At 41.2% G+C, this 57671-nt stretch carries 46 protein-coding genes, 2 tRNA genes and 4 rRNA genes (1 of these 52 running past the window's edge); 17 read left to right on the top strand and 35 right to left on the bottom strand.

Annotated features, from left to right (window positions below; all coding sequences use genetic code 11):
* The 6 genes from FFJ24_RS00245 to FFJ24_RS00220 form a co-directional block, all read right to left on the bottom strand.
* Nucleotides 1-49, bottom strand: the beginning of a protein-coding gene (locus tag FFJ24_RS00245; RefSeq protein WP_138820149.1) for a long-chain fatty acid--CoA ligase. 1490 nt of this gene lie to the left of the window's left edge; the window shows 49 of its 1539 coding nt (coding positions 1-49); its start codon is at nucleotides 47-49; its stop codon lies beyond the left edge, outside the window.
* A gap of 106 nt (nucleotides 50-155) precedes the next feature.
* Entirely contained in the window at nucleotides 156-1028 is an 873-nt protein-coding gene (locus tag FFJ24_RS00240) for an AraC family transcriptional regulator (protein ID WP_138820147.1), read from the bottom strand.
* 243 nt (nucleotides 1029-1271) lie between these two features.
* Complete coding sequence (locus FFJ24_RS00235; protein ID WP_138820145.1) at nucleotides 1272-2135, bottom strand: DUF808 domain-containing protein; 864 nt, start codon at nucleotides 2133-2135, stop codon at nucleotides 1272-1274.
* A 91-nt stretch (nucleotides 2136-2226) separates the two neighbouring features.
* Nucleotides 2227-3708, bottom strand: a complete 1482-nt coding sequence (locus FFJ24_RS00230; protein ID WP_246862705.1) for a TolC family protein — start codon at nucleotides 3706-3708, stop codon at nucleotides 2227-2229.
* Nucleotides 3708-5066, bottom strand: coding sequence for an HlyD family secretion protein (locus FFJ24_RS00225; protein ID WP_138820143.1), 1359 nt, complete (start codon nucleotides 5064-5066; stop codon nucleotides 3708-3710). The genes FFJ24_RS00230 and FFJ24_RS00225 overlap by 1 nt, the downstream gene beginning before the upstream one ends.
* A complete protein-coding gene (locus FFJ24_RS00220; RefSeq protein ID WP_138820141.1) occupies nucleotides 5059-6063 on the bottom strand; it encodes an ABC transporter transmembrane domain-containing protein in 1005 nt (334 codons plus the stop codon). The genes FFJ24_RS00225 and FFJ24_RS00220 overlap by 8 nt, the downstream gene beginning before the upstream one ends.
* Nucleotides 6064-6407: 344 nt before the next feature.
* On the opposite strand from FFJ24_RS00220, the gene FFJ24_RS00215 reads away from it, so the two are divergent.
* On the top strand, nucleotides 6408-7121 hold the full coding sequence (locus tag FFJ24_RS00215) for a DUF3667 domain-containing protein (RefSeq protein WP_246862704.1): 714 nt from the start codon (nucleotides 6408-6410) through the stop codon (nucleotides 7119-7121).
* A 280-nt stretch (nucleotides 7122-7401) separates the two neighbouring features.
* Here FFJ24_RS00215 and FFJ24_RS00210 read toward each other — a convergent pair whose 3' ends face one another.
* A complete protein-coding gene (locus FFJ24_RS00210) occupies nucleotides 7402-7854 on the bottom strand; it encodes an Lrp/AsnC family transcriptional regulator (RefSeq protein WP_138820139.1) in 453 nt (150 codons plus the stop codon).
* Between the two features lie 123 nt (nucleotides 7855-7977).
* On the opposite strand from FFJ24_RS00210, the gene rocD reads away from it, so the two are divergent.
* Together rocD and rocF are read left to right on the top strand one after the other, a co-directional pair.
* Nucleotides 7978-9219 (top strand): ornithine--oxo-acid transaminase, encoded by a 1242-nt coding sequence (gene rocD, locus FFJ24_RS00205; protein WP_138820138.1) that lies wholly within the window; start codon nucleotides 7978-7980, stop codon nucleotides 9217-9219.
* Between the two features lie 2 nt (nucleotides 9220-9221).
* Nucleotides 9222-10178, top strand: a complete 957-nt coding sequence (gene rocF / locus FFJ24_RS00200) for an arginase (RefSeq protein WP_138820136.1) — start codon at nucleotides 9222-9224, stop codon at nucleotides 10176-10178.
* Nucleotides 10179-10566: 388 nt separating this feature from the next.
* On the opposite strand, the gene FFJ24_RS00195 is transcribed toward rocF, so the two are convergent.
* From FFJ24_RS00195 to FFJ24_RS26705, 4 genes are all read right to left on the bottom strand, one after another.
* Complete coding sequence (locus FFJ24_RS00195) at nucleotides 10567-11196, bottom strand: outer membrane beta-barrel protein (protein WP_138820133.1); 630 nt, start codon at nucleotides 11194-11196, stop codon at nucleotides 10567-10569.
* A gap of 434 nt (nucleotides 11197-11630) precedes the next feature.
* Nucleotides 11631-12803: an efflux RND transporter periplasmic adaptor subunit gene (locus tag FFJ24_RS00190; RefSeq protein WP_138820131.1), complete on the bottom strand. Its 1173-nt coding sequence runs from the start codon at nucleotides 12801-12803 to the stop codon at nucleotides 11631-11633.
* Nucleotides 12804-12814: 11 nt separating this feature from the next.
* Nucleotides 12815-17191 (bottom strand): CusA/CzcA family heavy metal efflux RND transporter, encoded by a 4377-nt coding sequence (locus FFJ24_RS00185; RefSeq protein WP_138820130.1) that lies wholly within the window; start codon nucleotides 17189-17191, stop codon nucleotides 12815-12817.
* Between the two features lie 111 nt (nucleotides 17192-17302).
* Nucleotides 17303-17620 carry a DUF6660 family protein gene (locus tag FFJ24_RS26705; protein ID WP_371716940.1) on the bottom strand — a complete coding sequence of 106 codons (318 nt, stop codon included), beginning with the start codon at nucleotides 17618-17620 and terminating at the stop codon, nucleotides 17303-17305.
* Nucleotides 17621-17810: 190 nt separating this feature from the next.
* Here FFJ24_RS26705 and FFJ24_RS00180 point away from each other — a divergent pair, with 190 nt between their 5' ends.
* The 3 genes from FFJ24_RS00180 to FFJ24_RS00175 all read left to right on the top strand — a co-directional run bounded on the left by FFJ24_RS00180 (nucleotide 17811) and on the right by FFJ24_RS00175 (nucleotide 19541).
* Nucleotides 17811-18719, top strand: coding sequence for an acyltransferase family protein (locus tag FFJ24_RS00180; protein ID WP_371716939.1), 909 nt, complete (start codon nucleotides 17811-17813; stop codon nucleotides 18717-18719).
* The gene (locus tag FFJ24_RS26700; protein ID WP_371716938.1) at nucleotides 18629-18925 is read left to right on the top strand and encodes an acyltransferase family protein; all 297 of its coding nucleotides are present in this window, start codon (nucleotides 18629-18631) and stop codon (nucleotides 18923-18925) included. Before FFJ24_RS00180 ends, FFJ24_RS26700 begins: the two co-directional genes overlap by 91 nt.
* A gap of 145 nt (nucleotides 18926-19070) precedes the next feature.
* Nucleotides 19071-19541 (top strand): DinB family protein, encoded by a 471-nt coding sequence (locus FFJ24_RS00175; protein ID WP_138820128.1) that lies wholly within the window; start codon nucleotides 19071-19073, stop codon nucleotides 19539-19541.
* 372 nt (nucleotides 19542-19913) lie between these two features.
* On the opposite strand, the gene FFJ24_RS00170 is transcribed toward FFJ24_RS00175, so the two are convergent.
* From FFJ24_RS00170 to kdpF, 12 genes are all read right to left on the bottom strand, one after another.
* Nucleotides 19914-20882, bottom strand: coding sequence for a YafY family protein (locus tag FFJ24_RS00170; protein ID WP_138820127.1), 969 nt, complete (start codon nucleotides 20880-20882; stop codon nucleotides 19914-19916).
* Between the two features lie 29 nt (nucleotides 20883-20911).
* Nucleotides 20912-21520 carry a YdeI family protein gene (locus tag FFJ24_RS00165; protein ID WP_138820125.1) on the bottom strand — a complete coding sequence of 203 codons (609 nt, stop codon included), beginning with the start codon at nucleotides 21518-21520 and terminating at the stop codon, nucleotides 20912-20914.
* Nucleotides 21521-21611: 91 nt separating this feature from the next.
* On the bottom strand, nucleotides 21612-22130 hold the full coding sequence (locus tag FFJ24_RS00160; RefSeq protein ID WP_138820123.1) for a DinB family protein: 519 nt from the start codon (nucleotides 22128-22130) through the stop codon (nucleotides 21612-21614).
* Between the two features lie 286 nt (nucleotides 22131-22416).
* A complete protein-coding gene (locus FFJ24_RS00155) occupies nucleotides 22417-23211 on the bottom strand; it encodes an SDR family NAD(P)-dependent oxidoreductase (protein WP_138820121.1) in 795 nt (264 codons plus the stop codon).
* Between the two features lie 236 nt (nucleotides 23212-23447).
* The gene (locus FFJ24_RS00150; protein WP_138820119.1) at nucleotides 23448-23813 is read right to left on the bottom strand and encodes a hypothetical protein; all 366 of its coding nucleotides are present in this window, start codon (nucleotides 23811-23813) and stop codon (nucleotides 23448-23450) included.
* 343 nt (nucleotides 23814-24156) lie between these two features.
* The gene (locus FFJ24_RS00145) at nucleotides 24157-25287 is read right to left on the bottom strand and encodes a sensor protein KdpD (RefSeq protein WP_138820819.1); all 1131 of its coding nucleotides are present in this window, start codon (nucleotides 25285-25287) and stop codon (nucleotides 24157-24159) included.
* Between the two features lie 5 nt (nucleotides 25288-25292).
* Entirely contained in the window at nucleotides 25293-25541 is a 249-nt protein-coding gene (locus tag FFJ24_RS00140) for a hypothetical protein (RefSeq protein ID WP_138820117.1), read from the bottom strand.
* Between the two features lie 132 nt (nucleotides 25542-25673).
* Nucleotides 25674-26744, bottom strand: a complete 1071-nt coding sequence (locus tag FFJ24_RS00135) for a porin (protein WP_138820115.1) — start codon at nucleotides 26742-26744, stop codon at nucleotides 25674-25676.
* A gap of 433 nt (nucleotides 26745-27177) precedes the next feature.
* Nucleotides 27178-27738 (bottom strand): K(+)-transporting ATPase subunit C, encoded by a 561-nt coding sequence (locus FFJ24_RS00130; protein ID WP_138820113.1) that lies wholly within the window; start codon nucleotides 27736-27738, stop codon nucleotides 27178-27180.
* Nucleotides 27739-27870: 132 nt separating this feature from the next.
* The gene (gene kdpB / locus FFJ24_RS00125; RefSeq protein ID WP_138820111.1) at nucleotides 27871-29898 is read right to left on the bottom strand and encodes a potassium-transporting ATPase subunit KdpB; all 2028 of its coding nucleotides are present in this window, start codon (nucleotides 29896-29898) and stop codon (nucleotides 27871-27873) included.
* A 9-nt stretch (nucleotides 29899-29907) separates the two neighbouring features.
* Entirely contained in the window at nucleotides 29908-31626 is a 1719-nt protein-coding gene (kdpA, locus tag FFJ24_RS00120; protein WP_138820109.1) for a potassium-transporting ATPase subunit KdpA, read from the bottom strand.
* 39 nt (nucleotides 31627-31665) lie between these two features.
* The gene (gene kdpF, locus FFJ24_RS00115; RefSeq protein WP_138820818.1) at nucleotides 31666-31743 is read right to left on the bottom strand and encodes a K(+)-transporting ATPase subunit F; all 78 of its coding nucleotides are present in this window, start codon (nucleotides 31741-31743) and stop codon (nucleotides 31666-31668) included.
* A 592-nt stretch (nucleotides 31744-32335) separates the two neighbouring features.
* Between kdpF and FFJ24_RS00110 the strand changes: the two genes are divergently transcribed.
* Complete coding sequence (locus FFJ24_RS00110; RefSeq protein WP_138820107.1) at nucleotides 32336-34912, top strand: alpha-L-arabinofuranosidase C-terminal domain-containing protein; 2577 nt, start codon at nucleotides 32336-32338, stop codon at nucleotides 34910-34912.
* 159 nt (nucleotides 34913-35071) lie between these two features.
* On the opposite strand, the gene FFJ24_RS25900 is transcribed toward FFJ24_RS00110, so the two are convergent.
* On the bottom strand, nucleotides 35072-35224 hold the full coding sequence (locus FFJ24_RS25900; protein WP_168202345.1) for a hypothetical protein: 153 nt from the start codon (nucleotides 35222-35224) through the stop codon (nucleotides 35072-35074).
* A gap of 346 nt (nucleotides 35225-35570) precedes the next feature.
* Between FFJ24_RS25900 and FFJ24_RS00105 the strand changes: the two genes are divergently transcribed.
* The 3 genes from FFJ24_RS00105 to FFJ24_RS00095 are packed head-to-tail and all read left to right on the top strand — an operon-like array spanning nucleotide 35571 to nucleotide 38465.
* Nucleotides 35571-36755 carry a glycosyltransferase family 87 protein gene (locus FFJ24_RS00105; RefSeq protein WP_138820105.1) on the top strand — a complete coding sequence of 395 codons (1185 nt, stop codon included), beginning with the start codon at nucleotides 35571-35573 and terminating at the stop codon, nucleotides 36753-36755.
* On the top strand, nucleotides 36752-37684 hold the full coding sequence (locus FFJ24_RS00100; protein WP_138820103.1) for a glycosyltransferase family 2 protein: 933 nt from the start codon (nucleotides 36752-36754) through the stop codon (nucleotides 37682-37684). The genes FFJ24_RS00105 and FFJ24_RS00100 overlap by 4 nt, the downstream gene beginning before the upstream one ends.
* Before the next feature lies 1 nt (nucleotide 37685).
* Nucleotides 37686-38465, top strand: a complete 780-nt coding sequence (locus tag FFJ24_RS00095; RefSeq protein WP_138820101.1) for a polysaccharide deacetylase family protein — start codon at nucleotides 37686-37688, stop codon at nucleotides 38463-38465.
* A 172-nt stretch (nucleotides 38466-38637) separates the two neighbouring features.
* Here the strand turns inward: FFJ24_RS00095 and FFJ24_RS00090 are convergent, their stop codons facing one another.
* The 7 genes from FFJ24_RS00090 to FFJ24_RS00060 all read right to left on the bottom strand — a co-directional run bounded on the left by FFJ24_RS00090 (nucleotide 38638) and on the right by FFJ24_RS00060 (nucleotide 46718).
* Nucleotides 38638-40404: a S8 family peptidase gene (locus FFJ24_RS00090; protein WP_168202557.1), complete on the bottom strand. Its 1767-nt coding sequence runs from the start codon at nucleotides 40402-40404 to the stop codon at nucleotides 38638-38640.
* 381 nt (nucleotides 40405-40785) lie between these two features.
* Nucleotides 40786-40897, bottom strand: a 5S ribosomal RNA gene (gene rrf / locus FFJ24_RS00085).
* Nucleotides 40898-41089: 192 nt separating this feature from the next.
* Nucleotides 41090-41201, bottom strand: a 5S ribosomal RNA gene (rrf, locus tag FFJ24_RS00080).
* Nucleotides 41202-41342: 141 nt separating this feature from the next.
* A 23S ribosomal RNA gene (locus tag FFJ24_RS00075) occupies nucleotides 41343-44217 on the bottom strand.
* 493 nt (nucleotides 44218-44710) lie between these two features.
* Nucleotides 44711-44784, bottom strand: a tRNA-Ala gene (locus FFJ24_RS00070).
* An 82-nt stretch (nucleotides 44785-44866) separates the two neighbouring features.
* Nucleotides 44867-44944: transfer RNA gene (locus FFJ24_RS00065), tRNA-Ile, on the bottom strand.
* Between the two features lie 252 nt (nucleotides 44945-45196).
* Nucleotides 45197-46718: ribosomal RNA gene (locus FFJ24_RS00060) — 16S ribosomal RNA — on the bottom strand.
* The 16S, 23S and 5S rRNA genes sit together here with 2 tRNA genes alongside, the layout of an rRNA operon.
* A gap of 1024 nt (nucleotides 46719-47742) precedes the next feature.
* Here FFJ24_RS00060 and FFJ24_RS00055 point away from each other — a divergent pair.
* Together FFJ24_RS00055 and FFJ24_RS00050 are read left to right on the top strand one after the other, a co-directional pair.
* Nucleotides 47743-48699 (top strand): lipid A deacylase LpxR family protein, encoded by a 957-nt coding sequence (locus FFJ24_RS00055; protein ID WP_168202344.1) that lies wholly within the window; start codon nucleotides 47743-47745, stop codon nucleotides 48697-48699.
* Complete coding sequence (locus FFJ24_RS00050) at nucleotides 48699-49808, top strand: acyloxyacyl hydrolase (protein ID WP_138820097.1); 1110 nt, start codon at nucleotides 48699-48701, stop codon at nucleotides 49806-49808. The genes FFJ24_RS00055 and FFJ24_RS00050 overlap by 1 nt, the downstream gene beginning before the upstream one ends.
* Here FFJ24_RS00050 and FFJ24_RS00045 read toward each other — a convergent pair.
* From FFJ24_RS00045 to FFJ24_RS00035, 3 genes are read right to left on the bottom strand one after another with little or no spacing between them, the layout of a single operon-like run.
* On the bottom strand, nucleotides 49805-50164 hold the full coding sequence (locus FFJ24_RS00045) for a CoA-binding protein (RefSeq protein WP_138820095.1): 360 nt from the start codon (nucleotides 50162-50164) through the stop codon (nucleotides 49805-49807). The genes FFJ24_RS00050 and FFJ24_RS00045 overlap by 4 nt on opposite strands.
* 36 nt (nucleotides 50165-50200) lie before the next feature.
* The gene (locus tag FFJ24_RS00040) at nucleotides 50201-50668 is read right to left on the bottom strand and encodes a DinB family protein (RefSeq protein WP_138820093.1); all 468 of its coding nucleotides are present in this window, start codon (nucleotides 50666-50668) and stop codon (nucleotides 50201-50203) included.
* A 33-nt stretch (nucleotides 50669-50701) separates the two neighbouring features.
* Entirely contained in the window at nucleotides 50702-52243 is a 1542-nt protein-coding gene (locus tag FFJ24_RS00035) for an NAD(P)/FAD-dependent oxidoreductase (protein ID WP_138820091.1), read from the bottom strand.
* A gap of 920 nt (nucleotides 52244-53163) precedes the next feature.
* Between FFJ24_RS00035 and FFJ24_RS00030 the strand changes: the two genes are divergently transcribed.
* The 5 genes from FFJ24_RS00030 to FFJ24_RS00010 all read left to right on the top strand — a co-directional run bounded on the left by FFJ24_RS00030 (nucleotide 53164) and on the right by FFJ24_RS00010 (nucleotide 56109).
* Nucleotides 53164-53745, top strand: a complete 582-nt coding sequence (locus FFJ24_RS00030) for a LemA family protein (protein WP_132403466.1) — start codon at nucleotides 53164-53166, stop codon at nucleotides 53743-53745.
* Between the two features lie 82 nt (nucleotides 53746-53827).
* Nucleotides 53828-54271 (top strand): TPM domain-containing protein, encoded by a 444-nt coding sequence (locus FFJ24_RS00025; protein ID WP_138820089.1) that lies wholly within the window; start codon nucleotides 53828-53830, stop codon nucleotides 54269-54271.
* Nucleotides 54272-54274: 3 nt separating this feature from the next.
* Nucleotides 54275-55045, top strand: coding sequence for a YgcG family protein (locus tag FFJ24_RS00020; protein WP_138820087.1), 771 nt, complete (start codon nucleotides 54275-54277; stop codon nucleotides 55043-55045).
* Between the two features lie 82 nt (nucleotides 55046-55127).
* Complete coding sequence (locus FFJ24_RS00015; RefSeq protein WP_138820085.1) at nucleotides 55128-55517, top strand: hypothetical protein; 390 nt, start codon at nucleotides 55128-55130, stop codon at nucleotides 55515-55517.
* 43 nt (nucleotides 55518-55560) lie between these two features.
* Entirely contained in the window at nucleotides 55561-56109 is a 549-nt protein-coding gene (locus FFJ24_RS00010; RefSeq protein WP_210419433.1) for an NUDIX hydrolase, read from the top strand.
* A gap of 131 nt (nucleotides 56110-56240) precedes the next feature.
* On the opposite strand, the gene dnaA is transcribed toward FFJ24_RS00010, so the two are convergent.
* Nucleotides 56241-57671, bottom strand: coding sequence for a chromosomal replication initiator protein DnaA (gene dnaA, locus FFJ24_RS00005; RefSeq protein ID WP_121287815.1), 1431 nt, complete (start codon nucleotides 57669-57671; stop codon nucleotides 56241-56243).

Here is a 57671-nt window from a genome sequence, read left to right as displayed (position 1 = left end):
TTCCGAATCTTGAGGCACTATCCTCCAAAAGCACAGATAAATTCAGCATAATAATATTTGGTTAGCGGCAGGTTTTACTTGCTGACATGAAACTAATTATTATGCATGCATTATAAAAATCGAAACAGGAATTAAATCAGTCGAAACGGGAATTTCTATATTTTACCGTAATAACGTTTAAAAAGCATTTCGAAATACCTGGTGTTGGTGTAACCCAAACTCCTTGCTGCCTCAACAAGATCAAGATGGTTTTCGGTAACCAGCAGGTTTGCCATCTGGATTTTTTGTTGAATGATATATTGACGAATCGGGAGTCCGTATACTTTTTTAAAATCCCTTTTAAGATCACACTCATTCAGCCCAACCCAACGGCTCAACTGTAAAACGCTTATTTCTGTGCCCATGTTAGACATGATCCGGGTATGTGCTTCTTTTATACTATCCAGGCGTCTTTGGGTAAGACCATCGCCACTAGCAGGGTCTATTCCCTTTTGACTTAAATGGCGGATCAGGTAATATATAAATTCAGTCAACTTGGCGTCCAGGAGCATGGTATTGGAAAAATCGCGGGCGGAAATTTCAAAGAGTTGCTTGATGAGCTGTTTGACCTGGGGATGATGTGCGCAACTTTGAAACCTTCTGCTTAATTCCGTCATACTTCCTGTAAAGTATACCTCCGGGATAAAAAACCGGATTCCATCAACACGGGTAATTTCCCAGCCAAATTTCTTAGCGCCTTCCAGCACGGCGGAATGTAAAAGCTGGTCTTCATTGCTGATCCGGAAATCGATCAATCCTCGCTGACCAACCGGGTCAGGAGAATAAAATTCAGTAGGTTCATTAAAATCCCAGATGCCACGGAAAAAGTGGATATCGTTTTTGATAAAAACCTGGACAAATCCAGTCCCCATGTGCTCTGGTAGGATAATGCTCTTAGACGACCAGGTATCTCTAGAGGAGAAACCGTACTTCATCGTCAGTTCCTGCAGATATTTCGTTGGGTCAGCGTATGGCAATAACAACTGCATGCTAGTATATTTGGTCTACTGCAAGTTACGATTTTTGTTATCAAAAGACAATGGGAAAGCTGTCTGATATTCGAATGCCACCACTCCATTATTAATACGCAATAACACCATATTGATTGATATAGTACGTTTTAATTATACGCTACAGCTGCAAAGGTAAAATTTTCAGATAACCTGGCTATTACAGGCTGTTTTTCGTTGTTAACTCCTTAAACAAGTGTTCAAGGTGCTGCTGCATAAATATTAGCGAAAATATTTAACGATACGCTTAACCAGGCTAAAAAGTCCAAAAGCGATGAAGCCTGCCAGCAATCCAAGTAGAAATTCATAGATAATGGATGGAATATTCGGAGAGGCCCCGGCCAAAAAATGAAGGTTATGCGAAAAAATTCCACCCGCAACCAAAATTAGCGCTATGGTACCGCCAATACTCAGCATACGGATTATGACCGGCAAGGAATTAACCAGCAGTTTTCCAATGAAAAACATAAAGCCTTTACCTGTTGATTTTTTGATTAGTGCCTGTCCTCCATCATCCATTCTAACGATAAGGGCAACGAGCCCATACACCCCAACTGTTGCTATAAGGGCAACTACAGAGACAGTTAATATCTGCAGCATTAAACGCTCGCCCAAAACCGTTCCAAGGGCGATGATCACAATTTCAACAGAAAGTATAAAATCCGTAGTGATAGCAGACCTTACCTTGGCCCGCTCCAGCAAAACATTATCCTCAATTTCATCTTTTTCCTTTATCTCCCCAACGGTCGAAGAAGGAAAGAGATATCCCATTATTTTTTCAACCCCTTCGTATGCTAAATAAAATCCGCCAAGTAAAAGGATAATGGTAATGGCTAACGGAAAAAAAGAATTGAGCACTAAAGCGATGGGCACAATAATAAGCTTATTGATAAAAGAACCCTTGGTAATGGACCATAGTACAGGGAGTTCTCTTGAAGAGAGGAAGCCAGTTGCCTTCTCTGCGTTGACAGCCAGATCATCACCCAAAATCCCTGCAGTTTTCCTGGTTGCCAGTTTGGCGCTAACGGCAACATCATCCATTAAAGCTGCAATATCGTCCAGAATTGCAAAAAAACCTGAGGCCATATTTATTTATTTTAAATTTGATACTGGTTAAAAACTTAAAAAACCGCCGGATCCTGCATCTTAATAAAAGCAGTGAAACTTAGCCGGCGGTTTAAAACTCCAGACGTTTTCCGGCCCTGTAATAAATTTCTGCCATTGCTTTGCGAAGACTGGATATGATTTCTGCCCGCTTAACCTGCATCTCTATCAGTTTGGTTTCCCTTGAATTGATTAAAAAAAGGTTACTCTCACCAAGGTCAAATTTCTGCAGCTCACCACGCACAAGAGCCATTTGACTGCCCACATTCCTGGTTTGCATTTCCAGTTGCGCCTGATACCCTTTATACTCGTTAAATGCAGAAAACACTTCAGTCTGAATCTCACGGCCTGTCTGCTGCAGTCCATAAGTCACTTCGGCCTGTTTGATCCGCACCTCGCGGAGCTTGCCCCGCTGCTCCCTTAAAAACAAGGGAAAAGAGAGATCAATACCAACCTTATAGTTGGCCAGACGGAAATCATAGTTATCGGCAACATAGGAAAAATCCCTTCTACCAGCTAAAAAAGAACCTTTGATGTTCAGTTTTGGTTTAAGCATTTCCCTCCTATACTGTTCCTCTACCCCTAGCTGCGCCTGCTGATTCTTTAGCTTCAACACTTCAGGGTGTTGCCGGGCAGCCTCTCTCACAAGTGAGTCCAGGCGAAATCCGTCCATAACCCCTTGAGTACTCACATCACTTTCCGGAATGGCCTGAGCGGGAAGTTCCTGAGGAATGCCACTGGCAGACCAAAGATTATTAGAAAGCAGGAGCCTTGCATTATTGAGCTTTACATTGCTCTCCTGGAGCTGAACCCTCCTATCCTGAAGGGTGATGGATGCTTCAACTGAATCTATCGGAGGTTTATCTCCAATAAGCACCTGTGCTTTTAAAGCTAAGAATCTTTTTTCTGCAAGCGAGACTCCCTCAGAAGTAAAACGCTGCTGCTCGAAAGCAAAATACCAGTTCCAGTAATCCTTAAGAGAAGAAATCCATACTGAATTGATCTGTGCGATCTGCTCGGCTTCCGCATAGCCAACCATAATTTTAGCCTGCCGCAAGGTGCTTCTGCGGGAATCGATCAGCAGGCCCTGCCCCAGGGGGATATTAAGTCCTATACCTGAAAGTCCGGTATTACTCGTCCTGGTTTCGGGATTGTTATAAACCCCTACATTACGATCATAACCTACATTCAGATCAGCCCCAGCAAGCCACAGCGGAACTTTGAGCTGGCTGTCCCAATGATTATAGTATTCGGTGCCCCCAAAAATCTTTCTTCCAAAGGAAGCCATGAGCTCAGGATCAAAATTGCCAAGAGACTGAAGCACTTTTGCCTGAGCGGCCTTACTGAGCAGGCCAGCCTGCTTGATAACCGGATGTCCGGTCAGCACAATTTCCTGCATGTCGCGGAGTGAAAATACTTCAGCCCCCACAGCTCCCTTTTGCTGAGCCGAAGCACCCATACCGATCATCAGCCAAAAGAAAAAAAAGACACTACGTTTTAACGATGCCATGCCACTTACCGGTCCATGAACATGCTTTTTAAGAAAAGTCTTCATTACTTGTTATTGATATTTTCTTCGCCTGGGGCTTTATCAAGACTTGGTGGAAAGCCATTGAGCTGCCGCCAAATCTCATACCAGACCGGCACCGATTGTAGAATGACCCTGCCATAAACTCCCGACCCTTGCCGGAGCTGAATCGGCCATGGCTCATCCCCTTTAGGTACCTTGACAAGTTGTCTGACCAATATCCGGTATTTACCACCGGTGCTTACCCTATCGATAACCGATACCTTACCTCCAAAAGTTCCTACAGCAACGGATGGCCAGCCTGAAAACTGCACCGATGGCCAGCCTTCAAACTGAAGCCGTACATTACTGCTGTCTAAGATCAGCGGAACATCCATTGCATCCACATAAATTTCAGCGGCAACAATTGGCGACAATGGCTGTAGCGTAGCCACAGATTCGCCTTCTTTAATATTTTCCCCTATACCTGCTTTGAAAGTTTTGACGATATACCCATCCTGTGGAGCACGTACCACATAAAGTCCCCTTCTGATATCGATATTGCTCATCTCATTGCGGAGTCTTGCTATCTCTTCTCTGACTGAAGCTTTTCCGGAGAGTGCCGAACTACGGTCAGCCTGCGCAGAGGCTAAAGACTGGCTGAACTTGGCCATAATGTTATCAAGTTCAATGACGGCATTGGCAAGAGCCTGTCTGGCGCTGTTGAGCTTATTCTCCTGAGCGACCTCTTTAGCTTTGTCCTCAGCAAGCTTTAATCTCCTTGTTTCAATATCAGTCAGCGAGAAAAGGCCATTTTTGTAACCAGCTTCATATCGCTCCAATCTTACCTTGCTTGTCTGATAAAAGTTTTTTACAGCTACAAGTTCAGCGCTATCAATTCTTACGGTATTTCTAGCCTGGATTACACTGTTTTTTGCAGCGCTGAGCTGCACCCTTACCCCATTGCTCAATGCATTGATCTGGGCATTGCTTGCAGAAATTTTCTGCTCCGCAGCCTCTTCGCTACCCCTTTTGGCGCTCAGCTGTTCATCCAGACGCTCGGGCAGTTCTGGATTAAAATAAGATTGGCTGGTCTCAGAAAGAACAAGAATTGTATCTCCCTTTTTCACCTGTTCTCCCTCACGTACTGCCCAATACTCAATGCGTCCGCCAATCTGGTTTTGAATGGTCTGCGGCCTGTCTTCAGGTCTTAAAGCAGTAACCGTACCGCGCCCGGATATCGTTTGCCGCCATGGAAGGAGCAGAATAATGATGAATAGGATAGATACCCCAATCATTACCCTCCCAAGCAGTCTCGGCCCCCTTGAAGAAATAAGCTGCGCTTTGGATAGTACAGCATACTCATTCACCTTTCTTACGACCAGTTTCTTTGTCTGATTAACCATGGTGCCTTTCTCCTTCCTCCAGTTCCATATCCGTTACCACGGCGAGCTTCTCACTACCTGTCACCATATCAAAAACGGTATTCAAACTGGTCATGAGTTTTTCTACGGCATAAGAAATCTGAACAATAATCACTTCAGCTGCTACAAACTGTCCGAAAGTCATCTCCCGCTGCACAACAAAGTAGGAACCTAATAGCAAAAGAGCACCCATCAAAATAGTCCTAAGCGCAACTGCACTTGCAAACAGCCTTTTCAAAATACTAAAATGATCATTTCTTGCCTCTACATACCTGGAAGTAATCTCATCGGTCATTACTGTGATATTCTCCATCTCAGCTTCATTGCCCCGATAAGTATCAAGATCGGCAGCCACGTTTTCAAGATAAGCAACAACCTGATATTTATACTCAGATTCTTCGATACTCGTATCCACTCCCCTGCGGTAATAAATGGTAATTATCACAGCGATACAGGCAATAGTAAAGATTCCAAAACCGATAAATACCGGATGATAAAAAGAAAGTAGTATGGCGCTGAAAAATATTAGCACACCCGAAGCCACAATATCTATTAGCAACTTGGTCAAGCCTTTTTGAATGGTAAGCACGTCAAAAAATCTGTTAACCAGTTCTCTTGGGTCTTCTCCCTCAAATTCTTTTTTTTTGATCCTGGGCAGTCGATAAGCAAATCCGATAGCGGCCTTGATAAAAATCTTCTGCTCAAGATATTCGACCAGTGAGAGCTGCCCCATCAGCAAGATGCCACCAACTACGATCCCAATTAAAATAGCAGCTATGAGTATATAAGTTGAACTATACATCGAGCCGTTGGAGAGCAGATTAAAAACTGCAGCCGTGCCAAGCGGAAGGGAAAGTCCAATGACCCCAATAAGGCCGGCGTAAAGAAATATATAGTTGATGGTCGAGCGCTCCACATGAAGCATCTCGACAAGCCGCTGCCACGGCGTGGGACTAAGCGCATTACGGTGTTTTTTCATAAATCCAACATCTAACAGCTTTTATTTAAACTATGTTTTAGGAAAAAACATGTTTTCGACCAATATTCCTTAAATATGGAATGATTTAACAAAAAGATTAAAACCACATTAGAAGAAATGAGCATTTTTGTCATTAAATCAAGTCAGGTTATGCATGAACAGTTCACATTTGAGTTGATCATCGAGAAATTAACAGAACAGAAGTTCTATCGACAATCGTATTAAAACTGGAACAAAAGCTTGCTCAAAAAACCAAAACATCACATAATAATTTTTATTAAATTGCCAGCCGATTTTCATCAATAGAAAAAAACAGCATACCATTCAAATTAACTTCAGCTCAAATGATAAATTGCAAAATCTGTAACTCGGAAGTAGAAAAAAAATATTGTCCGGACTGCGGACATCCTGTTAGCTTAAAAAGAATTAATGCTCATTATCTCCTACATGAAATCGAACATGTACTGCACTTTGAAAGAGGCATTCTTTATACCATGAGGGAACTGCTGCTGAGGCCAGGCACCAACATTAAGCATTTTTTCTCAGAAGACAGGAGCAGATTGGTTAAGCCTGTAATCTTTATCATTATTACCTCGCTTATCTACAGCATAATATCTCATTTTTTCCATATCCAAAGCATGGTAAGCCATGACCTTGCAGCCCAGTCTACCGCCGCAAAATTTATGGACTGGACGGAGTCACACATGGGATATTCAAATATATTAATTGGCGCATTGATTGCGCTCTTTATCAAGCTTTTCTTCAGAAAATACACCTATAACTATTTTGAGATCCTGATACTGCTTTGTTTCGTAATGGGCTTTGGCATGCTGATATTCGCCTTGTTCGCCTTTCTGGAAGGTGTAACCCATGTCGACTTTAAGATCACCTCAAGCATTCTCGCCATTGGCTATTGCACCTGGGCTATTGGACATTTCTTTAATCCTGGAAAAATAGCCAGTTACCTAAAAGCACTATTTGCCTATCTCCTTGGAATGATGAGCTATTATATGCTCGCTATTTTAATCGGGACACTAATCGATTCAATAATTAAATAAGGAATAACAACTAAGAACATGAATCCAATCTAAATATATAAACATGGACAGGTTGGAATTAACAGGAAAATGAAATGAGCTAAAAGGCAAGGTTAACAAGGCAGAATTCTTCGCTTTTAAATCCTGTGGTGGATAACTGAAATCAAGACCACCGAGATTCCTGCAAAAATTTCCTTCTCAACTGCTGGTCCATTTTGCCAAAGAAAACTTAAAACTTTTATTTCCAGATTATTCACTTGTTTTCGAATTGAATCCACCTGTGGATACACAAAAAGCTCATTTAGGCAATATTAACATTTCGCTTGAAAGCGCATCCGAGCTCAATAATGGAATCTGTTTTTATAATTCCGGGAATTGAATCAATTTTATTATAAAGAACCTCGCGCATGTGCTCATGATTCCGGGCCACAATTTTTATGAAAAGGGTATATCTTCCCGTAATAAAATAACATTCAGTTACTTCCTCTACCTCGCGCAAAGCTTCAATTACCCTGGCTGAATCGTAATCTTTATCCAGCGTAAGGCCAGTAAAACTCCCCCAGTCAAAGCCCATTTTCTTCTCATTTAATACAGGCTTAACCCCACTCAAAACACCCCGTTGCAACAATCTCGAAAATCGTTGATGAACCATCGTATTGGAAACCCCAAGTGACAACGCTACCGTCGAGAATGCGATACGGCCATCTTTCTCCAGGCGTTTCAGTAGCTCGGTGTCAAATTTATCTATAACCATTGTATTTACGAATAAAAGAAGTCAATTATAATTTATAATACACCAAAAATAAACAATAATAAGCTATTGTTGACTGAAATAGTTAATTCTAATATTTTTGACCAATAAACTAACCAATATATCATGTCGGAAATCAGCAAAGCATATATCGATAGAGAATTATTATTCGGGGCGCATAACTATCACCCCCTACCTGTTGTTTTAGAGAAAGGAAGTGGAATAAAGCTATGGGACGTAGAAGGAAACAGTTATTTTGATTTTTTATCCGCATACTCTGCGGTCAACCAGGGGCATTGTCACCCAAAAATTATCGACGCATTAATCGACCAGGCCAGCAGGTTAACCCTGACCTCCAGGGCTTTTTATAATAATAAACTTGGCCATCTGGAAGAGCAATTATCGACAACGTTTGGGTTTGATAAAGTGTTATTAATGAACTCAGGCGCAGAAGCAGTGGAAACTGCGATTAAACTGTGCAGAAAGTGGGCCTATCAAAAAAAGAAAATCCCAGCCGGGAACGCAAAGATTGCATTTGCCTCCAATAACTTTCATGGCAGAACAATATCTATAATTTCAGGATCCAGTGACCGAAGTGCGAAGGATGGTTTTGGTCCATTTTTAGAGGGTATACTGCAGGTTCCTTACAATAATATTGATGCCCTGGAAAGTTTGCTAAAGTCAGACCCTTACATTGCCGGTTTCCTGGTTGAACCTATACAGGGTGAAGCTGGTGTAATCATTCCAGACGATAACTACCTTGCTAATGTCTCCAGGATATGCAAAAACCATGGCGTATTGTATATTGCGGATGAAATTCAGACCGGTATGGGCAGGACTGGTCGCTTAATGGCATCTTACGACGTTCAGACTTTGGAAAACAGACCTGATATGATCATCCTTGGCAAAGCCCTTTCCGGAGGAGTTTTACCTGTATCTGCAGTGCTTGCTGATGATGAAATTATGTTGACCATCAAAGCTGGTGAACATGGCTCGACCTTTGGCGGTAACCCCTTAGCAGCAGCAGTAGCCGAAGTTGCTTTGCAGGTCATCATAGATGAAAACATGCCCGCTAATGCGGCTTCAATGGGCGTTATCTTTCGGGATGGTTTACAGGACATCGCGAAACGCAACAGCATCATTAAAAAGGTTCGGGGCAAAGGACTTTTAAATGCAATTGAAATAGATTGCGATGAACATTCGAAGATGGGATGGGAAATTTGTGTAAAACTAATGGAGGGCGGATTGCTGGCCAAACCTACCCACGGTAACAAAATACGATTGGCGCCACCGTTAATTATTTCAAAAGAGGAAGTGCAAACGAGCCTTAAAATTATTGCTGAAGCATTAGAAAACTTTAAATCATAAAGATGGGAAAAGTTATAAAATTGATTAAAAACAGATCGGATATTGGTGCAGGAACACGTGGTTCAGATTTGGGGATTGATGCGATTGAGATTGCAGCAATAAATAAGGGCAGCGAATATTTTAACCAATATGCATTTTTGGACGTCAAAACCCATAACGAGTCAATTTACAATAAAGACAGAAACGCTTTTGCGAAAAGGATTGCACAAGTGCTAGAACAATGTGAAAGAGTAGCCCAGGCCGTTTCAGTGACATTGATGGATGATGAGTTTCCGATTGTGCTGTCAGGCGATCACTCCTCTGCACTGGGCACCATCAGTGGCATCCGGATGGCAAAGCCTAAAGAAGATTTAGGCGTAGTCTGGATTGATGCACATGCAGATATTCATTCCCCATTTACCTCCCCATCCGGTAATATCCATGGGATGCCATTGGCAGCTGCACTTGGAATAGATAATAAAGAAAATCAGGTCAACAACCTCGAAGATGAAACCATTGAATTATGGAACCGAATGAAGGAAATTGGGATGAAGGAGAAAAAAATTGCTCCCGATAACCTGGTTTATTTTGGTGTAAGGGATATGGAGCAGGCAGAACTAGCACTGATAAAACAAAAATGTATAAGAAATTTTTCAGTTGAAGAGGTAAGGTATCTCGGCATTAAGCAATGTGTTCAGGAAGCGCTAAACAGATTGAGCCATTGCAAAATTATCTATATCTCGTTTGATGTTGACAGTATGGACAGCGATAGAATATCTGATGGAACAGGTACCCCCGTGCCTAAAGGTTTTGATATATCTGAGATCCTCGAGATAATGGATCGGATCCTGGCATCAAATAAGGTTATCTGCCTGGAAGTTGTAGAAGTAAATCCGTTACTGGACAGAAAAGGCAACAAAATGGCAGAGGCGGCATTTGAAATATTGGAGCGGGCTACCAATCAGATCATGGAAATTTAACAACTGAGTGTAGCAAAAGTACAATGTCAATTTAAGTAGTGGTTATTACAGATAAATTATCAGATATGGGCAACGTTGATCGATTTTGACAGTTATCATGATGCCTTATTCTACACACTCCGAATCCGAACCGTAACAACTTTCTCTGGGCAATAGAAGATCTTTCTAAAACAACTACGTTAACCAACAAGGAATTAAACAATTATATTGGTGATCTTATTGGCTACGCTCAAAATGATCAATAAAAATATGAAGAAAAGTTGCTTACCTGGCTTTTTTTTCATAGCCACAAAAGCCCATCTTTCGATGGGCTTTTGTGGTTTATATCGATGTAAACTAGTTTGACTATAGTTATAGCGCCAGTAATTTGTATAAATGTTCTTAATCGTTAAAGTTTAAAAGCCACACCCACGTTAAGCAATCCCAGGCTCTGGTAGCCGAGTTCTGCAAAAAGAGCTGTATGGTTAGAAAGGTAATACTTACCGCCCGCAAACAAACCAAAGCCAATGCCGCTGCCTGTAGCACCATTAAAACCCTCGCTGTTACTTACACTGGCAATAACGTAGCCCAGACTCGCCCCGCCATACACATCAAATTTAGGTGCGAGCTCGAGCAATTCGTTAAAATGGTAGGAACCTCGCGCACCAATGTAAAACGCGTTCTGTTTGAAGCTATAGTTTGCGCCTGCCGTATTTAAATCATATTTCGAACTGGCATAAGCCAATTGTCCACCTACGCTAATTTCGTCGGTAATACCTTTTTCGAAAGAAACACTGGGATTTACCGGCAGCGATGCAGCGTAACCCGAACCAAAAAACGGACTGCCAATACCGATACCAACATTCAGCAATTGATCGCCTTTTCCGTATGCCCTAATTGAAGTCGTATTTTTTGCAGAAACCTTGTTTTCCTGTTTAACTTTAGTTTTGGGCAATACTTTGCCTTTTGATGCTGACTGGGCCATTGCAACAACGCACGTAGCCATAAAGACAGCCATCACAAATAATTGTTTTTTCATGTAGATAAAATTAAACTTGATTAAAGAATGAAATTCTTCTTTTAGACAGCCTCATAAAGCCTTCCAAAAGGTTAGGCAAAGATAAAATCCTTGCAAACAGCAATCTATACCGGTTTTTAGGTATTTTTGAAGCATTTGGAATTAAATTACTCCGTAATGCCGTCCATTTCAGACATTTTTTACAGGTTAGCAGACAACTTTAGACTGATGCGGAAGATTCGCAGTTTCAGATCAATTAAACGATTCTTAATTAACAATAAAATTAATTGTTACTAATTAAAAGCACATCGAAAGATGGGCATTTATGTTAATGTCTATCTATAATCAATTTGACTTTAGATGACGACCTTTTGAAGTATGTCATTGATAGCGTAGTCGAAGGGCGATTTACAAGAAGTCTTCGGCTACGCTCAGACTGACGACTGCAGTGCTGATTAATGCCCTTCTCCTTCCTCTTCGGCATTCTTTACCTTGCTTAACAGATCATAGGCGCCCTTTATCACCACCTTCGCATTATTAATCTGCTCCGCAGAAGAAACCTGGGTGTAACCATTCTCGGCAATTCCTGTTTTTACTTCCATCATCCTGTAGCGGTAAGTATTATTACCCTTATCAGCTGGCTGATTTATAAACACGAATTTTTTGCCTTCAAATTCAACAATTGCGGCATCGGGTAGTGCTTCAACCTTGTTCATTCCACTTTCTACATAGGCTTTAAGATACATGCCCGGAAGTAACTGTGTATCCTCCTTGTCCAGGTGGCAGTGAATTTGTACGGTACGCTCTTTACTGATTTCCCTGCCAATGAGATAAACAGTAGCCATACGTTCTTTTTCCTCGTTGGCCAGCACAAAGCGGACTTTCTGCCCCAGCTTAAGCTTGGGTACATCTTTTTCAAATACGGTAAGCTCTGCATGCAGGTGCTCAGTATCGGCAATTTTGAACAGCACATCGGTGGTACTGGCAAAGGCGCCAATATTGGTGTTAACCTGAGTAACGTAGCCCGCCATTGGTGTATAGAGGTTAAAGGTTTTCTGGATCTGTCCTTTTTCCAGTGCCGAAAAACTGATATTCATAATGGAAAGTTTTGAACGCTGTCCCAGCAATCTTGCACTTACACTCTGGTATTCGCTCCTTGCTTTCTGTAATGCTTTTTTGGAATTCACATTTTCTTTTGCTAGTTCTTCCTGGCGGTCGAGTTCCTGCTTTAAAAACTGCAGCTGGCTTTTATAATCCAGGTAGTCTTGTTGCATCTGAATGAATTCCGGATTCTGCATTACGGCTACAAGTTCCCCTTTGGCTACACGTTTTCCCTGCAACATATTGGTGCTTTTTACAATCCCTTCCAGCGGCGTGGAAATTGATACCAGGCTCTGTGGTGGAAGGTCGAGCATCCCGTTTACTTTTGTTGTGCCACTTAATTCCTTCAACTCAATATCTCCCAGGGTAATTTCCGATAGCTTGTGCTGCTCCGGAGTAAGGGTTATGATATCGCTCTTTTCGTGAACGGTTTCTTTCCCAGGTTCCTTTTCGGCACCTGGACGGCCACAGCCAGCCAAATAAAACGGGAAGGATAACAGGATAAGATATTTATATATGGATCTCATGAGATTTATGCTTAAAATGGTTGGTTATTACCGGTTAAAAATTCAATCTGGTTAATGCTCTGGCTTAACTGGAGCAGGGCCATCAGGCTGCCCTCGTAAATACCGTTTGCCTGTTTAAGGTTTAACAGGTATTCGGAATAGCCTATTTCTCCGTTCTGGTAGGCAATCCGGCTGTTTTTTAAGATCAACGCCGCATTGGCCAGAGCCGAGGTGATAAAATAATCGTAACGTTTCCTGTTTTTCAGGTATTCGCCCAGGGCCTGCTGGTACTGGCCTGTTAGTTTTCGCTGCTGAAGTTCCAGATCGTTCGAAGCAATATCGCGGTTAATTGATGCAGCCTTAGCCTTTGCTGAATAAGCCCTGTAAAATAGCGGAACGGAAAGTCCTACCTGGAAGCCCTGGAAACGTTTGTCGCGGCCAAAGAAAACATCATTGCCATTAACGTTTTGAAAACCGGTTAGCGACTGGTTGAAATAACCCAGAGTGAAATCGGGTAATGATTTGGCAAGTTCTACCTTCCGCTGTTTTTCGGCAATCACAACCTGCTGCCTGAAATAAGCAATGGCTGGATTTTCATTTAGAAGTGCCGTATCTCCTATCGAAATCCCGGGTGCTTCTTTTAAAAACTTGTCGGCGATTAAGGGTAGACCACCCCTGCCTAAAAGCGTAGCAAGCTGCGCTTTATAAATTTCGATGTCAGACCGGTCCTGATCAAGCAGGTTCTGTACATCCTTGAGCTGTGTCTCGGCAGCTACCTTTTCAAGCAGGTTGCCCTCGCCTGTTTTGTACTTTAGCGAAGCCGATTTTACAAAACCCTTATAAATGCTGTCTTGCTCTAGCAACAGTTTCTCCTTCGAATATAGGTACTGAAGATTGGTGTAAACTGTTTTAACCTGAAAAATAAGCTCGTTTTTACTTGAAGCGACCTGATGCTGGCCCGCTTTGATGCGTTCATTACCTAATGCCGCATTTGCGGTGAAAAGTGTTGGGAAAGGAATGGTTTGCGAAACGGTAAAGTTGTTGTCGTTTTTAACCAGACTATTATACTGTCCATAAAGCATAGAGACTTCAGTTTTGGGCATTTCGAAAGCGCTTTTCCTGAGTGCCTGTTGCAACCCTACACCAAGATTAGCACCGCTAATCGCCCTGTTGTTTTCCAGCGCCGAAGATACCGCCTGTTTAAGGGTTAACACAGTCTGGGCTTTAGCAGGTTGAAATCCAAGCAGCGTAACAAAAACTACAATTATTCCCGCTACCGGAGCTATTTTTACTTTTTTTCCGCCCATTTTTTCTACCCAGATATAAAGCACCGGAAGTACCAAAAGGGTTAACAATGTTGCTGAAATTAGTCCACCGATAACAACCGTTGCCAATGGGCGCTGCACTTCAGCCCCGCTTCCGCCCGAGATAGCCATTGGAAGAAAGCCCAGAGAGGCTACTAGGGCCGTCATAATAACCGGACGAAGCCTGACCGAAGTTCCAGTTCTGATAATTTCGAGAATATCTTTCATTCCTTCTTTTTTTAACCTGTTAAATTCACTGATCAGTACGATGCCGTTTAGTACCGCCACACCAAAAAGCGCAATAAAGCCGATGCCTGCGGAGATACTAAATGGCATGGCCCGAGCCCACAAAGCAAATATGCCACCAATGGCCGACAGTGGAATTGCGGTAAAAATTAAAAGTGCATGTTTAATTGATGAAAAAGTAAGATAAAGCAATAGTAAAATGAGCAATAAAGCCAGTGGTACCGCAATACCCAATCTTTTAGTAGCAGCCTGCAGATTCTCAAAAGTGCCGCCAAATGTTGGGTAATATCCCGGTGAAAACTTAACCTCTGCATCAATCTTCTGCTGGATTTCCTTTACAATACTTTCCACATCCCTGCCTCTCACGTTAAATCCAACGGTGATCCGCCGCTTTGCATCGTCCCGCTGGATCTGGTTTGGACCTTCCCTGTACTGGATATCAGCCAGTTGTTCCAGCGGGATCTGGTTGCCGTTAGGTGCAGTTACGAACAGGTTTTTCACATCTTCCAGCGACTGCCTGTTTTCTTTTTCCAGGCGAACAACCATATCGAACCGTTTTTCGCCTTCGAATACAAGGCCAGCCACCTCTCCGGCAAAGCCAGAGCGGATAGCCGTATTCACATCTTCGATGTTCAGTCCGAACTGGGCAATCTTTTCCCTATGAAATTTGATGATAACCTGTGGAAGTCCAGAAGCCTGTTCCACATAAACATCCTGGGCACCTTCGATTTTCCCTGCTATAGCACCGATCTTTGCTGCATAAGCACTCAATTTTGAAAAATCCTCTCCGTAGATCTTTATCACCACATCCTGCCTTGCACCAGTCATCAGTTCATTGAACCGCATCTGGATGGGTTGCTGGAACCCGAAGGTCACGCCCGGAATGTACTTTTCAAGTTTGGCCTGCATCTTTCCGGCAAGTTCATCCCTGGTCGAAGCACTGGTCCAATCCCCCTTATCCTTTAAAATAATCATCAGATCACAGGCCTCTACCGGCATAGGATCGGTAGGAATCTCGCTGGAACCGATCTTTCCGATGACCTCTTTTACTTCAGGAAAATTTGCTTTTAACACCTTTGCAGCCCGTGTAGCGGCTTCAATGGTTTGTGAAAGACTGCTCCCGGTAAGCACCCTGGTTTCTACGGCAAAATCGCCCTCTTCCAGTGTTGGAATAAATTCTGCACCCAGGTAATTGAAAATAATAAGGCCAATAGTAAACAATCCTATTGCAATGCCAACAACAGCCAACCTTGCCCGAAGTGCAAAATTGAGCATTGGAGTATATACCCTTTGAAAAAAAGACATGATCCTGTCTGAGATATTTCTTTTAGTGCTGATGGTTTTATTTAGAAACAGTGCACTCATCATCGGCACATAAGTTAATGATAAGATAAAAGCACCGAAGATAGCAAAAGCCACCGTTTGAGCCATTGGCCTAAACATCTTGCCTTCTATACCAACCAGTGCCAGAATCGGGAGGTAAACGATAAGGATAATGATTTCGCCGAAAGCAGCACTGTTACGAATCTTGGAAGCAGATTCAAAAATCTCTGTATCCATCTCCTGTTGGCTTAACCTGCTCTTATTTTTTCGGATACTCAGATGGTGGAGAGATGCCTCCACTATTATCACTGCTCCATCTACGATTAACCCAAAGTCTATGGCACCAAGGCTCATCAGGTTTCCGCTGACACCAAAAAGGTTCATCAGGCATATTGCGAAAAGCATGGCAAGTGGAATAACCGAGGCCACAATCAGTCCGGCGCGGAAATTCCCCAAAAGCAGCACCAATACAAAAATCACAATCAATGCTCCTTCTGCCAGGTTTTTGGTCACCGTACCAATGGCACTGTCAACTAATTTTGTGCGGTCAAGAAACGGCTCTATAACCACGCCCTCCGGAAGATTCTTTGCAATCTGATCCATTCGGGTTTTTACGTTCGCAATAACCTTTGAAGAATTGGCGCCTTTTAGCATCATCACTACTGCTCCTACAACCTCGCCCTGATCATTTCTGGTCATGGCACCGTACCTGGTAGCCGCACCGATCCTCACTTCAGCTACATTTCGGATCAGCACCGGAATACTATTTTCATTGGTCCGTACAACGATGTTCTCAATGTCTTCCATACTGTTGATAAGTCCCTCGCTCCTGATAAAATAGGCATTGGGTTTTTTATCAATGTAAGATCCACCAGTGTTTTGATTATTTTTTTCAAGCGCCTTAAAAATATCGCTGATGGATATATCCATACTTCTGAGCTTGTCGGGATTAAGGGCAATTTCATACTGCTTAAGGTACCCTCCAAAACTGCTCACATCTGCTATGCCCTCTACGCCCAGGAGCTGGCGGCGAACAATCCAGTCTTGAATGGTGCGGAGCGCTGTGGCATCATATTTTTTTTCATATCCTTTTTTAGGGTGAATTACATATTGGTAAATTTCTCCAAGTCCAGTAGTTAATGGTGCAATCTCAGGGGTACCGATTCCCTTCGGAATGGCCCTTTCTACCTCGGCAAGCCTTTCACTTACCTGTTGGCGGGCCCAGTAAATCTCTATATTTTCCTTAAACACTACCGTAACAACTGAAAGGCCAAACCTGCTAAAGGATCGGACTTCCTCTATTCCCGGAATAGTGGCCATCGTTTGCTCTACCGGGTAGGTGACAAAGCGTTCAATATCTTCCGCGCCATTACTTGGCGAGGAGGTAATAATCTGGACCTGGTTATTGGTAATATCGGGAAGGGCATCTATGGGCAGTTGCCTAAGGGAGTATACGCCCCAGGCAATCAGCGCCAGCATCATAATTCCCACCAGCAGTTTCTGCCTGATGGAGAACTGTATTATTCTGTTCAGCATTGTCAGTTAAATCAAAAATCAATAAATAGCAGGCATCATTGCACTTATGGTGCAAAATATGCATGTACGTAGCATACTTTTCATGGACATCGCCATGAGATGAAAGATTGATTAAATGAGTTTAGGCGGTTGCCAGATATCGAGTGGTTGTTTTTTCAATGCCGAGCACTGGAAAACCGGGTATGGTTTCCGGAATACCGGAACAATAAGGTTTGTTAATTTTTCAGATGGGAAGTGCTGACCGACCGAGCAGCAGGCACAGCTACAGAATGGCGGACAGGATTCGCCATGCGTATGTCCAGCTTTTGATTGATCGCTGTGCACAATGCTTTCGATGTGATACCTGGAAACCATATCTTCCTTGTCCTGGCAGGGCATTAGGCCCAGAAGGATTAAATAAAGAGAAAAAAGGAATACAAAGTTTTTCACCAAGGGCAAATGTAATGATTAAAGTTTTTAATTCATAAAGCCCTCTTTTATTAAAATTCCTGCACAGTTTTGATGGTTAAAAAACGTCTAGCTCTACAAGGCCCAATGCCTTACGTATCATTGTAGATGCAAAGTTATAGGGTAAAGAATGTTGGTTATTTTTACAGCTTGCTATTTTTACAAGCCTTACATGAGCACTAACCTAAATAATGAGCTGGCCACCAAGCCACATTACCCTATATTAGATGGCCTTCGCGGTGTCGCAGCGATAATCGTTGTCACCTTTCATTTAACCGAGCCCTTGGGAACCGGACACCTCGATATCCTGGTGAACCATGGCTATCTGGCTGTAGATTTTTTCTTTTTACTATCGGGTTTTGTAATGGGCTACGCTTATGACGACAGGTGGAACAAAATGAGTGTTGGCAGTTTTTTCAAACGCCGCATCTTACGTCTGCAACCCATGGTGATTTTGGGTATGACCCTTGGCGCCATCGGATTCTATTATACAGATTCTGCTATATGGCCGCTCATTCATACTATTCCGCTCTGGAAGATGTTACTCGTACTATTAATTGGCTATACCATCCTGCCTTTACCATTATCCCTTGATATACGTGGCTGGCAAGAAATGCACCCCATGAACAGCGTGGGCTGGTCGTTGTTCTTTGAATACATTGCCAATATTCTTTATGCGGTATGGATCAGGAAATTTTCTAAAACAGCATTAGGTATCTTAGTGGTTATCGCCGCTATCGCATTGGCACAGCTAGCCATTACAAACGGCGATGTAAGTGGCGGCTGGACACTAAATACAGAACACGTACGTATTGGACTTACCCGTACCCTTTACCCTTTTTTTGCTGGTTTGTTACTTTCGCGTATCGCGAAGCCCACCAGAGTTAAAAATGCCTTTTTATGGTGCAGTCTTTTAGTAGCGCTGGTACTTTATATGCCCCGTATTGGAGGTGCTGAACATCTTTGGATGAACGGGATTTATGAGTCTGTATGCATTATCATTGTTTTCCGCTTATCGTGTACCTTGGCGCCAGCGGCGTGCTGCAAACGCAAAGAGAGCACAGGATATGCAAATTTTTAGGTGATGTATCTTATCCACTTTACCTGGTACATTATCCTTTGGTTTATTTTTACGTGGCCTGGATCAGTAACCATAAAGGCACTACAATTGTACATGCCTGGCCGTATGCCTTACTTATTTTAGCTGGCAGCATTGTTTTGGCATACACCGCCTTAAAGTGGTATGACGAGCCGGTGCGTAAATGGTTGCGAAAAAAGTTTGCATAACTGCGGTCATCATTTAAGGTTTTTAACTAATTCTTAAACCATAATATAAATAGAAATTTTAAAAAAATGTAATATATCATTTTTCGACTGACAAACAGTTGTCATAAGCCAGTTTTAGCTTTGTTCTATTAAATAATAAAACAATATGTCAGCAACTATGATTACTAAAAGCGAATTACTACAACATTGGTTAGGCCATAGAAAACTAACCCGAAAAACCATTGAAAAATTTCCTGAAAAAGAATTATTTGAATTTTCAATCGGCGAGATGAGACCTTTTTCGGCATTAATTAAAGAGTTATTATCGATTGATGTTCCTGGTTTAAAAGAAATGGTGACCAGAGAGACAGCTCCTTTTAGTCATGATCTTCCGCTTAATAGTAAAGAAGAACTACTAACAAAATGGGATGAGGATACCCCAAAAATTGTGGAATACTTTAACCAAATCTCTGAGGATCAGCTTCACGAAACAATTAAATTATTCGGGCAATACGAGTTTTCGATCATTAGCCACCTTTTGTATTTCATTGATAACGAAATACACCACCGCGGACAAGGCTTTGTATATTTAAGGGCATTAGGCATTGAGCCTCCATTTTTCTGGGACCGTTATTAAAAAGCAAGAGACTGTATCATAAAGGTTATTTCAACTCAGATGCTGTCATGTTGAGCCTGTAGAAACGCATTTTAAGACATTAAAACAGGTCCTTCACTTCGACTACGCTCAATACAAGCTCACTACCATTGACCGACACCCAAAAAAGATCGTCATCTCGACCGAAGCAACGCGAAGTGGAGAGATTTATCAAAACAGATTTTGCCTCGCAGAGCCTTCGGGTTCTCAACTGCGTTACCGATGTAAAATCGGTACAGGTAGCACTCCGCTCGAAATGACGGTAAAGCGAGAGAATTTTTACATGTAGATTAAGTACTGTCATTTATATTGATTTTTATAAAATAAATTATCCCTCAGGATGACAATTCTATATTACGATATAACCTCTTTGTTTTTTATTCTCTTCAAACCAGATTCCATTATCTCAACCAGTTCATTATTCAAATGGGCTGGTGCTATAATTTCGGCCGCATCAACAAATTTAACAAACCAGCGCACAAAAGAAACTTCAGAAAGAGAACAGTCGAAATACATGACCACAAAATCATCCGAAATTTCTTCGCTTGTAAATCCGAAAATCTGTCGTTCCCAATATAGAAAATGGGCATACTTCCGGTCTACCCTGATTTCGATTTTAGTTATATTTTCGCATATGTCTTTATCCCTGAATTCGTTAATTGGCGGGTGTGCAATGGTGAAGTTTTCTTCAAGCATCATAACTTTTTTAACCCTGTCTAATCTAAAATTGCGGTAATCTTTCCTCAAATGGCAATAGGCTAAAAGATACCAAAGACTATGTTCGTAGAATACACCGATGGGTTCAACAGATCTGCCAACCGTATGAATATCACCACTTTTGAGGTAATCGATATGGGTTATCTTTTTCCTTAAGGTGCTGTTGAGTAAAACATCAATAATGTTGGGCAGATAATCCTTAGATTTTAAGTCGTTTTTAAGATGTATGGTGTCTTCTAAATGCAGGAAATCTCTTTTTTGATTCACCTGAAAAGAGCTTTTTATTTTGATAAGTGCTGCCTCAAAATGTTTTTTAACAAATTGGGTTTCGTGTTTCTGCATCACTTTTTCGGCAACCATTAAACTGAGAATCTCTTCCTGACTAAACCTTGATGGCTGCAGCCTAAACCCTTCCATAATCGAATAGCCAGATCCTGATTCATTTACGATCGGAATACCGGCAATCTCCAGGGCTTTTAAATCCCTGTAAATCGTTCTTAAACTGATTTCGAATCGCTTTTGTAATTCATCTGTAGTGACTACAGATTTAGATTGCAATAGAAAAAATATCTGTAGTATCCGGTCAAATCTTTTGGTAATATCCATGTTTACAGCTAAATTAGATTGTTTGCCTCCTAGCGGAGAAATTGCTTTGGCAATACGTTTTCTGATGAGGATTTTACAAGTTCAAGAATTCTGTTTTGCCGGGTTTCTGCTTTTTTTTTTGCCATTACGATCCACTGTAAGATGGCTTTCTTAGCAGATTTACTTAAGCTAAGGAAAAAAATCTTCGCGTCTTTACTGTTTTTAAATTCTAAGGCTAAATCTTTAGGTATTTTAAGTGTTTCTACTACATCTAAAGCTACCCATGACCCATCTTTTTTGGCCTTTTTAATGGTTTCTAAACCTGCTTTTGCGATAAGTTTTTGTGCCAACAGGCGCTTTACCTTTTCCTTATTGATTTTCGACCAAACGCTATTGGCTTTCCGTTTACAGAAAAACTGCATAAACGTATCGCTATCTATTGACTTTTTTAAACTGTCTATCCAACCGAAACAAAGGGCCTCATCTACAGCTTCGCTCCAGGTAATGCTTGGCAAACCGGAACCTTTCTTGCTGTAAACAAGCCAAACCGACGATTTAAAATCGTGATGCTCCATCAGCCAGTTCCGCCATTCTTCAATGCTCCCTGGACGAAAAGTTTCTATATCCTTTACTTTATTTTCCGCTATTTCGCAATCCATAAAATAATTTCTCTGAACAGATTGTACATCGATTATTAAATTATGCAGCAAATTTAGCAGGTAGAGTGACAACCCTATGGCAGTGGCGATTTTAAACTTCTTTATAATTCTTCACTACGGCTACGGTAACCATCAGTTGCCCTACATGGCGCATAGTATGCTCTGCTGCATGGAACAACAAACCGATAACAGTTGAAGGAAGTCCGGCGCGACCTACGCCTCTATAATCGGGCAATGTGATCGCATCTGTACTTTTGATCTGCGCTAATGCAAGATCTACCTGTTTATTGAAACGGTTAACAAGATCTGCCACGGTATATCCCGCTGCCGAATCTTTACCCTCTTCAGCCAACTGGGCAAACTGAAATTCAGAAAGACTTTCTGCCCTGGCATAAGTAAATACCCGATCAAGCACTCCACTTAAATGCTGAAGATGAAAACCTGTAGATGCCATTCCGGCGGGGCGTTGCCAAAGCAGTTCGATTGGGAATTCGACCATATACTCATTAATCTCTTCTCTTGCTTGTAATAAGGCATGTGCTACAGGTTGTAACATCGGGATAATTTCAGGCAGTGGCCCTCTTTGCCAAACTTCTAATTGTTGCGCCATTAATATTTATTTTTAAATTTTAAATCCGTTTTAAAGAAACTATTACCTTAATTAAAACATCTTTTATTCAGTTTGATAAAACTCTCCTTCATTACTGGATAAATTGGTAATCTAAATGTAGCGACTTAATTAAAGTGAAGACATTCTTATCAGTAAGCGCAGCCTGAAGCAGTTTTTTCATAAACACTGGCCGTATTCTCTATATATTACCAGCATTTAAATAGCTAAAAAAATAAACTTAAAGCTCATTAGCCTACTTATGCCTGCAAAAAGGATCCATAACACACTACAATATCGATCTTACCAAACCGCCTTCTACCCTAATGGCAGCACCATTGGTTCCCGAGGCTAATGGACTTGCATAAAAAGCAACTGCATTTGCTATCTCACTAACATCAAGAAAGCGTTGCAGTAATGAAGTAGGTCTCATGTTCTTAAAGAAATCGGCTTCTACCTCAGCAATGGTAATGTTTCCATTTTTGGCTAAATCTTCAATAAAACCACCAACCCCTTTTGATTTGGTTGGGCCGGGCAAAATTGAATTGACGGTTACTTCTGTACCTTGAGTTAATTCTGCCAGGCCACGGCTAACCGCCAGCTGTGCAGTTTTAGTCATCCCGTAGTGGATCATTTCATCCGGAATAAATACTGCCGATTCGCTGGAGATAAAAATAATCCTGCCCCAATTTTTCTTTAACATTTTAGGGAATAACTGCCGCGACAACCTGATTCCGCTCATTACATTGACTTCAAAAAACCTAAACCAATCTTCATCACTGATGTCTTCAAAAGCTTTAGGCTCAAAAATGCCAGCGTTATTGATCAGTATATCAATCTCCGGTAGTTTATCAATCAGGTTACTTACTTCATCAGCTTTCGAAAAATCGGCAGCGATGCCCGAAATAAATTCGTTCCCGGCAATACCTTGCAGCAATTTCACTGCAGCATCTACACTGCTTTGCGACCGGCCATTGATAATCACTTTTACACCTTCTTTTAATAAACTTTCGGCAATTGCAAATCCGATCCCAGCAGTAGAGCCACTTATAAAAGCTGTTTTATGCTTTAATTGTAAATCCATTTTTACTTTTTAAAATAAAGTTTTTAATAAAAATAGCTATTATCATGTACGTTATACAAACTGAACAATTTTCCAGCTAAAAAATCTCATATAAATATGCTAAAAATAAACTGCCAGGCAGAGAAAAAAAGTTATTTTCTCCATCTCATTAATGATTAGATGATCAGAATTGATATAATTATTGTGAAGTTGTTAATTGCAAACACAAACAGCCTTTGGCTGCTCCATAAACGGCATTATTGATTAATTTTCAACTTTATGGCTTTAACTTGTGTAGCCAGTAATACGCCACCAAGTGCCGCAGTTAAGAAAACGCCTTCGAAAATCAATAATCTTTTTTTCCTTTTAAAACCACGATAAAAAGTATGCGCTGCCATTATACCCAGGCCAACAAACTCAATATTGCGTTGCAGCCTTTTCGATGAATCTTTATTTTTGATTAAAGCAATATGCAATAGCTCATCTATTAAACTGATGTTTTTTGAAACACCTTTTCTAATCTGTTTTTTGCTTGCCGAAGTACCCAGTTTTTTAGCAGCATTTTGTAATCCTGCAGTGGCAATCTCATTAATCAAACGTGTTTTAGTCTCTTTTTTTTCCATATCACTTTCCATAGGTTCTATTATTTCAACCCCGCTTAAAGGATATAGTTTTGATAAATTTGAGAAAAATTGAATAGCCTTACACACCAGGAAAGATAATATTTATTGAAGGAAGTGAGTGGCTCTTTGTTCTTCGAGGCCAGCAATCGTACCATTCGCTATAGTCCCGATAAAAATTCCTGTCGTAAGTATACACCCCTTTAGAATAGTTTTCAGCATCATACCAGCTTGCTTTGAAAAACTACGGCGTAGAACGAAAAAGCTGTGAATCACAGCGTCTAAAAAATCAAATATCCAAGCAAATCAGCTTTTAATTTTCAGGATATGCGGGGTGATAGAAATCTTATGATAAAATCACCAAATCAATATCCTTCATTGCCAGATTTTTCAACAGCCCATTAAAAACTGCTGTACGTAAAATTACCTGAAAAATATTAAGGTGGGGCTTGCCGATACAAATTGTGGTAATTTCCTTTTCGGCAGCGATATCGATGATAGTTTTGGTAATGGCATTACTTTTTATTTTAATGACTTCGCCACCCAGTTCGGTAGCCAGTTTAAAATGGTTAATCAGATGGCGCTGTTTATCCAGTTTAATGCGTTCCATGCTTTCACTATCGCTTTGCACGTACAGCACCATCCATGGCGACCGGTAATAGGAAGCAAGTCTTGCTGTTTTCCGGATCACAACTCCTGCGGTTTCGGCGTTGGAAGAAATACAGGCCAAAAAGCGTTCGGGCCTAAGTTTAATTGACTTGGGAATTTCGGTCTGGATTTTCCGTTCTACCTGGTGCACCACCTCTTTTAAGGCCAGCTCGCGCAGCTGAAGAATTTTATCAGCTTGAAAAAAATTACTTAATGCCCTTTCGATTTTTGATTGATCGTAAATTTTGCCTTCTTTAAGGCGGGTAACCAGTTCATCAGCCGTAAGGTCGATATTTACGATTTCATCAGCGATCTCCAAGATCTTATCCGGGATCCGTTCCGTCACAGCTATACCTGTAATCTGCTCAATTTCTTCATTGATGCTTTCCAGGTGCTGAATATTTACTGCAGAGATTACGCTGATCCCTGCCTCAAGCAGATCGAAAACATCCTGCCAGCGTTTGGTGTTTTTACTGCCTTCGGCATTGGTATGGGCAAGTTCATCCACAATAACAATCTCCGGATGACGATTCATGATCCCTTTAAGGTCCATTTCCGATATTTCTTTGCCCCGGTAAAAAATTTTGCGCAGCGGAATAAACGGAAGGCCTGCAACAAGGGCTTCTGTTTCTGCCCTTTTATGGGTCTCCACATAACCGATACAAATATCTACGCCATTTCGCAGTAATGCATGCGATTCCTGAAGCATACGGTAAGTTTTACCCACACCAGCACTCATGCCAATATAGATTTTGAGCTTTCCGCGCCTGGATTTTTTAACCAGATCTAAAAAGTGTCTGACAGATTCTTCTTTTTGCTCTTCTTCCATCATCTTTACCAGGAAACCTTCATTACTCCTTCTTCGATCAATATAGTAATTGCAACAATCATAACCAACGTAAATAATACGATCATAAACCTAAAAGAGATTTTATTATAAAGCAGTTTGAAGTATTTTTCTGTGGCATAACTTCTTTTTTTTGCACCTGTTTTATTCCTTTTTAACGAATTCAATTTTCGCATCATTAATACTCCTAAGAACGCTAAAAACAGGCTGAATATGATTTCTATGTAGGGATGCATTGTTTTTTGTTTTTGCAAAAAATTCATTTCTAAGCGTCGTCATCTCGACTGGAGTGCAACGAAATGGAGAGATCTATATAAAAGATACTCAACAGATCTCTCCACTGCGGTCGAGATGACGGCACTTATTTTTTAAAACGATACCGCAATACTTGCTGTTAAACTTGCATTGGCATTAACCGCAGCACCTTCTCTGGCAAATATTTTGTCTCTACTATCGTAGGCTTTTCCTTCCAACCTCACAACAGCATTGGCGATTGGCGAGTAATCAAGATTTAAAGAGTAACCTTTGGTTTTAAAACCTTGCGGTGTGCCAGTAGCGATAAAAATTCCGCTTTTATCTTCATAATATTCAAACCTTCCGGCAACGGCCCATTTTGGTGCAAATTTATATTGTGCAATGGCTACCGGAGAAATGACTTCGTTTTTATCGCTGCTGCCTTTTTGTTTCTGTTGTGTGCCATAATCCAACCCAAGGGTTACACCAAATTTATCGGTAAGCTGAAAAATTCCATAAACATTGTGGTAAAACCTGTTTACCCTAACCGAATCAGCCCCTTCTGTACCAAGATAATTGCTGTAGTTTACCGTAATTTTATCTGTTGGTTTCCAGGTCAGCTGAAGTCCGCCAGCCGGTTTATTATTTCCATTCTGGCGGGTAATGCGCTGCCAACCGTTCAGGTACAATGCGGTAGCCGTAAATTTTCCATCTTTGGAACCATAAGTAATTTTGGCACCCGATTCGTAATAAGGTGTATTTTCTGAAGAAATATTTCTGGTAAGTACCCAACAATCTTTCGAAACCGCACTTTCGAAACCGATATGCGAAGAAAAGACTCCGGCATCAATCCAAAGATTTTCTGTTTTGGATAATTTTACCCCGGCATTAGCCTCCAAGATATTTTTCAAAACCCCTGGCTCCGCAGCAAGATTGGCATTGGCATAAGTTCCGGCCATTACCGCTAAATTAGCCCTGATCATTCCGCTATCATAAGCTGCCTTGATAAAACCAAGGTTTAGGTTTACTTCGTTTGCGCGGTTGTGGGAATAAATAAAACCCGGGCGGTTATGGTCAGCAGGTTTGTTAAAATCGTATCCGTAATAAGCCTCAAGGTAACCACTTACTTTAATTTTTGGTTCTTCCTGTGCTTTAGCGAAGAATCCAGTAGTGAGTGTAGCGGCAAGTAATAGTATTTTTTTCATTTTATCTGACTGTTTTGTATTAGGTAAAGCCTAAGGCCCAGGCTCGTTTGTCACCAGGCCTTAAAGCATTGCCGTTGTTATTGTTTTGGGAAATTGTTTATTTAAATTGTTCGTATTGATAGATTGCTAAATTGTTCGTCATTCCCGCGCAAAGCCGTTATTTAAGCCCTCGACTCAGGCATGCATAATTTAACCACAGATAAAAAGGATGCACACAGATATAAAAATCTGTGGTTATCTGTGTACATCTGTGGTTAAAAACCCTTAACTTAATGACATTGCATTCCCGCGCAGGCGGGAATCTTAATGCACCATACATTAGCATTAAGATTCTCAATCAAGTTGAGAATGACGATCCCTCGCAACCTATCATCGTCATTATCTATCCTTTTAGTTTTGGCAAACGCATTTGGACAGACTGCAAAGTCACTAACTAAAGTGCATCAAGAGCAAGATTTAATTTCAGCACATTTACTGATGAAGGGCCGAATACACCCATAAATGGTTTAAGTGTATTCATGGCAACCAGTTCTTTTACCTTTTTCACATCGATTTTACGGGCTGCAGCAACCCTGTCGATCTGAATGGCTGCACCCTGCTCAGAAATATTTGGATCAAGTCCGCTTCCTGATGCAGTAACCATATCAGCAGGGATATCTGATTTTTTGATACCCGGATTGTATTTCAATAAAGTATCAATACGCGATTGCACTTCTTTTAAGTAATCAGGATTGGATGGTCCTTTATTAGAACCTGCAGAACCCGCTGCATTGTAGGCAACTGCTGATGGTCTTCCCCAGAAATATTGAGGTTTGGTAAACGACTGACCCAATAATGCATAACCTACTGTTTTACCATTTTTGGTGACTTTTTCTCCTCCCCCGTTTCCTTTAGACATTTTACCGATAAAGGCAACAGTAACAGGATATATTACGCATAACAGTACCAATAATACAAGTGTTAAGCGGATGGATTGAATGATGTACTTTTTCATATTTTTATTTTTTAAATTTCTCTTTACTGTCATGCTAAGGAACGAAGCATCTCTAATCTACTGGCTGTGATTGTTTTGAGTAGCTCTTTATCGCTTGCAGATTCTTCGTTGCACTCAGAATGACATTTTTCGTTATACAAATAATCCGACCAATAAATCGATTATTTTAATCCCTATAAATGGAGCTACTACACCGCCGATACCATATATAAAAAGGTTTCTACGTAATAAGGCAGTTGCACCGATAGGTTTGTAGGCCACACCTTTTAAAGCCAGTGGGATCAGGATTGGAATGATGATCGCGTTGAAAATCACAGCGGACATAATCGCTGATTCTGGTGAATGCAGTCCCATAATATTCAGGCTTTGCAGCGCAGGAATTGATGCGATAAACAAAGCCGGAACGATTGCAAAATACTTGGCCACATCATTCGCAATGGAAAAAGTGGTTAATGTACCGCGGGTAATCAGCAATTGTTTACCGATTTCTACGATCTCGATCAGCTTGGTAGGGTCATTATCCAAATCAACCATGTTACCTGCTTCTTTCGCCGCCTGTGTCCCACTGTTCATGGCTACACCCACATCGGCCTGTGCCAAAGCAGGAGCATCATTGGTACCGTCGCCCATCATGGCTACCAGTTTACCCAGTGCTTGCTCATCTTTGATGTAGTTCATTTTATCTTCAGGTTTAGCCTCTGCGATAAAATCATCAACACCTGCTTTTTCTGCAATGTATTTAGCTGTTAACGGGTTATCACCGGTAACCATTACTGTTTTTACGCCCATTTTCCTTAAGCGTTCAAAACGCTCGCTGATACCCGGCTTAATAATATCCTGCAATTCGATCACGCCGAGGGCTTTTTCATTCTCAGCTACCACTAAAGGTGTTCCGCCATTCGTAGCGATAGCTTTTACATGGTCCTCAATATCAGAAGGGAAGTGATTTCCACTTTTTTGTACCATATTCCTGATCGAATCGAAGGCACCTTTTCTGATCCGTCTTCCATCTACCGTATCCAATCCGCTCGAACGGGTTTCGGCTGTAAACTTGATGAATGTTGATCCCTCCGGTGTTCCGGCAGATTTGAAACCTTGTTCGGCAGCCAATTCAATGATTGATTTTCCTTCCGGGGTTTCATCTGCCAATGAGCTTAATACGCAGGCATCGGTAAAAGCTTTAACAGTTACACCAGCTGTTGGATAAAAATTGGTTGCTTTACGGTTACCAATGGTGATGGTTCCGGTTTTATCTAATAGCAACACATCAATATCTCCAGCAGTTTCTACTGCTTTACCCGATTTGGTAATGACGTTTGCCCTTAATGCCCTGTCCATCCCTGCGATACCAATGGCCGATAAAAGTCCGCCGATGGTGGTTGGGATTAAGCATACAAAAAGGGAGATCAGCGCTGCAATGGTTATTGGTGTATTGGCATAATCAGCAAAAGGTTTCAAGGTTACGCATACAATGATAAACACCAGGGTAAAACTGGCTAACAGAATGGTTAAAGCAATCTCGTTTGGTGTTTTCTGACGTGACGCACCTTCAACCAAAGCAATCATTTTATCTAAAAAGCTTTCGCCGGGCGCAGTGCTTACCTGAACTTTAATTTCATCAGATAAAACTTTTGTTCCGCCTGTTACTGAAGATTTATCACCTCCTGATTCCCGGATTACCGGGGCAGACTCACCAGTAATGGCCGATTCGTCGATAGTGGCAATACCTTCAATAATCTCTCCATCAGTCGGAATCGTATCGCCGGTTTCGCAAATAAACACATCTCCTTTTTTTAACTGGTTTGATGAACGGATTTCGATGGTTCCGTTTGCCAAAAGCACTTTGGCTGGCGTTTCTTCCCTTGTTTTACGAAGGCTGTCAGCCTGTGCCTTACCTCTTGCTTCTGCAATGGCTTCAGCGAAGTTTGCAAACAGAACGGTAAGCAATAAAACCAAAAAGATGAAGAAATTGTATAAGGGAGAGCCTTGTCCGCTATGGCTGAAAGAATATACGGTAACATAAGCCATAACCAGCGTTCCGATTTCTACGGTAAACATCACCGGGTTACGGACCATAACCCTTGGATCAAGTTTGATAAAAGATTGTTTTAGTGCGGTCTGCACTAAGGCAGGTTCGAACAATTTATTATTGGGTTTCATTTTTAATATCTATTTAAGCATGGTAAAATATTCCGCCAAAGGACCTAAGGCCAGAGCAGGGAAATAAGAAAGTGCATTTAAAACGATGATTACCGCAAAAGTCATCAGTGCAAAAGTTTTGGTATCTGTTTTAAGCGTACCGGCCGATTCAGGGATGAATTTTTTGGCTCCCAGTAATCCGGCAATGGCAACCGGGCCGATAATTGGTAAGAAACGACCTAAGAAAATCACAATACCAGTGGATAGATTCCAGAACATATTGTTGTCTCCCAGTCCTTCAAATCCCGAACCATTGTTGGCATTTGATGAAGTCATTTCATACAGCATCTCAGAGAATCCGTGGAAACCAGGATTATTAAGCCAGCTTTTAGGTTGAACAGTCCAGGCTGCATTGCCATGACTGGTAAAGATGTAGCTTGCAACAGCAGTTCCGGCAAGGATCAAAAACGGGCTTAACAAAGTAATAATGGCCGCAATCTTGATTTCTCTGGCCTCAACCTTATGCCCAAGAAACTCCGGCGTTCTGCCCACCATCAAACCCGAAATAAACACAGCAACAATCAGGTAAATGAAGTAATTCAATAAACCTACGCCGCAACCTCCGTAAAAAGAGTTAATCATCATACCGAGTAACTGCCATGTACCCGACATCGGCATGGTGCTATCGTGCATGCTGTTTACCGATCCGGTAGAAATAATTGTTGTAACAGTTGCCCAGTAAGCGGAGGCTGCGGGGCCAAAACGAACCTCTTTTCCTTCCATCGCTCCGGTAGTCTGTGAAATACCCATTTTCGCCAGAGCCGGACTTCCACCTAGTTCTGAGCTTAACATAGGGAGCAGCAGCATAAACAAACCAATGGTCATTACACCAAAGATGGTCCAGGCCAGTTTTTTTCTGCGGATAAAATAGCCGAAGGCAATTACCATGGCAATCGGAATGATGACCTGTGCAATCAGCTCAACCATATTGGTAAAGTAGCTTGGGTTTTCGAATGGATGTGCTGAATTGGCACCAAAATAACCTCCACCATTTGTACCTAAATGTTTAATGGCAATCATTTGAGCAGCTGGTCCCCTCGAAACATGCACGGTGTCTCCCTGTAGGGAGATAAATTGATCTTTACCCTCATAACTTGCAGGTGTACCACTAAAAGTTAAGATTAGGGCCATTACAAAAGATAAAGGCAATAATAAACGGGTAATTGATTTTACAAAAAATTCCCAGAAATTACCAAGCTCGGTTGTCGTTTTATCCCTAAAAGCTTTAAAAAGGACTACTGCAGCGGCGATACCTGTTGCGGCGCTCACAAACTGAAGAAACATAAGCACATATTGCTGGGTAAGGTAACTTACGCCACTCTCGCCCGAATAATGCTGCAGGTTACAGTTAGCAACAAAGCTGATAATGGTATTAAAAGCCAGATCTGGTGTCATTCCAGGGTTTCCATCCGGATTGAATGGAAGTTTATCCTGAAAGATGAGTACAAAAAAACCGTAAAACAACCAGAGTATATTAATGGTAAGCAGTGCTTTTAACTGCTGTTTCCAGTTCATCTGTTCTTTAATATTGATTCCGGAAAGCTTGTAAATACCAGTTTCCAGTGGTTTTAAAAAATCTGTCCAGACTTTTTCTCCTGCAAAAACCTTGGCCAGGTACTTACCTAAAGGGATGGCAATAACCAGGGTGAGCAGAAATGTGGCAATGATGCCTGTTAATTCAGTATTCATTTCTTAATTTTTTAATTGCTCCGTTGAAGGAGGTAAGGATTAAAATTTTTCGGGTTTAATCAGCACGTAGATCATATAGATAAATACGGCGACGGCGATAATAAATAATGCGGTCATAGTGTTAAATTTTTTCGAACCAGTTTATCGATTTGTAAGTAGCCCAGCAGAGCAGCACCAGGATTAAAAAAAGTAATATTGTCATGATTGTAATGATTTTACAGGCCAGTAGCCAACTCTTATACCACAAAACAGAAAAATCAATCAACAATTTGATAAACAGATAGTTAAATAAATAAAATTTATCATAATCAGATTCAGACATAAAAAAACCCTTCCATTTTGGAAAGGTTTTTTTCATATTGGTATTTGCCAACTTGGACTATAGGCCTGTGTTTTTCTCTTTGTATCAGGATCAGTCACCTCCTCAACAAATTATTTCTGGATAAGTAACATAAATAATAATCGTTATAACGACGATTATTATTAAATTAGAAAAAATTTCTAGCCAAAATGATCACTCTTTATAAAACCGGAATAGTTTTGTTGCTGGTGTTTTTCGCCTTAAGTGCTGATGCGCAGCACAAAGTAAAATGAACCAGCGAAAAAGACATCACAACCTATCTTGTTGATTATAATATGATAAGCGATGATCCTGATTTGGTGGGCATTGGCCGGCAAATGGAATTTAACAATTAAATTTTAACAAAAAATGGAAAGAAAATCCTGGCTTCTTATAGCGCTGATCTTAGTGGCAGTAAATGTATTGGCTATAAATAAAAGAACAACCAACGAACCTGATTCGGCTTATTTATTTGCATATAATGCAAACGGACTTCGGTTTGCCTGGAGTTTAGATAAACAGAACTGGACTCCAATAGGAAACGATTATACCTACCTGAAAAGCGATTATGGCCGGTGGGGAAGCGAAAAAAAAATGATAACACCTTTTCTTATCCAGGGCAAAGATGGACTTTGGGTATGTATCTGGAGCCTGAACGACCATACACTACAGTTTGCTACCTCAAGTTCGAAAGATCTTGTAAGCTGGAGTCCGCAAAACTATCCTTATGTCAAGCAAGGTAAAAATGTTTTACGTCCAATTATTAAATACGATGGTAACCTTGATGAATATACCGTAACCTATGCGGATGCTAACGAAAAATATTTTCAAACCAAAACCAAAGATTTAAACCATTACAGCCCTGTAAAAGAAGTGCCTGCTTCAGCTTATCGCAATGGGAGTACATTAGCTAATCTATCCAATGCAGGCAATGGGCAAATGCATCGTTTACCATGGAAAGTTATTCTAGGCTTAAAAAAAGCATACGAACTAAAAGATTATAAAAACAAACAGGACAGAGAAACTACTAAGGATGATGCACAGCGTTTTGCAGGGCTTAAAAATGTGGAGGCAAAAATAACTTTCCAACCCAATAAAGCAAAAGCGATCAGCAATATGCTAACAGGTGTATTTTTCGAAGATTTAAATTATGCAGCCGATGGCGGTTTGTATGCTGAACTGATTCAAAACAGGGATTTTGAATATCACCCCCGTGATAAAGAATACAATGACCAAAACTGGAACAGCAGTTATGCCTGGATATTGAAGGGTGATCGTGCTACCATGAAAATAGATTCGATTTCGCCAATTCATCCCAATAATCCGCACTATGCGGTTTTAGATATCCCCCTCGCCGGAGCATCCATTCTTAATAGTGGTTTTGATGGAATAGCATTGAAAAAAGGCGAAACTTATGATTTTTCTTTATCATCAAAGTTATTGAATATAAAAAAGATGAATCTCGAAGTAAGACTGGTAAGTGATAAACAGGGAATTTTGGCTAAATCAAATTTAAACATCACTTCAAGTAACTGGAAAACAGAAGCATTAACTTTAGTATCTTCTGCAGATGTGACCGATGCAAAACTCGAAATCGTGATGGGTAATCCGGGGCGTATTGCAATTGATATGGTTTCATTGTTTCCAAAAAGTACTTTTAAAGGTCGAAAAAATGGCTTAAGGGCAGATCTGGCTCAAACCATTGGAGATATACACCCTCGTTTCGTACGTTTTCCGGGAGGTTGCCTTGCGCATGGTGATGGCATTGCCAACATTTACAAATGGAAAAATTCAATAGGCCCCTTAGCTGCGCGTAAACCAGACCGAAACCTTTGGGGCTATCATCAAACCATGGGACTTGGTTATTACGAATATTTTCAGTTCTGTGAAGATATTGGTGCTGCACCCGTTCCGGTAGTAGCTGCCGGTGTACCCTGCCAGAATTCAGGTACAGGTGGTGGTGGCCAACAAGGCGGTATACCAATGAGTGAAATGGGGCAATATATACAGGATATAGTAGATTTAATAGAATACGCTAATGGTGATGTAAAAACCGAATGGGGTAAGAAACGTGCTGAAGCAGGCCACCCAAAACCATTTAACCTGAAGTATATAGGCATTGGCAATGAAGACCAGATTACAGAAGTATTTGCTGAACGGTTTACGATGATCTATAAAGCACTGAAAAAATCGCATCCAGAAATTATAATTATTGGTACGGCAGGTCCGTTTTACGAAGGAACTGATTATGAAGCTGGCTGGCAAATTGCATCAAGCCTTAGCGTTCCTATTATTGACGAACATTATTACCAATCGCCGGGTTGGTTTATCAATAATCAAAATTTTTACGACAGTTACGATCGGTCTAAATCGAAAGTGTACCTGGGCGAGTATGCGGCTAGTTTACCTGGTGGCAATAGAACAAACCTGGAAACTTCACTCGCTGAAGCACTGTACCTAATTTCACTGGAACGCAATGGTGACGTGGTGAGTATGGCATCTTATGCCCCGCTTATAGCTAAAGAGGGGCATACACAATGGAATCCTGATCTGATTTATTTTAACAATTCGGAGGTAAAACCTACAACAGGCTATTTTGTACAACAATTATACGGACAGAATGCTGGTGATGAGTATATCCCATCAACTATGGTTCTTTCTTCAAACCAGGAAAATGTAAATAAACGGATGGCCTGTTCGATGGTTAAAGATGCCAAAACCGGAGATTTGATAATTAAACTGGTTAACCTGCTTCCGGTTACCGTGAACACCTCGCTCGATTTCAATCAACAACAACTTGGAAAAAACACCATCAAAACTGTAATCTCAGGTAATCCAGCTGATAAAAAAGCTGTTCCGGTTATGACAACAATCAATACAGATGCAAGCAGACAACTTGAGCTACCGGCTTACTCTTTTACCGTTTTAAGATTTAAAGCGCAATAGGTTCAGGTAATAAAGCCTAAAAAGAGACTCTGTATCATAAATTGTAATTCAATCGATTTGTCACATTGAGCCTGTCGAAACGCCCTGTAAGACATTTAAAACAGGTCCTTCGAAAAGCTACCATTGACGTTATTTTATAAAACACTATTAGTTAAAACTTTAGATGCTTTCGTGTTTCCATCCAGCTAGGCCATAGCACATTATCCCCGTTCTACTTAAATCCGGCCTAACAAATTTTTCGGGCTGCACTGTTCTGGCCGCACAACTGGCTTCAAAAGAAAAATTTTCAGCCGGCATTTTTTGTTTTTTCATGTGTCTTTATGTTTTTAATGGCATTCAAGCTAGCTTCGCTGGTCTTTTTGATGCCAAAAAGAAAGAGCCCTTCGGCGGCGGCGAGCCGAGGCAAGACCGTGCTGTATGGCAAAAGAAATCAATTACACGTCACTAATATTGATTTTTATAAAATAAATTACCCCTCAGGATTGACAATTCTATATTTATGAGACAGCCTCTTTTGTTGGATTAAATAAAAGAAATTTAACCATAACCCAAAATTAATCTTCGATACGCATTTCAAGCGGGAGCAAAAGCAAAGCTTTAAAAGAATGGATGTCCATGTGAGCTGTTAAAATAGCTATATTGCGGCACCAAATCATTAATGAACACTTTTACAAAAACTAATCTCGGTAAACTGTCCTCATTGCTCTTAAAAAAGGAATGTATATTTGCTGTTTACCTCATACTGGCGCTTGTAGCTGGTTTTAAACAATATCATCACCATTCCTACAACAATTATCTGATTTTTAAATATGTATATTGGCATACCATCGATTTACAGAATTTATATAATAATTATCCCGAATACCAGGACAGCAACCACTACGGCCCCATATTTTCAATTTTCATAGCGCCTTTTGCCTTATTACCTGATGGATTGGGCTGTATACTTTGGAACATCGCCAATGTTACCATATTACTTTGGGGAATTTACAGCCTACCCATATCACCTAACAAGCGAACCATAATTGCGTGGATCTGCGCACATGAAGCATTAACTGCACTCTTCAGTTTTCAGTTTAACATTGCATTAACAGGATTAATATTACTAAGTTTCTCCTATCTGATTAAACAAAAAGAAATAAAATCGGCTTTTTTTATCGCCTTCGGCACATTGGTTAAACTTTACGGAATTGTTGGATTGGCATTTTTTTTCTTTACCAAAAATAAATTAAAATTTATAGCGGGTTGTTTTGCTGCATTTTTAGTACTATTCGCCCTGCCAATGGTAATTTCATCTCCAGGCTTTGTTATCCAGTCTTATGCAGACTGGTATCATTCCCTTGCCCATAAAAATGACTTAAATGCATCATTAACCTCATTCCAGGATATTTCTTTAATGGGTATTGTAAGGAGAACAACAGGTAATGTTAATATTCCGAATGCGCCTTTTTTAATAGTTGGACTAATACTATTTGCTTTGCCCTATTTACGGATTAAACAATATAAACATGTTGGCTTTAGGTTAATGTTATTGGCATCGACGCTTATTTTTACCGTTATATTTAGCAGCGGTTCCGAATCGCCAACTTATATTATCGCTTTTGCAGGCATCGCCATTTGGTTTATGGTGCAGCAAAACCCAAAAAAAGGGTGGATAATAGCCTTGTTTGTTTTTGCGTTTATATTAACCAGCTTATCGCCAACCGATATTTTCCCCAGGCCGGTTAAAGAATTTATTCGTCTATATTCACTTAAAGCCCTACCTTGCGTTATCATTTGGCTAACCATAATCTATCAAATGATGAAAGAAGATTTTGAGTCTTATCTGATTGCCGATAAATGAATAAATTAGTTTCTATAGTAATACCTGCCTACAACGAAGCCGATAACATTTTTGTAATAACCGAAGGTATTAAAAAAGTTTTTTCGACCATGAATTATGATTATGAAATTATCCTGGTGGATGATGGAAGCGCCGATCATACCCTCGAAAAAATAAAAGAGTACGCTTCAACGGCAGACAACATATTCTTTCTCGAGTTTTCTAAGAACTTTGGCCACCAATTGGCGGTTAAAGCAGGCATGGACCATGCTTTTGGCGATTGTGTAATTTCCATGGATTGCGATATGCAACATCCTCCGGAATTGATTCCCGATATGATTGCAAAATGGGAAACGGGTTATGAGGTAGTTTATACCATTCGTGAAGAAGATAAAAATTTATCAAAAGGAAAAAGAAGCTCCTCAAACTTATTTTATAAAACCTTAAACTGGCTATCGGATATTGATCTCGAACCTGGCGCAGCTGATTTCCGTTTACTTGATCAAAAAGTTGTAAATGTTTTCAGGAATTTCCATGAAAATGAGCCTTTTCTACGTGGTTTGGTGAAATGGCTTGGGTTTAAACAGTTTGCCATTCGTTACCATCCTGCAGCACGCTTTTCGGGAAACAGCAAATATACTTTGAAAAAGATGATGAGGCTGGCATTACATGGCGTTACCTCATTTAGTATAAAGCCATTATATTCGGCAGTTTATTTAGGTTTTATTCTATCGCTTGCCTCTGTATTATACATTCCCTATATTATTTATGCATTTGTAAACCATGTAGAAGTTTCTGGCTGGGCATCGGTAATTATGACCATCGTCTTTTTTGGTGGACTACAGCTCATTATATTGGGTATTATAGGCATTTACGTAGGTAAAATGTTTATGCAAACTAAAAACCGCCCAAATTATATTATCCGTTCAACCAATATTCAGCAAAAATAAAATGGTACTGCTAAGTTTTGATATCGAAGAGTTTGACATGCCTTTCGAATATGGGAAAGAAATCTCTTTTGAGGATCAGATTGCCATTTCGAGAGCAGGTACTATCGCTATTTTAGACATTTTGGATAAATATAGTGTGAAAGCTACTTTTTTTTGCACAGTTACTTTTGCTGAAAATATTCCGGATCTGATTAAGCGGATTACGGAAACAGGGCACGAACTCGCTTCGCACGGTTATTATCATTCTGATTTTAAACCCGAACATTTGCTTCAGTCAAAGCTAAAGCTGGAAGAACTTTCAGGTAAAGAAATTACAGGTTACCGCATGGCGAGAATGATGCCAGTTGATGAAAAGGAGATTGAGAAGGCTGGATACACCTATAATACATCTATCAATCCAACTTACCTACCCGGACGCTATAATAATTTTAATATTTCGCGAACGCATTTTATTAAAGATAAGGTTCTGCAGATCCCTGCTTCTGTTAGCCCAATTGTCCGTTTTCCGCTATTCTGGCTCTCTTTTCACAATCTGCCTTTAAGCATTTACAAAACCTTAACCAGCTGGACTTATAAAAAAGATAAATACCTGAATATCTATTTCCACCCCTGGGAATTTACCGATTTAAATGATTTTGAACGCTTTGGTTTCCCTGGTTATGTAAGAAAAAATACGGGTGTAAAAATGATCGAGCGTATGGAAATACTCATTTCCTGGATGAAGCGTAAACATTATCCATTTGGCACCTTTCAGGAGTTTATTAAAACCCTGGAATCTTAGCTTTTTAATAAATGTATTTTTTAGTTTGGCATTCAGGGCATTTTCCGGAGTGCTTAGCCCCGGGCGAAGCGGCATCCCCGAAAGCGCAGCGAAGGGATACAGCGGAGCACGGGAACAAACTTAAATAGTTGTAATAGCCCTTGCGCTTCAAAAAAATCAAAAGCCTCTTTTTTTATTTATACGTCTCTGCCAATTTAAGTGCGTTATAAGCATTCACAATCCCTCCGCTCACACAGATTTCGCTAAAAAGTACGCGGGTATTCTCCCCTCTATCATTCTTGTATTTTATCTTATGTGCTACTTTAGAAACAGATTTCATGATAATCTCTCTTACCTGCGCTGGTTTTAAATCAGGGTAATAGCTTAAGATTAAAGCAGCAAGGCCAGCCACAACCGGGGAAGCCATACTTGTTCCATCAGCTTCTTCATATTTATTATCTGGCACTGTCGATTTGATTAAAAACCCTGGGGCGAAAACATCAACATTATACTTGCCATAATTAGAGAAATCGGCTTTCAGATTATCATCATCTTTATAAGCGCTTGCACCTACTTCAATCCAATTATTGGCATGCGGCAGATTAAACTTTGCGGAGTCAATTGGTACAGGCTTTACGAATGTAGATCGGTTATAAGGTGGCCTCATACCCATTCCGTTATTTTGTGCCATAGGCTTAGGTGGTGTGAAATCTGGCTTGCCAGGTTTTTTATTAGCTTCCCTGTAAGTTTCTGCCTCTTTACTGTCAAAAAACTTATTGGGGAAATTTTCTTCTATATCATTGTTCTGGTTATCGTTCCCTGCGGCATGCACTAATAATACACCTTTGCTTTCGGCATATTTAACCGCAGAATCTACCGCTTTTTTATCCCATTTGTAGCTTTTGCCAAAACTCATATTAATTACCTTAGCGCCATTATCAACTGCATACCTGATGCCATTAGCCACATCTTTATCGCGTTCATCACCCGTGGGCACTACCCTGATCGCCATAATACTTACATGATTGGCTACCCCCAAAACACCTGCCGAATTGGTACGATCAGCACCAATAATTCCCGATACGTGCGTACCATGAAAAGCATCGGGACCTTTAACATCGTTATTTCCATAATCTTTTTGGTAAGCATTGCTATAATCATCGCCAACCAGTTCAGCTCGCATATCATATTTAGGGTTCAGGTTATACTTCAGCATCGCATCGTATTGCTTGTATCCCTCCTTTATGTTCTTATAAAATTTCTCGAAACTACCATCTTCCCTCGCACCTTTTCTGATGATTGTTTTTACCTGCTCTTCCGTTTCATCATCAGCCTTATACTGATCAACATCATCCATCGCTGGGATTTCTTTTTTACTGATCTTGGCTACAGAATCTAAAACTTTGTTAATAGCAATTAAAACAGAAAAAGTATTGCTGGCATCTTCGTATTTTTTACCGAAATCGCCAACCATTTTCTTATAAAGTTTAAATTCTTCCTTTTGCGTACTATCTAAAGGAGTTAAATTGGTTGTTGATTGATATTTTGGAGTGTAAATTCTTAACAAACGAACCAGTTCTAAATTATCGAACTCCAGATTACCTTTTTTAGAGCCGATAAAATTCCAGCCATGGATATCATCAATATAACCATTGCCGTCATCGTCTATTCCATTTCCAGGAATCTCTTTTTTATTCGTCCATAACACACTTTGCAAATCTGGATGATTGATATCTACACCACCATCAATTACCGCCACAATAACATTTTGTTTAGGTTTTTTATCCTTTAGAAGTTCACGATAAGCTTTCTCCGTGCTAATACCAAAATATCCATTCTCCTGTAAATCGAGGTTAAACCAATTTGCAGGGAGTTGTACATTCTTACTTTGAGCAAAAAGGCTAAAATTTATACACAAAACAAAAGCAAGAAAAGTTAATTTCTTAAGGTTTACATTCATCATCATAATATGTACGTAGTACTACAATAATACGGTTTTATTACTTTCAGAATGAAAGTTTTCACATCTTTTAACAAGGGCGGTCAATCTGTTTTTGAAGCGCAGTCCCTGTGCTTTTAGGTTTGGTTCGGTCCTGCTATTCGTTTTACTCCGCCAATGAAGAATTGGCTCCGTGCTCACTGCCATCAGGGCTGTTTAACCTGGGAAAGAAGAAGGAAAAACAGGTAAGATGGAAACGGATAATGGAAAGGGCTCTGCGGAGATCAGCGTGATCTGCGGGAACAACCCCCTAATCTCTTAACGCCCGGAAATAATAAGTATCAAGAAGTCTTTAAAACAAGAAAACCCTCCAACATTTCTGCTGAAGGGTTTCTTTTTAAGATCTGGCACCGACCTACTCTCCCACGTGTTACCGCAGTACCATCGGCTCTGGTGGGCTTAACTTCTCTGTTCGGAATGGGAAGAGGTGGACACCACCGATATAGGCACCTGAATATTTTTAATTAAGGTTGAAGGAAGGAGGGTTTTAGGGAGGGAGGGTATATACCTTCCGCTTTTCTACCTTCGGCCTTCCAGCCATAATGTATATCGATTTCAGTATTTCAATTTCGCTGACCTTAAACACAAGGCCTTGTATATAACAAGAAAACCCTTCAACATTTCTGTTAAAGGGTTTCTTTTTAAGATCTGGCACCGACCTACTCTCCCACGTGTTACCGCAGTACCATCGGCTCTGGTGGGCTTAACTTCTCTGTTCGGAATGGGAAGAGGTGGACACCACCGATATAGGCACCTGAATATTTTTAATTAAGGTTAAAGGGAGGAGGGTTTTAGGGTGGGAGGGTATATACCTTCCGCCTTTCTACCTTCGGCCTTCCAGCCTTAAATGACATATTATTGAAAGAAGTTAGTTTGAAGAACAAACAACAGTCTGTTTGCTTTGAAAGCTTCGGATGATTAGTACTACTCGACTGTGCTGTCGCCAGCTTTACATCTGTAGCCTATCAACGTAGTAGTCTGCTACGGTCCTATATGGAATTCTCATCTCGTGGCTAGTTTCGCACTTAGATGCTTTCAGCGCTTATCTATTCCCAGCGTAGCTACTCTGCAATGCCCCTGGCGGAACAACAGATTCACTAGAGGCTGGTCCAACCCGGTCCTCTCGTACTAAGGTCAGCCCCACTCAAAATTCCTACGCCCACAACAGATAGGGACCGAACTGTCTCGCGACGTTCTGAACCCAGCTCGCGTGCCACTTTAATCGGCGAACAGCCGAACCCTTGGGACCTTCTCCAGCCCCAGGATGTGACGAGCCGACATCGAGGTGCCAAACCTCCCCGTCGATATGAGCTCTTGGGGGAGATCAGCCTGTTATCCCCAGCGTACCTTTTATCCTTTGAGCGATGGCCCTTCCATGCAGAACCACCGGATCACTATATCCGTCTTTCGACCCTGATCGACTTGTCTGTCTCACAGTCAAGCAAGCTTATGCTATTGCACTCCGCGTACGGTTACCAAGCGTACTGAGCTTACCTTTGAAAGCCTCCGTTACCTTTTTGGAGGCGACCACCCCAGTCAAACTACCCATCAAACAATGTCTCCCCCTTAGAGGGATTAGACACCGAATACAGAAAGGGTGGTATTTCAACGTTGGCTCCACGACGCCTAGCGACGCCGCTTCAAAGCCTCCCACCTATCCTACACATCCTGTATCCAATGTCAATGTTAAATTGTAGTGAAGGTGCATGGGGTCTTTCCGTCCCGTTGCGGGTACCCGGCGTCTTCACCGGGACCACAATTTCACCGAGCTCATGGCTGAGACAGCGCCCAGATCGTTACACCATTCGTGCAGGTCGGAACTTACCCGACAAGGAATTTCGCTACCTTAGGACCGTTATAGTTACGGCCGCCGTTTACTGGGGCTTCGATTCAATGCTTCTCTTACGATGACATCCCCTCTTAACCTTCCAGCACCGGGCAGGTGTCAGGCCTTATACCTCATCTTTCGATTTTGCAAAGCCATGTGTTTTTGTTAAACAGTCGCCTGGGCCTTTTCACTGCGGCTGACATTACTGCCAGCGCCCCTTCTCCCGAAGTTACAGGGCCATTTTGCCGAGTTCCTTAGCCATGATTCACTCGAGCACCTTAGAATCCTCTTCCCGGATACCTGTGTCGGTTTGCGGTACGGGTTTTTATAACCTGAAGCTTAGCGGTTTTTCTTGGAAGTCTGATTACCTGCACTATCCACTCACCCGAAGGCTTGCGGTACTATCAGCGTTCAGCTAGATCGGCGGATTTGCCTACCGTTCTAATACCTACAGCCTTTAACGATCTATTCCGTCAGATCGCGGCAGTGTCACTACTCCGTCCCCACATCGCAGTTATAAAAAGTACGGGAATATTAACCCGTTGTCCATCGAATTTCCCCTTCGGGTTCTCCTTAGGTCCCGACTAACCCTGATCCGATTAGCGTTGATCAGGAAACCTTATCCTTTCGGTGGGCGGGTTTCTCGCCCGCCTTATCGTTACTTATGCCTACATTTGCTTTTCTATAAGCTCCAGCACCCATTACCAGGTACCTTCGCTGCCGATAGAATGCTCCCCTACCGATATATTTCAATCCCATAGCTTCGGTGTACAGTTTAATGCCCGTTTATTATCCATGCCCGATCGCTCGACTAGTGAGCTGTTACGCACTCTTTAAATGAATGGCTGCTTCCAAGCCAACATCCTAGCTGTCTGTGCAATCGGACCTCGTTAGTTCAACTTAACTGTAACTTGGGGACCTTAGCTGATGGTCTGGGTTCTTTCCCTCTCGGCGCGTGACCTTAGCACCCCGCGCCTCACTGCCGACTATATTATATAGCATTCGGAGTTTGTCTGGATTTGGTAGGATTTGACTCCCCCGCACCCAATCAGTAGCTCTACCTCTATATAACTCAACGTCGACGCTGTTCCTAAAAACATTTCGGGGAGTACGAGCTATTTCCCAGTTTGATTAGCCTTTCACCCCTACCCACAGATCATCCGGAAACTTTTCAACGTTTATCGGTTCGGTCCTCCAGTACGTGTTACCGCACCTTCAACCTGTCCATGGGTAGATCACAAGGTTTCGCGTCTACCTCCTCTGACTATACGCCCTATTCAGACTCGCTTTCGCTTCGGATCCGTGCCTGAAGCACTTAACCTTGCCAGAGAAGAGTAACTCGTAGGCTCATTATGCAAAAGGCACGCCGTCACGCCACCTGGACGCTCCGACCGCTTGTAAGTACACGGTTTCAGGTTCTATTTCACTCCCCTGTTCGGGGTTCTTTTCACCTTTCCCTCACGGTACTGGTTCACTATCGGTCTCTCAGGAGTATTTAGCCTTACCGGATGGTGCCGGCAGATTCCCACAAGGCGTCTCCGACCTCGCGGTACTCAGGATACTGCTAGGCTAGCATTCTATACGTGTACCGGGCTATCACCGTGTATCGCTGGGCTTCCCATCCCATTCCACTTCTGTTTGCTAATGCCATGTTGCAGTCCTACAACCCCCACTTTGCCGTAACAAAGTAGGTTTGGGCTCTTTCCCTTTCGCTCGCCACTACTTAGGAAATCATTGTTATTTTCTCTTCCTCTGCTTACTTAGATGTTTCAGTTCGGCAGGTTTGCTCATTATATGTGACATGTCTTCAACATGCCGGGTTGCCCCATTCGGAAATCTTCGGATCAATTCCTATTTGCAAATACCCGAAGCTTATCGCAGCTTATCACGTCCTTCATCGCCTCTGAGAGCCAAGGCATCCCCCGTGTACTCTTTATTACTTTCTTCTACTCTTGCGCCTTTTGCGCCGCAAGGTATGCTTTTTTGCTCTTGTTATGATGTCTCATTCCCAACGTAAAGTCGGGAGAGCACAAACACAACAGTCGCCTATTGTTGTTTGCTCTTCTTTTTTAACTTCTTCCAATATGTCAAAGAACTTTACTGAGGCTGAAGGCCGAAGGTATAAAGGCGGAGGGTTTCATTGTCCCCAACCTAAGCTTCGTTTCAGCTTCGTTAGTAAAAAACTGCGGTCTCGAACCGTTTCATATTTCGATATTATTATATCTATATATGTGCCCCCCTGGCGTTTCTTCTTTTCTTAATCTTTATGTCAATGTATATTATCTATCCCGATAATAAGGTATTTATTCTGTTGTGGTCTATGTACCGGCTTAAAGTTTACCTCTTTGCCTTCTACCTTCTGACCCTCAACCTCAATGGTGGAGAATAACGGTCCCGATAGCTATCGGGACGAACCGTTAAACGGTTGCCATTCTTCAGTGGAGAATAACGGAGTCGAACCGTTGACCTCCTGCGTGCAAGGCAGGCGCTCTAGCCAGCTGAGCTAATCCCCCAGAGTATCAGTTTTGAGTTTGGAGTCATTAGTCTGGAGTATTCATAACTCCCAGGCTCTTTTCTCTTTACTCCCAACTTCAATGGTAGTCCCGTCCAGATTTGAACTGGAGACCCCTACATTATCAGTGTAGTGCTCTAACCAGGCTGAGCTACGGGACTTCTTGATTTCAGGTAAGCAATAGTTTGCAGTATATAGTATCTTACCGCTACTGCTTCCTTTGGCTTCCCCTTCTTGTCTCCGTTAAGCTTACCTTTATAGTAGCCCACCGTTTTCTTCTGGGTGTTTCTTTTTTCTCTTGTGCTTTTAAAGTATTTAGTATCCAGTATCAAGACCTTAAGCCTTATACCTTATTACCATATACCTTAATTAGAAATATCATGTTGCGTGGCGAGTAGGTGAGTCTACTCCAGAAAGGAGGTATTCCAGCCGCACCTTCCGGTACGGCTACCTTGTTACGACTTAGCCCCAGTTATCGGTTTTACCCTAGGACGCTCCTTACGGTTACATACTTTAGGTACCCCCAACTTCCATGGCTTGACGGGCGGTGTGTACAAGGCCCGGGAACGTATTCACCGCGTCATTGCTGATACGCGATTACTAGCGAATCCAACTTCATGGGGTCGAGTTGCAGACCCCAATCCGAACTGTGAATGGCTTTGTGAGATTCGCATCATATTGCTATGTAGCTGCCCTCTGTACCATCCATTGTAGCACGTGTGTAGCCCCGGACGTAAGGGCCATGATGACTTGACGTCGTCCCCTCCTTCCTCTCTGTTTGCACAGGCAGTCTGTTTAGAGTCCCCACCATTACATGCTGGCAACTAAACATAGGGGTTGCGCTCGTTGCGGGACTTAACCCAACACCTCACGGCACGAGCTGACGACAGCCATGCAGCACCTAGTTTCGTGTCCTTGCGGACTGATCTATCTCTAAATCATTCACTAACTTTCAAGCCCGGGTAAGGTTCCTCGCGTATCATCGAATTAAACCACATGCTCCTCCGCTTGTGCGGGCCCCCGTCAATTCCTTTGAGTTTCACTCTTGCGAGCGTACTCCCCAGGTGGAACACTTAACGCTTTCGCTTAGCCGCTGACTGTGTATCGCCAACAGCGAGTGTTCATCGTTTAGGGCGTGGACTACCAGGGTATCTAATCCTGTTTGATCCCCACGCTTTCGTGCCTCAGCGTCAATAAGACCATAGTAAGCTGCCTTCGCAATCGGTGTTCTGAGACATATCTATGCATTTCACCGCTACTTGTCTCATTCCGCCTACCTCTAGTCCATTCAAGCCCATCAGTATCAAGGGCACTGCGATAGTTGAGCTACCGTCTTTCACCCCTGACTTAACAGGCCGCCTACGCACCCTTTAAACCCAATAAATCCGGATAACGCTTGGATCCTCCGTATTACCGCGGCTGCTGGCACGGAGTTAGCCGATCCTTATTCTTCCGGTACATTCAGCTCTCTACTCGTAAAGAGGTTTATTCCCGGATAAAAGCAGTTTACAACCCATAGGGCAGTCTTCCTGCACGCGGCATGGCTGGTTCAGAGTTGCCTCCATTGACCAATATTCCTTACTGCTGCCTCCCGTAGGAGTCTGGTCCGTGTCTCAGTACCAGTGTGGGGGGTCATCCTCTCAGATCCCCTAGTCATCGTCGCCTTGGTGGGCCGTTACCCCGCCAACTAGCTAATGACACGCATGCCCATCTTTATCCTATAAATATTTGAACATTGGATAATGCTATCCTGTGTTTTTATGCGGTGTTAATCCGGATTTCTCCGGGCTATCCCCCTGATAAAGGTAGGTTGCATACGCGTTACGCACCCGTGCGCCACTTTCTCTTCCAGCAAGCTGGAAAATATCGTTCGACTTGCATGTATTAGGCCTGCCGCTAGCGTTCATCCTGAGCCAGGATCAAACTCTCCATTGTAAAATGTGTTGTAAGATGCTGACCAGTTTTAACTATTGTTAAAAATAGTCTTCTTTTTTTATGTTGTCTGTTAGACAACACCTTTAAAATAAAGCTACGTAATCATGTACTTTGATCGGTACTCCATTACCTCGCTACGCTACATTGACATCTCTTTTAAGAACTTATTGACCTGGTAAACCTCACGGCCGGTCATTTATATATCTTCAAAATTCAGTTCGTTCAAGTCGTGTTCGTCTTAAACGTGTTTCCATTTGTTTCAATCTTTTTTCTATCTTTCCGGCATCCGCCGTTCCGATTTTTTTACCCTTCCTTTCGGTTGGGAGTGCAAAGGTAAGGATCTTTTCCGAAATCACAAATAAAATAAATTTTATTTTTTTAAGCCTTCTTCTTTCCTTGTTTGCTTTTCAATATGCCAGGTTTAACTGGCTTTCCGTTCTTCCGAACCGGGCTGCAAAGGTAGCAATCTTTTTCTCTCCCGCAATATTTATTTTAAAATAAATCCTGCTCTCCTATCTCTATAACACCTTTTCAACCAATCCCTTCCTCCGAAGCGGGATGCAAAAGTAGGAAAAATATTGTTCCTTCCAAAGGTTTCTTGTGGAATAGTGCAGAGCTTAACGTAAGTGAATGGTTTTCAGCAAGAAAAAAATTACTATAGTTAAAACTTTTTGAAGCAAAAGGTGTTTGTCCTCACTTATAAACCTATCAGGTTTTTGAAATCTGCGATCTGAAGACTTATGAGTTCCTGGCGCACACGCCACCTGGAAACTTTATAAGTACCCCCCTGCCCCCGCCCACCTAAACCCGATTGCAGTGGTAGCTGCAGGCTTCACGCTGGCACTACAAAAGGAAAGCGGGAACATGCTGATATAGTAGCACAACAACTGCTTTGCTGAAAAAACAATAGCATAATATGTACTAAATAAATAAACCAAGCTTAACAAAGGATTGCAGTATCAATATTTTGAACAATAATTAATACTTTTATAGCCTTAATAAACCATCCAAACAAATGAAGTTGATGCTCAAAATATACTTTTCTCTGCTATTTATCGGCATTGCAGAAATTAGTTACGCGCAAAATTATAAAAATGAGCTTGTTATTATCTCAGAGAATGATGCTTATATTGATATTACCAGCGACCGCTATTATACAAACGGTGCTTTTATTAAATTTAGGCACGCTTTAAACGGTGAAAACCTGAAAACCGGGAGAAGCAAAGAGATTATAGGCTTTGAGCTTGGTCAAAAAATTTACAATCCCTATTATAGTTTCGTACCTAATCCAGCTTTACATGACAGGCCTTTCACAGCATACTTATATGGAGAGGCTAATTATAGCCGGTTTTATGATAACAAACAGCTGTTAAAAGTTTCGGCACAGCTTGGCGTTACGGGAAAAGATGCCTTGGGCGAAAAGTTTCAAAAAGCATTTCATAAACTGGTTGGTCAAAACCAGATTGAAGGATGGGAATACGGTTTAAATAGTGAGCTGGCACTGAACCTGGGCGCCGAATACAACAAACTTTTAATAACCACCAATAATAAGGTATTTGATGTTACGGGAACGGCTTCGGCTGCGCTTGGCAACGTAATTACAAAGGCCAACCTTGGTACCATGTTCCGTTTGGGAAGATTTAATGATATGGGAGGCTCAGCAGCTTTTAACAGTTTGGTGAATAATAACAACAACTATAAAGCTCAGCGCAAATACGAACTTTTTCTTTCGGTTAGTCCACAATTACATGCTGTGGTATTTGATTCGAGCCTGCAGGGTGGTTTATTTAGGAATGATAAGGGACCGATTACCTTTAAACCAAAACCTTTTGTTTTTACCACACAGGTGGGGTTAACTTTTGCTATTGCACGCTGGACAGCCAACTATACGGCTAGCTTTACTTCGAATGAAGTTAAAAATAGCGCCACTGGCTACCGTTATGCCTTTTATAGTCTTGCTTACCGTTTTAGTAAAAACTAATGAAAAAATTATCCCTATCCCTAATCATCCTGATTACCTGTACTACTTTTGCCCAGGCACAAATTGCATCAGAAAATCATTCGATTATTTTTAAACCTATTTTCGGTACGCATGTAAATAGCGACCAAGGACATTTGTTCCAAGACCAGATTACAGGTTTTGACGCGGCTTATTTTAAGGATATCAGCAGGAACAGTGATAAATGGATCGGGTTTAGCGGGGCCAAATCTTATGGGATCGGATTTATTTTCAGAGACCTAAGCAAATTAAAGGGAACAAAAGATACTTCGGAACATGCCTTTGGGCAGGTATATGGTTTGGTGGCCCAGATGGATTTTCAATTATTCAAAGTAGGAAAAGCGAAATTTAATTTTACGCCTGGCGTTGGATTGGGTTACACAAACAAGTATTACTTTAATAATACCAAAAACAGATTTTTGGGAAGCCCGATTAATGAAACCATAAAAGCAGATTTAGGAATGGAGCTGCCAATGAGCCAATATGCAGATCTGTTACTGGGTTTTGGTTTTTTACATGTATCAAACGGAGGGGCTACTGTTCCAAACGGAGGTTTAAACACTGGAAATGTTTATATCGGTCTGAAGTTGAACAATCAGAAGCCATTAACTGCGGAGCAGAAAAGCACTTATACTACTTTACAGCGAAATTCAATTGAGCTTAGTGCTGGCTTAGGTGCAAGAGGCGTATTTGCGAATAGAAATAAAAGTTTGTACAAAAGTGGATTATATGCAGGTTATAATTTCTATCTGAATGATATGATGACACTTAAGGCAGGTGCTGATGCAGTTTATTATTTTACAGTTTTCGACCCTAATAATTATGGGGAAACTTTCCAAAACTACGGTACTTCTTACGACCATTGGCGCACCGGAATCAGCATTGGTGCCGACATTAACTTGTGGCGAATAACCGTTGCGGCACAAATTGGAAAATATATCCACTACAATAGGTTGATGGACAAAGCTACCTGGTACTGGACATTTGGACCTACATTTAATATTACACCACATATTGGTTTACAGGCAAAAACCTATATGCACTTTGCCCAGGCAGATTTTGTAAATTGGGGTGTAGTATACCGCTTTTAATATTGTCCGGTACTTAGCAATACTAAAGTGCAGGCTTCAACAGGTTCTATATCATGCTGATCCAATAGTTTCTCCAGTTCGTAATTTTCAGTCCCTGGGTTGAAGATTACCCGCTTTGGTTTGGTGGCCAGAATATAATCGTGGTATTGTGGCTGTAAAGCAGGACCAATATATAAGGTGATGGTATCAATATCCTGGTGAATTTCTCCAGGCTTTTCAATTTCAGTGCCTGCTACTTCTCCTTTTTTTATGCCAACATTGACAATATCATGGTTAAAACGCTTAAGCATGTGGGCTGCTTTGTAAGCATACCTGGATGGATCTGGCGACGCGCCAATAATTAGTGTCTTTTTCATTTTAAAATTGATTACACAGATGGAGAGATACACAGATTAAAATTTGGATAATAAAGCAATCTGACCAGAATGATAGGCATGGTGTTGTGTGAGCCCGCTTACCAATTCAATATTGGTTACTCCTGTACCTAAAGCAGGATTACGCTCGCTCTTCACTTCATCATTCCATTGGTTGTCTTTCAGGCTTTCGCAAAGGCGGATCAGTTCTTCATTTGCAATCTTAAAATCAAAGATGATGCGCTCCCAAGCTTGTGGTGTCCCTGATTGAGGTTCAGGCCAATCGCCCCTTGCAGGTTCTGCAGCTGGCTTACCGGTTAATCTAGAACTAACCTCTTCTGTCCAGGCAGTTAAATGCAAGGCAATTTCTGCAATAGAATGTGCACCGGGAATAAAATGACTAAATGCTTTTTCCGGATTCACATTATTCAATGTTTGCATTACATGATTGCCATGCCATGCATCACCATTGAAAGCTTTTTTTATTTCATTCGTGATATTAAACATAACGAAATAACAACGGGCACTCTATAAAGTTTGTTAAGATGCGTTCAATATTGCATTTGCACAGTTAATTCCATCAATTGCTGCCGAAACGATTCCGCCGGCATAACCTGCGCCTTCTGCACAGGGATATAAACCTTTTACCTGGGGGTGCTGATAAGTCTCTTTATCTCGTGGAATCCTTACCGGAGAGGAAGTTCTGCTTTCTACTCCTACCAAAATAGCTTCATTTGTGTAATAGCCCCTTATTTTTTTACCAAATAGAGGCAATGCTGCGCGCAAACTATCAGATACAAATTCAGGAAGGATATTATCCAGCATCGAACTTTTGGTACCAGGCAGATAGGAGTTCTTTGGTAAATCGATCGATAATTTATTATTCACAAAATCGACCATACGCTGCGCAGGCGCTACCAGATTTCCGCCACCGGCCTCAAAAGCCATTTTTTCAATCTCCGATTGGAAATGCAACATTCTAAGTGGATCATAACCCTGAACATCATTTAACGTAACCTGAACTACTGTTCCCGAGTTGGCATAAGGATTATTCCTTTTAGATGGCGACCAGCCATTTACCACAATTTCATTTTCGCCAGTAGAACAAGGTGCAATAATACCTCCCGGGCACATACAAAATGAAAATACCCCCCGGGCACCAACCTGCTCAACCAAACTATAATAAGCTGGTGGTAAGAATTCCGAGCGGATATCGCAGTGGTACTGGGCTGAATCAATAATTTCCTGAGGATGTTCAATCCGTACGCCTAAAGCAAATGGTTTTGCTTCGATCAGGATATTTTTACTGTTTAACAATTCATACACATCTCTTGCAGAATGACCAGTTGCCAGGATAATATCATCAGCAAGGAGTTTTTCTTCAAAATTTATCTCAATTCCTTTTATTTTCCCGAATTCGATTAAAATGTCGGTCATCTTACTATCAAACAGCACCACTCCGCCGGCATTCAAAATGGTATCTTTTATTGCAGTAATGATGTGTGGAAGTTTGTTGGTACCGATATGTGGACGGGCATCGATAGCAATATCAGGTTCTGCGCCATGGTTGACAAAAACCTGAAGCACTTTATTAATATCGCCCCGCTTATTGGAACGGGTATACAGTTTACCATCAGAATAGGTCCCTGCACCACCTTCTCCATAACAATAATTAGATTCGGTATTCACTAATCCCTGCTTGTTTATGGCAGCCAAATCTCTCCGGCGTTGTTTTACATCTTTACCACGTTCAATAATAATGGGCTTCAATCCATTTTCAATGCATTGCAAAGCCGCAAACAAGCCTGCCGGACCAGCGCCGATAATAATTACAGGTTTGGCTCCGCTCACATTGGGATAGTTAATGGTATAAACTTCAGGAATGGCTTCTTCATCTACAAAAACCTTTACCTGCAAACGGAAAATCACCTTTCTGGAACGGGCATCGATCGATCTTTTTAGAATTTCGTAGCCTTTAATTCTAGTTTCAGAAAGTTTTAGACCTTCGGCCAGCTTTTGTTTAATAACTTCAGTTTGCTCAACCTGATCAGGGAGTAAAGTAATTTCGATGTCTTTTTGCATATCATGTCAGGTTTTTATCCCGAACAGTACAAAGATAGGCAACTGTATAATAAAATTCACTTGTACTTTCAGAATTATTTATTTGCATTATTTCATAGGCCTTAGCTATTGTCCAATGTTAGTTAAAGGATTTTAACCACAGATAAACACGGATTTTTATTACAAAATTTTTCTACCGCTCTTTGCCGCGGAGGCATGGTACTTTGGAGCGCCAAAGTACCCAAAACGCTTTGTCAATCCAGCAATATGGCTTCTCACCACACACGCTCATCAAAAAAACAGCGGCACTTTGTTTTGTTTGTTTCTGCTAAGTGAAAGTTTGAGGGGTATTTTCACAAAACCACTGCGTTTCAGGTTTGGTGGTGCAATTTATTCTATTCTGCAACTGTTTTTTTGATCCTTCTGCCACCTGGGATTGACAGCGTCCTTCGTTAAAATCCGTATTCTATTAAAGTTGGTTAGCAAAATGTCTAAACTATTCTTGAATATTTGTCTCCCCACTGTAGGATGAAAGATCGGGGACATCCTTAAGATTTAATTAGGTTATTTTTCTGCTACTATGTCGGTTTTCTGTGCACAGTTAAAGTTTCTAGCCCCCGATCGGAGCGGGCATCCCGATTTAAGCACAAGTTTATGTTATATTTTGGTGTGCTTGATTGTTTCACGGGTTTTTATCGGGATAAAGCGGAGAGCGGGAGGAACATTAAAAAAAGCGAAAGGCCCTGCGCTCCAAAACAAAGAACCAGGCTCGATATACACAAATTACTCAATCAAATCTCATGATTTTACCTTGTTAAATTCAATGAGTAGCTTGTCAACCTGTCAGATAAATACCGAAACTGTAACAAAGGCATGCAATTTGATATCTAATTCGTAAATTGACCATAAATCAATTCTATTAAAAAGACAAAATCATAAAAATGAAAAGATTAATATTTGGAATTTTAGCTGCAGTAATTGCAGTGAGCACTTTAAGTTCATGCGGATATAACAGCATGGTTAAATTGGATGAGAACGTTAAATCGAAATGGGGAACAGTACAAACCCAATATCAGAGAAGAGCAGATTTGATTCCGAACCTGGTAGCAACCGTAAAAGGTGCTGCTAAATTTGAACAGGGTACATTAACCGCGGTAACTGAGGCACGTGCAAAAGCCACGCAGATGACGGTTAACACGGATGATCTTTCACCTGAAAACATCAAAAAATTCCAGGCTGCGCAGGGAGAATTAAGTCAGGCATTGGGTAAATTATTATCCATTACAGAGAATTATCCTGAGTTAAGGGCTACACAACAATTCAGTGATTTATCGGCACAATTAGAAAGTACCGAAAACAGGATCACCGTTGCCCGAAAAGATTTTAATGATGCAGTACAGGAATATAATGGCAAAATAAGATCGTTTCCAACCAATTTAACAGCCGGAATGTTCGGTTTTAAACCAAAAGGATATTTCGAGGCTGACGCATCTGCTAAAAATGCACCTAAAGTAGAGTTTTAATTATTTTTAACACAATATATAAGGGTAGTGAATGTTTAACTGAACATTTATTACCCTTTTTACTTCATATAAAAATAAACAGATGTCGTTATTTTCAGATATTGAACAAGAAAAAATAGCAAATGCAATCTCCGATGCAGAAAGAGCAACTTCCGGAGAAATTAGGATTGCTATTGATAAACATTGCGCAGGCGATCCATACGAAAAAGCCACCGAATATTTTGCTAAACTGGACATGGATAAAACAGCAAAAAGAAATGGTGTACTAATTTATCTGGCACATGCGGATCATAAATTTGCCATTATCGGCGATGTCGGGATTCATCAGGTGGTACCTGAAAACTTTTGGGAAACTACTAAAATTGCGATGACAGCGCATTTTACAAAAGGCAATCTGCCTGATGGCATTATTGCAGGCGTAGCATTGGCCGGAGAGAAATTAGCCTTATTCTTCCCACCGCAAAAAGGTGATATTAATGAATTGCCGAACGATATTGTTTTTATGGATAACCTGGAGAACAAATAAGAGATGAAGAAAATATTCCTTTTATCATTACTCAGTTTATTATTTACATTCGCTTTTGCACAGGATTTTCCAGAAAAGCCCAACAGTCTGGTTAACGATTATGCGAACGTGTTATCGGCCGATCAGAAACAGGCACTCGAAAGCAAACTGGTAACTTTTAACGATTCTTCTTCTACACAGATTGCCATAGCGATATTAAAATCTGTAGGTGATTATGATATTAATGAATACGCTGTAGAACTGGGCAGGAAATGGGGAGTTGGCCAAAGCGGCAAAAACAATGGTATTATGATCGTTGTGGCAGTTGGCGACCGAAAAATCTCTATTCAAACGGGTTATGGCTTAGAAGGCGCATTACCTGATATTTATGCCAAACGCATTATTGATAACGATATTAAGCCCAATTTTAAAGCAGGAAACTATTATGCCGGTCTGGATGAAGGTACTACTTCAATTATAAAATATACCCGTGGTGAATATAAAAACGATAACCCGAAAGCTTCTTCAAAAAAAGGTGGTGGAGGCGGTAGTATTGTGGTTATTATCATTATTGTAATCGTAATCATCATCTTTATGAGAAAAGGTGGCGGAGGCGGAAGCGAAGTAATCGGCGGACGGGGCGCGTCTAACGCCCTATTTTGGGCTATGCTGTTTGGAAGTGGCGGCGGCCGAAGCAGCGGTGGCTGGGGAGGCGGTTCTTCTGGTGGAGGAGGAGGATTCGGTGGCTTTGGCGGAGGAAGCTTTGGCGGTGGCGGTAGCAGCGGAAGCTGGTAGGTTAGTCCGTAGATTGGAAAAGATTTTATTTTGAACGTTACATAATATTTTAACTTTTCAACAACCTAATATTACAACAATAATGTACCGAAGAGATTTAATCACAGCAGAAATACAGAAACTTGCACAAGTTTTGGCCCGTATTATGGGCTTAAAGTTAGAAGGCAAGCTGGCTGAAGCCAATCAGCTTTTTGACGAAACCATGGAAGGCGGCTTTCAATTACCAAAAGAAATTCTTGAAAATGAAGATCTTTCTGTTTTTGAAAATTGGTTAACTGAAGGCAACCTTCCTCCTGAAAAACTTGACTCATTAAGCGAATTTCTGTATTATGAGTTAGGTGTAAGTCAGGATCGCAACCAAAGCATTGCACCAAAACTTAATTTAGTTTATCAATACTTGTCAGATCAGCACAAGATTGTACATTTGGTAAACTTGCACCGTCAGAAAACAATACAGCAATACGTACGCTAAGCGCCAAGCGCACGGCGCTAAAAAAATAAACAATATAAATTAAATGATTATAGAAAAGTGGCAGAAACTAGCCTCTAAATATTTAGTACGCGAACAGTGGGCTACCTTACGCGTTGATGAAGTGAAACTTCCGGGTGGCGTGATAAAAGATGATTATTATGTTTTAGAATACCCAAACTGGGTAAATGCGATTGCATTAACAGAAGAAGGAAAAATAATTATGGTACGCCAGTACCGCCATGCAGCTGATATTATTTCACTTGAAGTTCCGGGTGGTGTGATTGATGGTGATGAGGCTCCAGAGTTTGCCGTTAAACGTGAGCTTTTGGAAGAGACTGGTTACAGTTTTAAAACCTGCAAATTTATTGCAGAACTTTATCCCAATCCGGCAACCTCAAATAACAGAACATTTACTTATTTTTTAACTGGTGGTGTTAAAACAGATGAGCAGCATTTAGATGAGCATGAAATTTTAAATGTGGAGGAATATACTGTAGAAGAGGTAAAACAGTTTATTAAAGATAATAAAATAGCTCAAGCCCTCCACGTTGCTGCACTGTTATATGGTTTGGCCGAGATAGAGAAGCTTTAATGGTTTAGAAAACCTGATAAACTATAAAGGCCCGATAAATATCGGCCTTTATAGTTATAGCTTCAACTTTTTGAACACGAACAAAAGATTTTAATTTAAACCCTTCTATCTTTCTGCCCTTGCACTAAAGTTTAGCTCATTTTTAATTTCTTTTGGATATCGTGTACGTAAGCTTTAAACTTCTTGTCAGTATCAATTAAATCTTCTACCGTTTGGCAAGCATAAATTACGGTACTATGATCGCGGCCACCAAAGAAAGCACCAATTGTTTTCAATGATGATTTAGTATGGCTTTTAGATAGGTACATCGAAATTTGACGGGCCTGAACAATTTCACGTTTACGTGTTTGCGATTTTACCATATCAACCGGAACCTCAAAATACTCGCAAACCAATTTCTGGATGTATTCCATTGAAATTTCTTTTGAAGTATTTTTGATAAAGTTCTTCAACATTTGTTTAGCCAGGGCTAAATCGATTTCTTTTTTATTCAAAGTAGCCTGCGCCAGAAGAGATACCATAGCACCCTCTAACTCACGTACATTGTTATCAATGTTATGTGCAACATATTCTACCACCTCGCCCGGTAACTCAATACCATCAGCATACATTTTCTTTCTTAAGATAGCGATACGCGTTTCCAGATCAGGAATCTGTAGATCTGCAGATAAACCCCATTTAAAACGGCTTAACAAACGCTCTTCCAAACCAGCTAAATCTTTCGGTGCTTTGTCAGATGTTAAGATTACCTGTTTGCCCGACTGATGTAGATGATTAAAAATGTGGAAGAAAATATCCTGTGTTTTTTCTTTACCTGCAAAGTTGTGCACATCATCCATGATGATTACATCCATTGCCTGATAAAAGTTAACGAAATCGTTAATGGTGTTGTTTTTCAAGGAATCTACAAACTGCTGACAGAATTTCTCACAACTTACGTAGATCACTAATTTATCTGGCATGCTGCGTTTAATCTCATTACCGATTGCCTGCGCCAGGTGCGTTTTACCCAAACCTACTCCACCGTAAATCATCAAAGGGTTAAAAGATGTACCTCCTGGTTTAGCAGCTACAGCGTAACCTGCAGAGCGCGCCAAGCGATTGCAATCTCCCTCAATATAATTTTCGAAAGTATAGTTTGCGTTTAATTGTGGATCAACATTTAATTTTTTTAATCCTGGGATAATAAATGGGTTTTTAATATCCTTATTAATGGAAACCGGAATCGGCATCGATTGTACCTTTGCCTCCGCTCCATTTCCATTTGAGGGCATATTGGTAGTATAAGGATTACCGCTGTTTGATGATTTATCTACAACGATGTTATATTCCAACCTGCCATCCTCTCCAAGTTGTTTTTTTACAGTCTTGCGCAGCAAGCCCACATAATGTTCTTCAAGCCATTCGTAAAAGAACAAACTTGGCACCTGTATGGTTAAAACCTTGCCTTCCAATTTAAGGGCCGTTATTGGCTCGAACCAGGTTTTGAAACTTTGGCTCGGAATGTTATCCTTAATAATTTGAAGACAGTTCTTCCACACTTCTGTACAAGTTTTTTCCAT

Origin of the sequence: Pedobacter sp. KBS0701 (genome assembly GCF_005938645.2) — a bacterium.
GTDB lineage: Bacteria > Bacteroidota > Bacteroidia > Sphingobacteriales > Sphingobacteriaceae > Pedobacter.
The sequence above is the reverse complement of the archived record's forward strand: the minus strand, read 5'-3'. Positions and strand labels throughout refer to the sequence as shown.

Coding starts and splice junctions, on each gene's coding strand:
- FFJ24_RS00195 (WP_138820133.1), bottom strand. CDS start 11,196: ATGAAAAAACAATTATTTGTGATGGCTGTCTTTATGGCTACGTGCGTT.
- FFJ24_RS00240 (WP_138820147.1), bottom strand. CDS start 1,028: ATGCAGTTGTTATTGCCATACGCTGACCCAACGAAATATCTGCAGGAA.
- FFJ24_RS00135 (WP_138820115.1), bottom strand. CDS start 26,744: ATGAAAAAAATACTATTACTTGCCGCTACACTCACTACTGGATTCTTC.
- FFJ24_RS00235 (WP_138820145.1), bottom strand. CDS start 2,135: ATGGCCTCAGGTTTTTTTGCAATTCTGGACGATATTGCAGCTTTAATG.
- FFJ24_RS00095 (WP_138820101.1), top strand. CDS start 37,686: ATGGTACTGCTAAGTTTTGATATCGAAGAGTTTGACATGCCTTTCGAA.
- kdpA (WP_138820109.1), bottom strand. CDS start 31,626: ATGAATACTGAATTAACAGGCATCATTGCCACATTTCTGCTCACCCTG.
- FFJ24_RS26700 (WP_371716938.1), top strand. CDS start 18,629: ATGCATTATCATTGTTTTCCGCTTATCGTGTACCTTGGCGCCAGCGGC.
- FFJ24_RS00105 (WP_138820105.1), top strand. CDS start 35,571: ATGAACACTTTTACAAAAACTAATCTCGGTAAACTGTCCTCATTGCTC.
- FFJ24_RS00055 (WP_168202344.1), top strand. CDS start 47,743: ATGCTCAAAATATACTTTTCTCTGCTATTTATCGGCATTGCAGAAATT.
- FFJ24_RS00110 (WP_138820107.1), top strand. CDS start 32,336: ATGGAAAGAAAATCCTGGCTTCTTATAGCGCTGATCTTAGTGGCAGTA.
- FFJ24_RS00030 (WP_132403466.1), top strand. CDS start 53,164: ATGAAAAGATTAATATTTGGAATTTTAGCTGCAGTAATTGCAGTGAGC.
- FFJ24_RS00015 (WP_138820085.1), top strand. CDS start 55,128: ATGTACCGAAGAGATTTAATCACAGCAGAAATACAGAAACTTGCACAA.
- FFJ24_RS00170 (WP_138820127.1), bottom strand. CDS start 20,882: ATGGATATTACCAAAAGATTTGACCGGATACTACAGATATTTTTTCTA.
- FFJ24_RS00050 (WP_138820097.1), top strand. CDS start 48,699: ATGAAAAAATTATCCCTATCCCTAATCATCCTGATTACCTGTACTACT.
- FFJ24_RS00185 (WP_138820130.1), bottom strand. CDS start 17,191: ATGCTGAACAGAATAATACAGTTCTCCATCAGGCAGAAACTGCTGGTG.
- FFJ24_RS00130 (WP_138820113.1), bottom strand. CDS start 27,738: ATGAAAAAGTACATCATTCAATCCATCCGCTTAACACTTGTATTATTG.
- FFJ24_RS00180 (WP_371716939.1), top strand. CDS start 17,811: ATGAGCACTAACCTAAATAATGAGCTGGCCACCAAGCCACATTACCCT.
- FFJ24_RS00010 (WP_210419433.1), top strand. CDS start 55,561: ATGATTATAGAAAAGTGGCAGAAACTAGCCTCTAAATATTTAGTACGC.
- FFJ24_RS00020 (WP_138820087.1), top strand. CDS start 54,275: ATGAAGAAAATATTCCTTTTATCATTACTCAGTTTATTATTTACATTC.
- FFJ24_RS00225 (WP_138820143.1), bottom strand. CDS start 5,066: ATGGTTAATCAGACAAAGAAACTGGTCGTAAGAAAGGTGAATGAGTAT.
- FFJ24_RS00215 (WP_246862704.1), top strand. CDS start 6,408: ATGATAAATTGCAAAATCTGTAACTCGGAAGTAGAAAAAAAATATTGT.
- FFJ24_RS00150 (WP_138820119.1), bottom strand. CDS start 23,813: ATGGAAAAAAAAGAGACTAAAACACGTTTGATTAATGAGATTGCCACT.
- FFJ24_RS00090 (WP_168202557.1), bottom strand. CDS start 40,404: ATGAATGTAAACCTTAAGAAATTAACTTTTCTTGCTTTTGTTTTGTGT.
- dnaA (WP_121287815.1), bottom strand. CDS start 57,671: ATGGAAAAAACTTGTACAGAAGTGTGGAAGAACTGTCTTCAAATTATT.
- FFJ24_RS00155 (WP_138820121.1), bottom strand. CDS start 23,211: ATGGATTTACAATTAAAGCATAAAACAGCTTTTATAAGTGGCTCTACT.
- FFJ24_RS00035 (WP_138820091.1), bottom strand. CDS start 52,243: ATGCAAAAAGACATCGAAATTACTTTACTCCCTGATCAGGTTGAGCAA.
- rocF (WP_138820136.1), top strand. CDS start 9,222: ATGGGAAAAGTTATAAAATTGATTAAAAACAGATCGGATATTGGTGCA.
- FFJ24_RS00145 (WP_138820819.1), bottom strand. CDS start 25,287: ATGGAAGAAGAGCAAAAAGAAGAATCTGTCAGACACTTTTTAGATCTG.
- FFJ24_RS00040 (WP_138820093.1), bottom strand. CDS start 50,668: ATGTTTAATATCACGAATGAAATAAAAAAAGCTTTCAATGGTGATGCA.
- FFJ24_RS00210 (WP_138820139.1), bottom strand. CDS start 7,854: ATGGTTATAGATAAATTTGACACCGAGCTACTGAAACGCCTGGAGAAA.
- FFJ24_RS00140 (WP_138820117.1), bottom strand. CDS start 25,541: ATGCATCCCTACATAGAAATCATATTCAGCCTGTTTTTAGCGTTCTTA.
- FFJ24_RS00220 (WP_138820141.1), bottom strand. CDS start 6,063: ATGAAAAAACACCGTAATGCGCTTAGTCCCACGCCGTGGCAGCGGCTT.
- FFJ24_RS00190 (WP_138820131.1), bottom strand. CDS start 12,803: ATGAGATCCATATATAAATATCTTATCCTGTTATCCTTCCCGTTTTAT.
- FFJ24_RS25900 (WP_168202345.1), bottom strand. CDS start 35,224: ATGAAAAAACAAAAAATGCCGGCTGAAAATTTTTCTTTTGAAGCCAGT.
- FFJ24_RS00045 (WP_138820095.1), bottom strand. CDS start 50,164: ATGAAAAAGACACTAATTATTGGCGCGTCGCCAGATCCATCCAGGTAT.
- FFJ24_RS00160 (WP_138820123.1), bottom strand. CDS start 22,130: ATGGCGCAACAATTAGAAGTTTGGCAAAGAGGGCCACTGCCTGAAATT.
- FFJ24_RS00230 (WP_246862705.1), bottom strand. CDS start 3,708: ATGAAGACTTTTCTTAAAAAGCATGTTCATGGACCGGTAAGTGGCATG.
- kdpB (WP_138820111.1), bottom strand. CDS start 29,898: ATGAAACCCAATAATAAATTGTTCGAACCTGCCTTAGTGCAGACCGCA.
- rocD (WP_138820138.1), top strand. CDS start 7,978: ATGTCGGAAATCAGCAAAGCATATATCGATAGAGAATTATTATTCGGG.
- FFJ24_RS00025 (WP_138820089.1), top strand. CDS start 53,828: ATGTCGTTATTTTCAGATATTGAACAAGAAAAAATAGCAAATGCAATC.
- FFJ24_RS00100 (WP_138820103.1), top strand. CDS start 36,752: ATGAATAAATTAGTTTCTATAGTAATACCTGCCTACAACGAAGCCGAT.
- FFJ24_RS00165 (WP_138820125.1), bottom strand. CDS start 21,520: ATGGATTGCGAAATAGCGGAAAATAAAGTAAAGGATATAGAAACTTTT.
- kdpF (WP_138820818.1), bottom strand. CDS start 31,743: ATGACCGCATTATTTATTATCGCCGTCGCCGTATTTATCTATATGATC.
- FFJ24_RS00175 (WP_138820128.1), top strand. CDS start 19,071: ATGTCAGCAACTATGATTACTAAAAGCGAATTACTACAACATTGGTTA.